Genomic DNA, 55,071 nt, shown 5'->3' with positions numbered 1-55,071 from the left:
TGCACAGCACCGGGAAGATGTGGCATGCGCTGGAGTATCTGCTGGGGCTCCGAGGGGTCGGGGTGGATGTGGTGCACGGCGAGGAGGAGATACCCGGTGCGGAGGACTGGGGGTACGGAGCGCCTCGTGTGATCAGTCCGGAGCGGGTGCGGGTGGCCGCGGGGGCGATGGGGGCGATCACTCCGGAGGGGCTCGTCGAGGGGGTCGGCCCGGCGGGGCTGGCGGGCGCGGGGATCTATCCGTACGCGGGTTCCGGACCTGGCGAGGGGCCGGACGAGGCGGCGGGTGCGGGGGGTGATCCGTACGGCGGGCTGGAGGACGCGGCGGCGGCGTACCAGGATCTCGCGGCCTTCTTCCGGGTGGCGGCGCGTCTGCGGCACGGTCTGCTGGTCTGGATCGCCTGACCGCGCCGCGGTGCGGTGCGGGGCTGTCCGTCCCGTACCGCACCTCTGGTCGGCGGCGGGCGGTCAGCACCAGCTGGCGCCGGTGAGGCGGCCCAGGGCGTCGAGGGTGTCGCCGTGGGCGGCGATTTTGCGCACCCGGACTTTTTTGCCGCTGTGGGTGGCGGGGATGCCCAGGGGCTTTCAGGTGCCGCCGGTGCGGATGGGCCCGGGGCGTGGTCGTCGTCCGTGCGGGCGAGGAGGGCCGGTTTCCCTTGCTCAGTGCTGCGGGGGTGTGCGCTGGCAGTGTCGGCCTCGTCGATTTCCTGCCGTCGTGCCGCTGGACGAGGCCGGCTTCGCCGCCGCTCGGGGAGCGGGTCTCGCCGACGGCCCACACGGTGCCGCCGGCGCCGACGGTGAGGACGTTCTTGCGGTGCTGTGGCGAGACGCCTCTGAGTTCGAGCCGCTGTCCGGGCCCGTGCCGGGGTCCGGGAGTTTCACCGGCTTCCAGCGGGTGCCGCTGTTGTTGACCATGTGTCTTCCGAATCGTCGGTGGGTTCCGGCGGGGGCGCCGGTGGCGGGTTCCCGGCGGGTTGATCGGCGTTTTTCGCGGGTCGACCGGGTTGCGGGGGTTGGCTGTTGGCCGGTTCCGGCGGGTGGGCGGCCGGTGGTGGCACTGCCGCCCATCTTGACTGTGGCTCGTCAAACGCTATGGTCCAGACCAAGTGGCATGACAACAGCTCCGGGTATCCCCCGGCCGCCGGTCCACCCGCCCGGCGCCGTCCCGGCGCACCCGTCCTCGCCGCCGCGCGCTCCTCCCCCTACTCCAAGGAGCTGACATGCAGCGAAGCAGGTTAATGGCCATCACCATCGGCGCGGGCATCGCCCCGCTGCTGGCGGTGTTCCTGCCGGCCAACACCGCAAGTGCCCACGGATACATCGCGTCGCCGCCGAGCCGCCAGGCGCAGTGCGCGGCCCGCACGATCGCGTGCGGTGACATCAAGTACGAGCCGCAGAGTGTGGAAGGGCCCAAGGGTCTGCGCAGCTGTAGCGGGGGCAATGCCCGCTTCCGCGAGCTCGACGACGACAGCAAGGGCTGGCAGGTGGCCACGGTCAACCGGACGGCCACCTTCAACTGGCGGCTGACCGCGGCGCATGCCACCAGTACCTGGCAGTACTACGCCGGCGGGCAGAAGGTCGCCGAGTTCAACGACGGCGGAGCCAGGCCCGGTTACTCGGTCACGCACTCGGTGAACTTCGGCGGTGTCAGCGGCAGGCAGAAGCTGCTCGCCGTGTGGAACATCGCCGACACGCCGAACGCCTTCTACGTCTGCGTGGATCTGAACATCCGCTGACGCGGCCGTCCGCGCGATCCGGGCCGTGGTGATCTCGTCCTCGGCTCACTGAGTGCTTCCCGTCCCGCTCTCCACCGCCCCGGGGCGGTGGAGAGCGGATCGGGCGGCCGGGAAGCCTGAAGGAGCGGCACGGCGCGGGCCAGGAGACCGGGTCCCCGGCCGCGGTGGTTCAGGGATGGCGGCGCTCTGGTTCCTCGGTGGCGTCGCTCAGGTCCTCGACTCTCAGGGGCCGTTGTCCGATGAAGACGACCGCGAGGCCGTACGGGTCGCAGACGGGCAGGCGTCCCCCGGCGAATCGCAGGTGCCACTCGCCGGCGTAGAAGTTGAGCTGTGGGGTGTCCAGGGGAAACTCCGAGACGGGCAGGTCGCGGAAGGGTTCCGACTCCGCTGGGGTGAGGCCGAAGAATGCCGGGTCGGCCGCCAGTGCCCCGCGGACGAAGCGGAGTGCCGTCCCGATGTAGTGGTCGAGTCGGCCGAGTATCTCGCCGATGAGGGCGGGGTCGGCCGGGCCGATGTCGTCGGTGCCCTCCAGCAGGATGTTGACCTCGACGGGGCAGTCGTGGAGCGCGCTCCACGGCGGCTGTGCCGCGCTCCAGATCCGCAGTTCGCCCGGTCCCCGTGCGAAGTGCAGTCGTCCGATGGCGTGGTGGGGGTCCGTGCCGGTCACGGGGCGGCCGGGTGGCGCGTGCGGAACCGCTGCTCGGTGCCGTATGCGTGGAAGCGTTCCGTCTGGGTGAACCCGAGTTTCGCCGCGAGGCGCATCGAGAGGAGCCGTTCGGTTCTGATCGGGGCGGGTGGCCAGGGGGGGCCGAGCTCGGTCATGCGGGACAGCCAATCAGCGGGCTCGGCGGCGATCAAGACTCGCGGGCGGGCGGCTGTCCCCGTCCGTCGCTGTCGTGCGGGCCCGGTGAGGGTCGGGGCTCTTTCGTGAAGACGAGGACTTCCGTGGAGCCGACGCCCATGGGGGCCGGGAAGGCGGCCTCCAGGGTGCATCCGAGGCTGGCGAAGAGGTCGACGCAGGTGCGGCGGGGCATGGCGGCCGGGTAGGAGCCGTGTCCCGCGCCGCCCTGCGCGGCCCAGACGCGTACGGCGGCGGGGTCCAGGCAGGTCTCCGTCAGGACGTCGAAGACGATCCGGCCGCCGGGCCGTGTCACGCGGGCCATCTCGAGGAAGTAGCGGGAGGCGCAGAGGAAGGTGACGGTGTTGAAGACCTTGTGGGCCTGGACGAGGTCGATGGTGCCGTCGGGGGTGGGGGCGAGGCTGCTTCCCTCGGCCGGCCGGGCGATCACGCCGAAGGTCTTCACCAGGTGGTCGGCCCAGGGTGCCGCCGTCTCGTAGATCTCGTAGCGGCTCGGTGAGCACTCCTTCAGTGTCTTCTCCAGGTACCGGCCGGAGCCGGGGCCGATTTCCAGGACCGTGTCGGGGCCGTCGGCGAAGACGCCGAGGGAGCGCAGCCGGTCGATGGTGAACCCGGTGGCGCCGGGTGTCCCGTTCATGACCTCGTCGATGTGGTCGCCGATCGAGAGGCCGGCCGCCCGGGCGGCCCGCATCGTCGCCTCGAAGGGGAGGAAGTCGTCGACGCCTCCCAGATTGCCGGTGCTGCGCACGATGTCGAATCCGGCGCGGCCCAGGAGTCGTCTGACTCCGGACTTCACCAGTGACGCCGCCCTGTCCGCTGTCCTCATCGGGCCTGCCCCCAGGTCGTCTCCGCCCCCCCGGGAGTCAGCATAGGAGCGCGGGGGCGGGCATACAGCGGGACGGCGAATGACGGCGGATTCCGTATGCGGGGGCGGGATTCAGGCCCGGTGGAGCCGGAGGGGTTCGCCGGCCGCCAGGCGCTGTGCGAGGTCGTCGTGGCGGGGCGGGGAGGGAGAGGTGAGCAGCAGTGACGCGGCGGTGATTTCGGTGATCGCCCTCGCGGCGAGGTCGCGGCGTCCGGGCTCGCCGGGGCCGGACGGAAGGCGGAGCCATACTCCCCCGTCCGCGCCGACGGACACCTGGATGTCGCCGATGCCGGCCGCGGTGAGCGCGGCCCGGGCCGTGTCCCGCACCCGGGCCGCGTTGGCCAGGTCGATCCGGCGGGCGGCCGTGTGGATGGCGCGTGTCATGTCGTGGACAGCCTGTTCCACCGCGCCGACGTGGATCCGGAGGGGGCCCATGGAGACGGTGTCGGCCGCGGGGTCGTATCCAAAGCTCCAGAAGGCCCTGGCCACCTCGCGTTCGGTGGCGCCGGCCCGGGTGCGGTCTCTCTGGGGGCCGCGGCCCCTGCCCCGGGACCAGTCCTCGAAGTGGGTGAGGCCGTCGCGTATGTGCTTGGCATCGGGTATCGCCGTCTCGAACCGCTCCCGTGCCCGGGAAAGCTCCAGGGCGGCTTCGGGGCCGGCGGCCGACTCGCCGAGGGCGAGTCGCTGGAGCCTCTGCGCCACCAGCAGTTGCTGCAGGGCGATGCAGAGGTGCCGCGCGTCGATCTGGCGGGTGTCGAATCCTCCGATCGCCTTGTCGCCGGCGTGCATGCGTTCGACCGCGAGCAGGGCGGCCCGTCCCCACCACTGGGCCTCCGACAGGGCGATCGCTTCCGGGTGGTCGGCCGGCGACCAGTCATCGGGCGGGGTGTCTGTCATGACCGACATCTTCGCCGTCCGGTGTGCCGGTGTGCCGGGTTTTTCCGCTGTTCACCGGTGGTGGGCGTCGTTGCGCGCGGAGAGGGCGGGTGCCGGTGGTGTCCTGGTGAGGCGGGTGCCGGCGGTCCGGTCCCTCCCGTGCGGCGGGTCGGTGGGGTTCGGTGTCCCGGGAGACGGCTATACATGAGGTGTATACCCAGTGTGTATAGTCCTCCTCATGTCCATGGGTCACACCCTGCTCGGGCTGCTGGAGTCCGGGCCGCGCCACGGTTACGAACTCAAGCGCGCCTTCGACGAGAAATTCGGCCACGACCGGCCGGCCCACTACGGGCAGATCTACGCGACGATGTCGCGGCTGTTCAGGAACGGGCTGGTGGCGATCGACGGAGTCGAGCCGGGCGGCGGGCCGGAGCGGAAGCGGTACGCGATCACCGAGGCCGGGATCACCGATGTCGGGCAGTGGCTGGGGCGGCCGGAGAAGCCCCAGCCGTATCTGCGGCCGACGCTCTACACAAAAGTCGTCCTCGCCCTGATCACCGGGCGCAGTGCCGCCGGGCTGCTGGACACCCAGCGGACCGAACACCTGCGGATGATGCGCATGCTCACCGGCCGCGAACGCGGCGGCGGCTTCGCCCCTCAGCTCATCCGCGACCACGCCCTGTTCCACATGGAAGCCGATCTGCGCTGGCTGGAGCTGACAGCCGCGCGTCTCGACCGGCTCGCTAAGGAGGTCGGCGCGTGAGCGCGTACCCCGGTTCACTTCTCTGGGCCCGTGATCTGCGGAAGGTCTACGGCCCCACCCCCGCCCTCGACGGGGCGTCCTTCTCCGTCCGCGCGGGTGAGGTGGTCGCCGTGATGGGGCCGTCGGGGTCGGGGAAGTCGACCCTGCTGCACTGTCTGGCCGGAATCGTCACCCCGGACTCGGGGGCGATCGGCTACGGCGGCCAGGACCTCGCCGGCATGTCGGACGCGCGCCGCAGCGCGCTGCGGCGGTCGGAGTTCGGGTTCGTGTTCCAGTTCGGACAGCTGGTGCCGGAATTGACGTGCACGGAAAATGTGGCGCTGCCCCTGCGGCTCGCCGGCACCGGGCGCCGGGAGGCGCAGCGGGCCGCGCTGGAGCGGATGGAGCGGCTGGAGGTGGCCGAGGTCGGGAACAAGAGACCCGGTGAGGTCTCGGGCGGGCAGGGGCAGCGGGTCGCGGTCGCGCGGGCGCTGGTGACCTCGCCGCGGGTGATCTTCGCCGACGAGCCGACCGGGGCACTGGACTCGCTCAACGGCGAACGGGTGATGCAGCTGCTGACCGGGGCGGCGCGGGAGACCGACGCCGCGGTCGTCCTGGTGACCCATGAGGCCAGAGTGGCCGCATACTCGGACAGGGAAGTCGTTGTGCGTGATGGCAAGGTGCAGAACATGGCGGGCGCGGTATGAGTCAGCTCACGAGACCACCCGTCGTCATGGTCACCGGGACCGGGACCGACGGCGCGGGCGGGGTCCGGGGCTGGGCGAGGGAGCTGGCGCTCGGTCTGCGCTTCGCCGTCACCGGCGGCCGGCGCGGCTGGATACGCACCGCTCTGACCGCCTTCGGCGTCGGGCTGGGCGTGGCCATGCTGCTGGTCGCCTCGTCCATCCCGCAGCTGCTGGACAACCGTGAGGACCGCCGGGACGCCCGCCAGCTCGCGCCGTACGGTTCCGAGAGGCCGTCGGACCGCTCGTTCCTCTATCTGAGCGACAACACCGTCTACCGCGAGGTGCCGGTCACCGGCATGCTCCTGCGGGCCGAGGGCGGGAGCCGCATCGCCGCGCCGCCCGGTCTGGCCGAGCTGCCGGGCCCGGGTGAGATGGCGGTCTCCCCCGCTCTCGCCGAGCTGCTGTCCTCCCCCGAGGGGGCGCTGCTGAAGGAGCGGCTGCCCCACCGGGTCACGGCCACGATCGGGGAGCGCGGCCTGACCGGGCCGGACGAGCTGATCTATTACGCGGGCAGCTCCGAGCTCACGGACGCCAACGCCGGCGGTCGCGCCCACGGCTTCGGCGGGGCGCCCGAATTCAGCGAACCGCTCAACGGGGTGCTGCTGCTGATCGTCCTGATCGCCTTCATCGCCCTGCTGCTGCCGGTCGCGGTGTTCATCTCCACCGCCGTGCGCTTCGGCGGCGAGCAGCGCGACCGCCGGCTGGCGGCGCTGCGGCTGGTCGGCGCGGACCGGGCGATGGCGAACCGGATCGCCGCCGGCGAGTCGCTGGGCGGGGCGCTGCTGGGCCTGGTGGTGGGCGGCGCGCTGTTCGCGCTCGCCCGGCAGTGGGTGAGCGCGGTCACGGTCTGGGACATCTCCGCGTTCCCCTCCGATCTGGCGCCGAATCCGGCGCTGACCGTCCTGATCGCGGCCGCCGTGCCGGCCGCCGCGATCGTGGTCACGCTCTTCACGCTGCGCGCCGTGTCGATCGAGCCGCTGGGTGTGGTGCGCGACACCGCGCCGCGCGGCCGGAAGATGTGGTGGCGGGTGCTGATCCCGGTGCTCGGTCTCGTGCTGCTGCTGACCCAGGCGGGCTCGGTCTCGATGGGCGGCACCTCGATCAACTCGCTCCTGATCGGCGCGGGTGTGCTGATGGTGCTGGTGGGCATCACCCTGATGCTGCCCTGGCTGGTCGAGGCGGTGGTGAGGCGGCTGGACGGCGGACCGGTCGCCTGGCAGCTGGCGACCCGCCGGCTCCAGCTGAGCAGCGGGACGGCGGCCCGGGCGATCAGCGGGATCGTGGTCGCGGCGGCCGGGGCCATCGCGCTCCAGACCCTCTTCAGCTCGGTGGAGGGCGACTTCACGGCGCCGACGGGGGCGGACGTCGAGCGGGCCCACCTCCAGGTGTTGTCGCAGGTCCGGGACGGGTCCGAGGCACTCGCCGTGCTCGGGGAGTACCAGCGGGCGAAGGGTGTCGCCGGGCTGGTCGGGACGGTGCGGTCGACGGCCAACCGGCCGGGGCCGAAGCCGGCCGGCGAGGAGGAGTTCCCCTTCACCGCGCTCACGATCGGCGACTGCGCGTCGCTGCGGCAGCTGGCGAAGCTGCCGTCCTGCGCGGACGGCGATGTCTTCACCATCCGCCGGGACGGGAAGTTCTCCCCCTATCTGTACTACCCGCGGGCCGGGGAGAAGCTCTCGCTGGGCGGCAACCGGAACAACGCCGAGCCCGGCCGGCAGCTGGCGTGGCGGATCCCCGACGGTGCCCGGCAGGTGCGGACCCTCACCAACCCGGTGGGCGAGCGGGCGGGCGGAGTGCTGGCCACGCCCTCCGCCGTTGATCCGGCGAGGCTGGCGAAGCCCCGGATCTCGGCCATGATCCGGCTCGACCGCACGGTGCCGGACGCGGTGGAGCATGTGCGCAACGCGGTGGCCGAGCTGTCCCCGCCGACCCGGCGGCCCAGTGTGACGGAGATCGAGCTGAACGAGGTAGACCCGAGGTTCGCGAGCATTCGCACCGGTCTCCTCGTGGGCGCGACGGCCACGATGGCGCTGATCGCGGTGTCGCTGCTGGTCACCACGTTGGAGCAGCTCCGGGACCGCAGGCGGCTGCTGTCGGTGCTGATCGCCTTCGGCACCCGGCGGTCCACGCTCTGCTGGTCGGTGCTGTGGCAGACGGCCGTGCCGATCGGGCTGGGGCTGGTGCTCGCGGCCGCCGGCGGGATGCTGCTGGGCCAGGTGCTGCTGCTGATGGTGGGCACGATCGCGACGGACTGGCTGGTGTTCCTGCCGATCACGGCGGTCGGGGCCGGGCTGATTCTGCTGATCACGCTGCTGAGCCTGCCGCCGCTGTGGCGGATGATGCGGCCGGACGGTCTGCGCTCGGAGTAGCCGCTGGAGCGGGGCGGGGGCGGGGGGTGCGGGGAGGTGTTCCCCGTACCCCCTTTCGTGCCGCCCGGGGGCGCGTCGTGGTCACCCGGTCCCGGCCCGGGCCTTCGGGCGGCGGCGGGGCAGCCGGCCGGCGAGCGGGGCGGGGCGCGGCGGGGCGGCCAGGAGCCGGTCGACGTGGTGGCGTTCGAGTCCCCGGCGGGCGTCGACGCGCAGCAGCAGCCGGTCGCGGCGGAGGAGGGAGTTGCGGACGAGGCGGGGCGGGATGACGTCGTCGAGCCAGGCGAACGGGCGGGGGCCGGCGTGGCGCAGCAGCGGGGCCCACTTGGCGGCGGAGAACAGCTCCAGCACCGGTGTCCGGGGGTCGCCGGGCTGTGGTGCGCAGCCGGTGAAGCGGACGACCGGCAGCTGCGGGAGTCCGAGCGCGGGCGCGATGTGGGTGTTGGCGTTCTCCTCCCAGGTCGTGGCCCAGCACAGTTCGTGCACCTGTGACAGTTCGTGCAGCCAGTCGCCGTGCCGGCGGGAGAGCAGAACGCGGAATCCCAGCAGGGTGCGGGCCTCGAAGTCCGTCGCGGGGTGGGGGGCGGCCGGGTTGAGGACCCCGTCGACGTCGAGGAAGAGGAACGGCTTGGGCACGGGGCTCCCGGTGGTCGGACGATGCGCTGTCCGTCCGAACGACTGGCGGCGCCGGCCGGTTCCCCGGGGGGTGTTCCCGGGGCTTTGCCTCCCGGCGCGCCGCTCCCGTCCCGGCGGGCCGGGACGGGGGCGGCGTGTGTGGAGCCGGTCGCGCGCCGGTCAGCGGCCCGGGGTCGGCTCCACGGCGACCGGTGCCGGCCGGCCGGGCGTTGCCCGGGTACTGGCGGAGCTGTTCGCCGCGGGTGCCGTTCCAGGCGGCTTCGAGACACTTGCGGCTGTTCCTGGTGGCCACCGGATCGCCGGGGGTCCCGGGCGGGTCCGCTGCCCGGGTCCCGGCGGCGGGGGGCGGGGGCCGTCCGGGAGCGCGGTGTGGCCGTGGACGGTGAGGAGTCGGTGCCCGGGGTGTGCTGTGGCGCCGTGCCGGTGGTCCCGGCCCGGGGCGGTGCGTCGGTGCGCTGTGGGTGATGGCCGATCCGGGGCAGGGCCTGCGGCGGCCGGCCCGCCTCGTCGCCGAGACGGGCCGGACGATCGGCGCGGCGCTGCCCGGCGGCCGGCGCCGGCAGCGCGGCAGGGTGCCGGGCAGGGCCGGGTGCGGGGTCAGTCCAGGATCCGGCCCCCGTGGTAGCGCAGTTCGTACACCACGGTGCCGTCGGCGGTGGCGATGTGCTCGACGCCCCGGAAGCGGTCGGCCTCGCCCGTGGTCTCGTCGGTGTAGGTCAGTGCGCCGGCCGTGTGGCGGAATCCGCCGAGGAAGCGGCCCTCCGCGTACAGCGCGGTCAGCGCCTCCTTGATGGTCTCGCCCGCGGTGAAGGCGTCGATGGTGTCACCGAGCAGATATCCGTAATAGTTCATGCCCCAGACCGGCCGGCCCGCCAGATGCACCGTCTCCTGGCCGAGGAAGTCCGTGCCGCCGAAGTAGCTGTCCCGGTAGACCAGATCGTCCTCCCGGTACTCCAGGTCGTGCGACGCGGTGCGGACGGGGTCGACCCTGCCCGCGCCGCCGGCGTAGGTGGAGGACTTGGCGCGGACGATGAACGACTGGAGGGCGGCGGGGGTGAGTGTCAGTGTTTCCATGGCCGGATTCTGGCAGTGGGGTCTGACAGCGGGGCCCGCCTTCCCGTCCCGGACTCCGCTTCGCGCGGGGCCCGTTGGCCGCCGTGCCGGTGTGCCGTTCGTGAGAATTGCTCTCACTTGATGTGAGTCGTCCCATAATCGTTGCCCTCCGTGTCCGGCTCCTTCTAGCCTCTGGCCGGGACCGCGGCCGGGCACATGGACCGGTCAGGGGAAGCGGTGCACATCCGTGTCACTTCCAGTCGAGGGAGAAGCGATGAGCCATCGCCCCGTACGCGGTCCATTGCGCCGGATCGCCGCCGTGCTGACAGGGCTGGCGGTGCTGCTGGGTCTGATGACGGGTCTGGCGGGGGCGGCGCGGGCCGGTGACAGCAGCCATCCGGGTGCTCCCGTCGCCGTGGAGATCACGGACACCACGGTCACGGTGCGCTGGACCGCGCCCACGGCGCCCGGTGAAATCCTCCATTACCAGGTGGTGAAGAACGGCGGCACGGTCATCGGGACCACGACCGGCACCACTTTCACCGCCACCGGGCTCGTCCCCAACCGGGAGTACTCGTTCGCCGCGGTCGCCGTGCCCCGCGTCGGGCATCCCGCGTCGAGCGTGCACACCAGGGTGCGCACGACGGGCACGACGCCGCCGATGCCCGCGGAGCCGGTGGTGATGGGTGTCTTCACCGAGAAGGGCAGTCATGAACGGGGCTTTCGGGTCAAGGACCTCGTCACCGGCGGTTCCGCCGCCGAGCTGACCCATCTGACGTACGGCTACGGCACCGTCGACGGCGGGCAGTGCCGGATCGGGGACGCTCACGCCGCGCTGGAGAGGTCCTTCACCGCCGCGAACAGCGTCTCCGGCCGGGCCGACACGGCGGATCAGCCCCTGCGCGGCTATCTGAACCAGCTGCGTGAACTCAAGGCCCGCGAGCCGCGGCTGAAGCTGCTGTGGTCCTTCGGGGGACCCGGCCAGAACACCGACTGGACCGCGGCCCGGCAGAACCCGGCCGCCTTCGCCGCCTCCTGCGCGCGGCTCCTGGACGATCCCCGCTGGGCCGGGCTCTTCGACGGCATCGACCTGGCCGTGGAGTTCGCGCAGTGCAACCGGACCTGTTCCCCGGGCGGCCCGACCACGATCACCCCCCTGGTCCGGGAGGTCGGGAACGCCCTGGGCGGCGACCGGCTCCTGACGGTGACCATCGGCCGGCAGGGCGCCGCGGAGGATTCCTACCTCATGTCCGATCTGGCCGGGGCGGCCGCCCATGTCGACTGGTACAACGTGAAGACCTTCGACTACTACCGCCCGCTCGACGACAGGTGGAGCCACAAGCCGGCGCCCGGGGCGCCCCTGGACTCCTCCTGGGACATCTGGGAGTGGGGCAGTGACGTCCACTTCGACATGTGGAGTCTGACGGAGGAGGGTGTCCACCCGAACAAACTGGTCGCCGGCGTCCCCACTCACGCGTGGGGCTGGCAGGGTGTCACCGTGGATCCCTGGTCGGGCTGGCTCCGTGCGACGGGACCGGCCAGTGGCGCCTCCGGGCCCGGCGTGGACGACTACCGGAACATCAGGCCGCGGTGCGCGCCCACCGGGGAGCTGGGCAGAACCGCCGTCGCCCACTGCGGCAGCGAGTACTGGACCTATGACACGGCGGCGACGATCACCGGCAAGGCCGCGTACATGAAGGAGAACGGGATGGGCGGGGCCTTCCTGTCGAACCTCCGCGGCGACACCGCGGGAGGCGAACTCCTCACCGCGCTGACCTCCGCCCTCGCTCCCTGACACCCGGCGCGGACGCCCCCGCCGGCATCGCCCCGTGCGCCGCCGGCGGGGGCGTCCGCGTCCCGGTGAACCGGGCGGGCGGAAGGGGAACGGGAGCGCGGCCGGGATCATCTCCTGTCCCGGGGGGAGCCGCGCCCGCCGGGGGCGGTCCCGTCCGCACGACCGAAAGGACGGATCCATGAGGGTACGAACCGGAATCGCGGGCACCCTGGCCGCCGGGGCGATGACGATGACGCTGCTCGCCGCGCAGGCGCACGCGGCGGTGATCTGGAACGCGGAGGCCCTCTCCGACCCGGACCGTGTCTTCGAGAACGTGGGCAGCAACTGCTCGGACACCGGCAACAGCGTCACAGCCGTCCAGGACAGCGCGGCGCGCGGCATGGTGTGGAGGTACGAGAAGGCGAGCGGGTCGAACCGGTGTGAGAGCAAGGGTGTCGCCACCAACAACGTCAACTACGTCTTCCAGAACGGGACGACCCGGTTCTTCGGCTGGGAGAGCAGGCTCTCCAGCGCCGTCGACAACCACGCGGTCTTCCAGTGGAAGTCCAACACCGACGGGGCCCAGAACTGGCCCGTCGTCCTCAAAATGGTCGGCGGCCATCTGACCATGCTCCAGCGCCAGCCGAACGCGGCCGAGCAGACCATCTGGACGTCGCCCGCGCCGGTCGGCGCGAACTCCTGGAACCGTATCGCCGTCGGCATGAAGTTCTCCGACACGGTGGACGGGGGCTGGGTCCAGCTCTGGTTCAACGGGGTGAGGCAGACCTTCAAGCAGGGCACCCCGGAGAGCACCCAGCACTGGAAGTGCCAGACCTGGGACACCCCCGGCGGCGGCAACAAGCCGAAGTGGGGTGTCTACGGGGCGAAGGACCACAGCGTCATCCACAGCATCAACGACCTGAAGATGGGCAACACCGTGGAGGACGTCGATTAGACGGCTCCCGTACCGGCGGCGGGCTCGGCCCGGGGCGCCGGGGTGTGTCCGGGGCGTGCCGCGCGGGCCGGATGCCGGCCGACTCGCTCTCCGGTCGGCTGTTGTGCCGGGTGGCGGGGTCATCGCCCGTGACAGCCGTTCCCGGGACGCACGGGGCCCGTCCTCCCCGGGGCCGCGCCGCGGCCTCTGCCGGCGGGCTTCTGCCGCCGGAGCGGCTCGGCGCGATGAAGGCGATGCTGCCCGGCTCCGGTCCGGTGGAGGGCTGCGAGGCGTACGGGTTCGGCCTCCGGCGCTGTCGCACCAGCTGTGGCACCACGGTCCGCGGCCGCAGCGGCGGGGCCGTCGCCGCGGAGGACGGCCGCCGCTCCGTCACGGTCGATGTGGCCGCGGACCGGGCCTGGTCCCCGGCCGTCGTCGACTCGGTGTTCCGCGCGGGGCGCCCCGGCCGGCAGCGGTTGCCGGGTGTGCCGTCCGGGAGGGCCGGACGGCATCCGGGCCGCCGGCCGGAGTGACCCCGGCGGGGGTCGGTCGTTGAACCCGGTGGTCAAGCGAAGTGCACCAGCCGGGCCCCGGGACCTCGGTCCCGGGGCCCGGTGCGCTCCCCCGCTCCCGGCCGGGCCGGGGCCGCGCGGCGGCCGTTATCCGGGCCCGCCGCCGTTATCGTCGAGCAGTTCCCGGGTACGGCGCAGCAGTTCCTCCCGGACACGGTCCGGTTCCAGCACCCGCAGTGCGGTGCCCAGGCCCAGGAGGTACGCGGCCAGCTGGTCCACGTCGTTGCCGCCGATGTCGACGATGGTGGCGTGGGGGCCGTCCGGGTGATGGGTGCCGATCGTGGGAGGGACGATGCGCAGCGCCCGGTCCATGGGGTGCGGCAGCCGGACCTTGACGGAGAGCGGGTAGACGACGTCCGCGATGGACCGGGAGACGAGGAGTGCCGGGTCGGGCGGGTCGGCGAGTTCGACGGGCCGGCCGGTCGGCTGTACGCGCACCACCCGGTCGGCCCGGAAGGTCCGCCACTGGTCCCGGGCCACGTCCCGGGCGACGAAGTACCAGCGGCGGCCCGTGTGCACCAGGCGGTACGGGTCGATGTCCCGGACCGTGTCCTTCCCCGCGTGGTCGCGGTACGACAGCCGGGCGCGCTCGCCGCGGCGGCAGGCGGCGGCCAGTTCCAGGAGCAGGCCGGGCGGGATCTGGCGTCCCCCGGGCCGGGGGGTGTGCACGAAGGTCGCGTCCATCTCGCCCAGCCGGTCCGCGATCCGGGGCGGCAGGACCTGCCGCAGTTTCAGCAGCGCCGACAGCGCGGCCCGGTCGCCGCCGAGCACTCCGCTGAGGGCGGCCTCCCGCAGGGCGACGGCCACGGCGAGTGCCTCCTCGTCGTCGAGGATCAGCGGCGGCACCCGGGTGCCGCCGCCGAGGCGGTAGCCGCCCCAGGGGCCGGGGTCGGAGTCGACGCCGTAGCCGAGTTCCCGCAGCCGGGCGATGTCCCGCCGGACCGTGCGGTCGGTGACCGCCATCCGTTCGGCCAGCTCGCGGCAGGTCCATGTCGGCCGGGCGGACAGCAGCGAGACCAGTCGCAGCAGGCGGGCGGAGGTGCTGATCACATCCCGAAGTGTCCCCGACGACCAGGACCGGGACTGTCCTGGTCGCGTCATAGCGTCCTTCCCATGAACACCGAAACCACGACCGAACCCACGACCGAAGTCACGGACGGGTCCGCGATCCGCTTGCTGTCCGTCGATTTCGACTGTCCGGACCCCGCCGCGCTGGCCCGCTTCTACGGCGCCGCGCTGGGTCTGCCCGTCGTCTGGGCCGGCGACGACTTCGTTCTGCTCGGCCGGGAGGGTTCGCCCGGGCTGGGTTTCGTCCGGGTTGCCGACTACCGGCCCCCGACCTGGCCGGATCCGTCCCAGGGCAAGCAGGCCCATCTCGAACTCGGCGTCGGCGACGGCGATCTGGACGCCGCGCATGCGCGGATGCTGGCGCTGGGCGCCACGGAGCCCTCCGTCCAGCCGCACCCCGAGGAGCGGAGGGTCCTGCTGGACCCGGCGGGCCACCCCTTCTGCATCTCCACGCAGGACTGAGGACCGCGGGCGGGCCGGCTGGGAGCGCGTGATCGCCTGCTCCGGAAGGCTCCGGAGGACGCGCCGCCGGCCGGCGCCGGCGGGCTGTGAGGGCCGCGGGTCACGGGCGGGCGGAGGCCCGCTCGCCGGCGCCCGGGCCCGGGTCGAGGGGGCGCAGGAAGCGGCGTTCGTACCGCCGGATGCAGCGCGTGCGGCGGGCGAGCTCGTAGGCGGCGCGGCACTCGGGGTCGTCGGCGCTGTCCTGCCGGTAGCGCTCGTACTCGGCGAGGCCGGGGAAGGAGAAGAGCGCGTACGCGATGTCGCTGTCGCCCTCGCCGGGCAGGAAGTAGCCGTGGTGGGTGCCGCCGAAGCGGTTGACGAGGGCGACCCAGCGGCGGCCGTACTCCTCGAAGTCCCCGATGCGGTCGGGGTCGATCTCGTACTTCAGATGAATGGTGATCACACCGGACATGATCCACCACCGGCCCGTGTTCCTCCCGCGCGGCGGGCCCGGGCCCGGGCGGGGGGCGCCGTGGACAGGGCCGCCCCGCGCGGGGGATGGTGGCGAGGGCGGCCCGCCGGTACGGGAGTTGACCGCCCCGGCGACCGAGGAGCGGCATGGACATCGGAGTCTTCCTCCCCATCGGCAACAACGGCTGGCTCATCTCGAAGAGCTCTCCGCAGTACATGCCGACCTTCGAGCTCAACAAGGCCGTCGTGCAGCGGGCGGAGGCGCACGGACTGGACTTCGCGCTGTCGATGATCAAGCTGAGGGGGTTCGGCGGCGAGACGGAGTTCTGGGATCACTGCCTCGAATCGTTCACCCTGACAGCCGCCCTGGCGGCCGTGACGGAGCGGATCGGGCTCTACGCCTCCGTGCCCGTCCTGGCCCTGCCGCCGGCCATCGCCGCCCGGATGGCGGTGACCGTGGACGCGATCGCCCCCGGCCGGGCCGGCGTCAACATCGTCACCGGCTGGGCGCCCGCCGAGTACGCCCAGATGGGCCTGTGGCCCGGGGAGGAGCACTTCGCCAACCGCTACGCGCGGGCCGCCGAGTACGTCACCGTGCTGCGGCAGCTGTGGCGTACCGGCACCAGTGACTTCTCCGGCGACTTCTACACCATGGACGGCTGCGTGCTTTCGCCCCGGCCGGCCGGCGGGCACATCGGCGTCCTCGCCGCGGGGCAGAGCGGTACGGGGATGCGGTTCGCCGCCGAGCACGCCGACGGGAACTTCATCCTGGGCAGCGGGGTCAACACCCCGCTCGCGCTCTCCGGCGCCACCGGCGCGCTCGCCGCCCACGCGCGCGCGAGCGGCCGCGACGTCGGCGCGTACGCCCTCTTCATGATCATCGCGGACGGGACCGACGAGGCCGCGCGGGCGAAGTGGGAGGACTACCACGCGAACGCCGACCTCGCGGCCCTGGGATATCTGACGGACCAGACCGCGGCGGACCAGGACGCCGACGGCTCCTCGACGGCGCGGACCGTGGCACTGCCCGAGGGGGCCGTGAACCTCAACATGGGCACGCTCGTCGGCTCCTGGGAGAACGTCGCCGCCATGCTCGACCAGGTCGCCGGGGTCCCCGGCGTCAAGGGCGTCATCCTGGTGTTCGACGAATTCGTCACGGGCGTGGAGAACTTCGGCACCCGTGTCCAGCCGCTGATGCGCTCCCGCGCCTCCCGGCCGGGGAGAACCTGACGGACCCGTGCGCTCCGTCCGGGTGCGCGGACACGGGATTCCCCCGCGGCGCGGCGCCCCGGCCGCTACCGTGGCGGCCGGGCGCGGACCCGTGCCCGGGGCCGTACGGCAGAGGAGAGCAGAACAGATGACATCAGCCCGCCGGCAGGAGCGCTCCGTCATCGTGACCGGCGGGACGCGCGGCATCGGCAGAGGGATCGCCGAACTCTTCGCCCGCCGGGGGGACGCCGTGCTGCTCACCGGCCGGGACGAGGAGAACGCGCGCGCCGTCGCGGACGGTCTCTCCCGCGCCACCGGCGCCCGGGTCGCCGGCCTGGGCGTGGATCTGCGCGAGCCGGAGGCGATCGAGCGGATGGCGGCCGAGGCCGGGCGTCTGCACGGGGGCATCGACGTGCTCTGCGCCAACGCCGGGATCTTTCCCGGCAAGCCGCTGCGCGAGCTCACCCCCGGCGACGTGGACGAGGTGCTGGACGTCAATCTGCGCGGCGGCATTCTCTGCGTCCGGGCGTGCCTGCCGGCGCTGGAGCGGGCCGGGCGGGGGCGGGTGGTGCTCACCTCCTCGATCACCGGTCCCGTGACGGGGTACGCGGGGTGGTCCCACTACGGCGCGAGCAAGGCGGGGCAGCTGGGCTTTCTGCGCGGCGCGGCGCTGGAGCTGGCGCCGTACGGCATCACCGTCAACGCCGTTCTGCCCGGCAATGTGCGCACCGAGGGCCTCGCCGAGCTGGGCGAGGAGTATCTGCGGGGCATGACCGCCGCGATTCCGCTGGGCCGGCTGGGCGAGACGTCGGACATCGCGGCGGCGGTGTTCTTCCTGGCCTCCGGTGAGGCCGGGTTCATCACCGGCCAGACCCTGACCGTCGACGGAGGGCAGACGCTGCCCGAGTCCCTGGACGCCCTGGCCCCGCCGGTGTCCGGTGCCGGGCAGGGCTGACCCCGCCGGGCCCCGCCCCGGCGGCGGGGCCCGTGCGGCCGGCCGGGCCGGTCAGCCGGTGCGGGCGGGCCGGCGGGCCGGGCCGGTCACTCCCCTTCCAGCCGGAAGTCGAAGACGGAGGAGTCGAAGCGGTTGTAGCCCTCGTAGTCCACGAGGTCGTACAGATCGCGGCGGTGCTGCATCTCGTCGAGCCGGTCGGTGAGCGATCCCCGGTCGAGCAGGGTGGTCAGGCCGCGGTCGGCCGCGCCCATGGCCATTCTCAGCAGGGAGACGGGCCAGATCACGATGTTGACGCCGGCGTCCCTGAGCTGGTCGACGGTGAAGAGTTCGCTCTTGCCGAACTCGGTCATGTTCGCCAGGAGCGGTACGTCGACGGCGGCCCGGACCCGGGAGAACTCCTCCAGGGTGCGCAGTGCCTCGGGGAAGACGGCGTCCGCGCCGGCGTCCACCAGCCGCCGGGCCCGCTCGATGGTCGCCTCCACTCCCTCGGCGGCCCGGACGTCGCTGCGGGCCACGATGAGGAAGTCGGGGTCGCGGCGGGCGTCGACGGCCGCGCGGATCCGGCGCACGGCGGTGTCGGCGTCGACGACCTGTTTGCCGTCGAGATGGCCGCAGCGCTTGGGGTTGACCTGGTCCTCGATGTGGAGGCCGGCCAGGCCCGCGTCCTCGAACTCCTGGACGGTGCGGGCCACGTTCATCGGCTCGCCGAATCCGGTGTCGGCGTCGGCCAGGGTGGGCAGGTCGGTGACGCGGGTGATCTGGCGGGTGCGGGCGGCGACCTCGGTGAGGGTGGTGAGCCCGATGTCGGGGAGGCCGAGGTCCGCGCTGAGCACCGCCCCCGAGACATAGACGCCGTCGAAGCCGCGGCGTTCGATGAGGCGTGCCGAGAGCGGGTTGAAGGCGCCCGGGAGCCGCAGGAGTTCGCCGGACGCCAGCCTCCGGCGGAAGGACCGGCGTTTGTCCGTGTCGGTTCGCGTGGTGTAGAGCATCCGGGGCTCCTAGAAGATTCCGGGCCGGCCCGCGGGCGGCAGCTGCCCCGGGAGGGCGGTGAAGGTGAGGTCCCGGACCTCGTCCGCCTTGAGTTCCGGGAGCCGCAGGGCCAGGTCGAGGAACCGGTTCACCTCCGCCTCGCCCAGGACGGGGGTCGCCAGGGCGCGGAACTTGCCGATGTAGTTCTCCCGGGTGAAGGGCCGGGCGCCGGCGGGGTGGGCGTCCGCGACGGCGATCTCGTCCTCGACGGTCCGGCCGTCGGTGAGGGTCACCACGATGCGGCCGCCGTAGGACTGGGCGGTGCCGCTCGCGTGGTAGCGCTCGGTCCAGAGGGGGTCCTCGACGGTGGTGATCTTCTGCCACAGCGCGACGGTGGAGGGGCGCGCGGCCCGCTCGGGGGTGTAGGAGTCGACGTGGTGCCAGTGTCCGTCCTGGAGCGCGACGGCGAGGATGTAGGGCAGTGAGTGGTCGAGCGTCTCGCGGGAGGCGTTCGGGTCGTACTTCTGGGGGTCGTTGGCGCCGGAGCCGATGACGTGGTGGGTGTGGTGCGAGGTGTGGACGACGATGCGCTCGACCTTGTCCGGGTCCGCCGTGTCGGGGTGTTCGCGCAGCAGTTTGCGGGCCAGGTCGATCCAGGCCTGTGCCTGGTACTCGGCCGAGTGCTCCTTGGTGTAGCTGAGGAGGATCGCCTCCTTGGGCTCGCCGGGGCCGGGCAGGGGCACCTCGTAGCGTCCTTCGGGGCCGTCGAGGAGCCAGGCGATGACTCCGTCCTCGCCCTCGTAGACGGGGGCGGGGCTGGTCTCCCCGCGCATGGCCCGGTCCACCGCCTCGACGGCGAGCTTGCCGGCGAAGCCGGGCGCGTACGCCTTCCAGGAGGAGATCTCGCCCTTGCGGGACTGGCGGGTGGTGGTCGTGGTGTGCAGGGCCTGGCCGATGGCCTGGTGGATGATCTCGGCGGGCAGGCCGAGCAGGGTGCCGATGCCGGCCGCGGCCGAGGGGCCGAGGTGGGCGATGTGGTCGATCTTGTGCTTGTGCAGGCTGATGGCGCGCACGAGGTCGATCTGGAGCTCGTAGCCGGTGGCTATGCCGCGCACGAGCGCGTGTCCGTCCCGGCCGGTGTGCTGGGCGACGGCCAGGACCGCCGGGATGTTGTCACCGGGGTGGGAGTAGTCGGCGGCCAGGAAGGTGTCGTGGTAGTCGAGTTCGCGGACGGCGACCCCGTTGGCGTAGGCGGCCCATTCGGGGCCGGTGCGCGCCTCCGGCACCTGTCCGAAGAGGGTCGCGCCCGCGCCGCCGCGGCTCGGGGTGTGCGACAGCGCCTGGGCGCGGGCGGACGAGGGGGCCGGGCGGCCCACCGAGGCGGCGGCGACCGCCGCGTTGTCGATGAAGCGGTTGACGATCATCTCGGCGGCGGGGGCGGTGACCTCCGCCGGGTCCGTGGCCACCTGTGCCATCTTCCAGGCGAGCTGCTCCTCGCGGGGGAGTCTTTCCTCGCTGCGGTGGGATCGGACGAGATGGTTCCTCATCAGGGCTTCTCCGTTGCTCTGGTCGGCCGGGGTCCCTCGGGCGCGTCCCTCTCACCGGGACGCCAGGACTGGCGGAAGTGCTCGAAACTGTTGTGCAGATGGATGTGTGTGGCGTGGCGGGCGAGGGCGGCGTCGCGCCGGGAGATGGCGCGGGCGATGAGCGCGTGCTCCGAGGCGGACGCCTCCAGCCTGCTCTGGGAGTGGCCGGCCATGCGGCGCAGCCGGGCGATGTGGGTGTGCAGGTTCTCCATCGAGTCGACGAGGAAGGAGTTCTCGGCCGCCTGGCCGATGGCCTCGTCGAAGCGGCGGATGAGGGCGAAGTAGTCGCTGATGTGCTCCTCGGGGACCGCCGGGCCCCGGAAGTGTCCGTGCCACTGGGTGAACTGGTCCGCGAAGGCTCCGAAGAGCGCGGGTTTGCCGCGGGCGGCGGCGAGTTGGGCGGCCTGGACCTCCAGGCAGGTGCGCAGTTCGAAGAGGCTTCGCACATCGTGGTCGGTGATCTGGGTGACGACGAGGCCCCGTTTGCCCGAGGGTTCGACGAGGCCCTCCGCGGCGAGGCTCCGCAGCGCTTCGCGCACCGGTGTGCGGGAGACTCCCAGGCGCTCGGACTGTTCCACCTCTAAAAGGGGGGCGCCGGGCGGCAGGACTCCATCGAGTATCTCCGACCGCAGCTGTGTGTAGGCACGTCCCGCGGCAGTGGAGGAAGTGGTCGACATAGCCGGAGTGTATACACGAGCCGTCTTTTGATCACGGCCTGAGGACAAAATACCGGCAAACTCTTGTGAGCCCCCCTCCGTGTGTATACATTCCGTCTTCCCCAGACACTCCGTCGCAGAGACAAGGATGTCTCCATGAAGATCACCCGCATCGCCGTCGCAGCAGCGGTGTCCGTCCTTGCCCTCAGCGCATGCGGCACCGGCGGCACCTCCACGGGCGACAAGCCCGCGGCGGGCAAGAAGGCCGAGGCGATCAACCGTCTCGAGATCATCGCCCCCGCGGCGCCCGGCAGCGGCTGGGACCAGGCGTCCCGCGCGGTCCAGGACTCGCTGAGGTCGGCCAAGCTCGCGAAGTCGCCGGAGGTCAAGAACGTTCCCGGTGCCTCGGGCACCGTGGCCCTCGCGCAGGTCGCGCCCCAGAAGGGCAAGAAGGACCTGTGGATAGCCTCCGGGCTGGCCATGATGAGCGGTGTCATCAGCAACGGCACCGGCGTCACGCTCGACGACCTCACCCCGCTCGCCCGGCTCATGGGCGAGTACGAGGTCATCGTCACGCCGAAGGACTCGCCCTACAAGACGACCGAGGACCTCTTCGCGGCGATCAAGAAGAACCCCAAGTCGGTCGCCATCGCCGGCGGATCCGCGGGCAGCGCCGACCACATCTACATCGGACTGCTCGCCCAGCACTTCGGCGTCAACCCCACCGACGTCAACTACGTGCCCTACAGCGGCGGCGGCGAGGCCACCACCGCGATCCTCGGCGGCAAGGTCCAGGCCGGCGTCTCGGGCATCGGCGAGTTCTCGGCGCAGATCAAGGAGGGCAAGATGAACGGCCTCCTGGTGTCGTCGGCGCAGCCCGTCGAGGGGGTCGAGTTCGCCCAGACCGCCGCCGACATCGACAAGTCCCTCGAGTTCCAGAACTGGCGCTCGATGATGGCCCCGAGCGGTCTGGACGACGCGGCGAAGGCCGGTTACATCGACGCGCTGAAGCGCATGCACGACTCGCAGGGCTGGAAGGACACCCTCGCGAAGAACGCCTGGAACGACAACTTCATCGCCGGTGACGAGTTCGCGACCTGGCTGAAGGAGGAGAACACCCGGGTCAAGGGTGTCCTCGACCAGCTCGGCCTGTCCAAGAACTGAACCCGTTCCCGTGGCGGGCGCCCCGCGGCGCCCGCCACCGCCCGGCGTGAGAAAGGCACACGCATGAGCACCCTCCCCACCCTGCCCGAACCCTCCCCGGAACAGCCCCGCGACCAGCGCGGGGCGGCGTGGGGCGAGTGGGCCGTGACGGCCGGACTCCTGGCCATCGGGGTCCTCACCCTGCTCGACGGCCTCGGGCAGGCGACCTCGACCTCGGCGTCGGGGGTCGGCGCCGGCTTCATGCCCAAGGTGGTCGGCGCGCTGCTCATCGCGCTCTCCGCGGCGCTCGCCGTGCAGGTGGCGCGGGGCAGACACGGTGAGGCGGACGCGGCCGAGGGCGATGTCGACGTCCGCGCCACCCGGTGGGTGCCGCTCGCCGTCTGCGTCGGCGCCGTGCTGATCTTCATCGCCGGTGTCGACACCCTCGGCTATGTCATCGTCTCCGCCGTGGCCTTCTGGCTCACGGCCTGGGCGCTCGGCGCCCGCAGCCACCTGAAGTCGGCCGGCATCGCGGTCGTGCTGTCCGTCGTGGTGTATCTCGTCTTCACCCGGGCCCTCGGCATCACGCTGGCCGCGGGAGTTCTGGAAGGGGTCCTGTGATGTCGGGCTGGGAAGGACTGCTCCACGGGCTCTCGGTCGCCGTCACCCCCGAGAATCTGCTCTTCGCGCTGATCGGCACCATCGTCGGAACGCTGATCGGCGTCCTGCCGGGCATCGGCCCGGCGCTGACCATCGCCCTGCTCCTGCCGATGACGTACGGGCTGGAGCCGGCGGGCGCGTTCATCATGTTCGCCGGCATCTACTACGGCGCCATGTACGGCGGATCGACCACGGCGATCCTGCTGAAGACCCCCGGCGAGTCCGGTTCGGTCATCACCGCCATCGACGGCAACAAGATGGCGCGCAAGGGCCGCGGCGCGGCCGCCCTGGCCACCGCCGCCATCGGATCGTTCATCGCGGGCACCATCGCCACCCTGCTGCTGGCGTTCTTCGCGCCGTGGATGGTGAATGTCGCGGTCCATCTGGGCGCCCAGGACTACTTCGCGCTCATGGTGGTCGCCTTCCTCACCGTCAGCGCGCTGGTCGGCGGCTCACCGCTGCGCGGGCTCATCTCGATGGCGCTCGGCCTGACCGTGGGAATCGTCGGACTCGACTTCCAGAGCGGACAGCAGCGCCTCACCTTCGAACAGGTGGCACTCCTCGACGGCATCGACACGGTGGTGCTCATCGTGGCGCTCTTCGCCATGGGCGAGGTGCTCTACGTGGCGGCGCACCAGGTCACCAGCCGCTTCGACATCATGCCGGTGCGCAAGGGCAAGCACTGGATGAGCCGCGACGACTGGCGGCGCGCCTGGCGGCCGTGGCTGCGCGGCACCTCGATCGGCTTCCCGCTCGGCGTCATCCCCGCGGGAGGCTCGGAGATCCCGACATTCCTCTCGTACACCCTGGAGCGCAAGCTCTCCAAGCGCCGGGAGGAGTTCGGGCAGGGCGCGATCGAGGGAGTCGCCGGACCGGAGGCCGCGAACAACGCCAACGCCGCCGGCACCCTCGTCCCGCTGCTGACCCTCGGCATCCCCACATCGGCCACCGCGGCCGTCATCCTCGTCGCCTTCCAGCAGTACGGCATCCAGCCCGGCCCGCAGCTGCTGGACACCCAGTCGGCGCTCGTCTGGGGTCTCATAGCCAGCCTGCTCATCGCGAATGTGATCCTGCTCGGCCTGAACCTGCCGCTCATCGGCCTCTGGGTGAAGATCCTCAAGATCCCCAAGCCCTATCTCTTCGCCGGCATCATGGTCTTCGCCCTGCTCGGCACCTACGCCGTCAACAGCAGCGCGTTCGACGTGGGTGTACTGCTCTTCTTCGGCCTCGCCGGCTACCTCATGCGCCGCTTCGGCTTCCCCGTGTCGCCGATGATCGTGGGCGCGATCCTCGGCCCCCTCGCGGAGGTCCAGCTGCGCAGATCGCTGGACATCGCCGGCGGTGACATCTCGGCCCTGGTGTCGACCCCGTTCACCATCGTCGTGTACCTCACCCTGGCGGCCGTCCTGACCGGCGGGTTCCTGCTCCGCAGGCCGAGGCGGAACACCGTCCCCGTCCCGGCCGCCGCGGCCGCCCGCGAGGACGAGACCGCCGCCGCCGGGGAGTCCCGGGAGCGTTGAGATCCCCCGCCGTCCTCCTGATCCACTCCTTCCTCCTCCAGCTGGCCGCCTACATCGTCCGGCCGACCTCGGCCTACCGCGCGATCGAACTGGGCGTCGATCCGCGGCTGGTGGGACTCATCGCCGCGAGCTTCGCGCTCCTGCCGCTCGTGGTGGCCGTGTCCATCGGACGCTGGAACGACCGCGGCCATGTGATGCCCAGCCTGGTCATCGGCGGCGCGCTGATGACCGGGGCGGGGGTGGGGATCCATCTGTGGTCGGGAGGTCTGGCGAGCCTGCTGATGTGGAACGCCGTCGTGGGCCTCGGCCATCTCCTCGCCGTCGTGGGGCAGCAGACCCTGGTGGCCCGGCTGGGGCGGGAGAGGCTGGACTCGGCCTTCGGCACGTACACCTTCGCCGCCTCGCTCGGCCAGGCCGGGGCGCCGCTGGTGCTCGCGGCCGTCGGGGGCAGCGCGGTGGTCCCCGACACCGGACTCCTCTTCCTCCTCTACACGGGCACCTGCGCGGCGCTCCTGCTGATCACCGGCTTTCTGCCGTCCTGCCGGAACACCGGGCGAAAGGACGGCGGCGGCCGTTCGCTGCGCTCGGCGCTGCGGGTCCCCCGCGCGACCGGGCGCACCATGACGGGGGCGATGCTGCTGAGCATGCTCGTCCTCGCGGCGGTCGACCTGATCCAGGTCTATCTCCCCGCGCTCGGGGTGGAGCGCGAGATCCCGTCGGCGACCATCGGGGTGCTGCTCGCGGTGCGCGCGGCGGCGACGATGGCATCGCGGCTGGGCCTGGCCCGGCTGGCCGCCCGGTTCGGGCGGACCCGGCTCGCCGCCGGGTCCGCGATCGTCGCCGGCGCGGCCGTGGCCGCCCTGGCCGCCCCGGTGCCGGTCGTGGTGTCGGGGATCCTGCTGGCCGTGGCCGGATTCGCGCTCGGCATCGGCCAGCCGCTGTCGATGTCGATCGTGACCGCGGCCGCCCCCGCCGGCACCACCTCGACCTGGCTCGCCCTGCGGCTGAGCGGCAACCGGGTCGGCCAGTCGCTGATCCCCGCCGTGCTGAGCGCCTTCACCGCCGGCCTGGGGACCGGCGGGATCTTCGTGGCCACGGGGATCGGGCTCTTCGGCACGGCGGCCGCGGCGCGCTTCCTCATCGACGACGACCGGTGAGAAACGGGCCGCGGGGGTGCTACCCGGCCGCCGGGAGCGGGAAGCCGCGGCGCATCACGGCGTCGAAGGCGGCGTCGGGCAGGAGCCGGCGGGCGGTCATCACGGTCCGGGCCACGGCCCCGATCGCGTACCGGGCCCGGGGGCGGGGGGTGGTGGCGGCCCGGACGATGGTCCTGGCCGCCGTCTCCGCGGACACCGCGCCGTTGCGGCGGGTGAACGTCCTGTTGGCGTACATGTCCGCGAGCGCGGTGCGGAAGCCGGCGTAGGGGTCGCCGGCGGCGGGTCCGTGCATGGTGTCCACGGCGGTGCCGGCGAAGTCCGTGAGGGTGGGGCCCGGCTGGACGACCACGACCTTGACGCCGAACGGGGCGACCTCCAGGCGCAGTGAGTCGCTGATCGCCTCCAGCGCGTGCTTGGTGGAGTGGTAGAAGCCGCCGCCCGGCGGGGAGAACCGTCCGCCCATGGAGGAGATGTTGACGATCCGTCCGGTACGGGCCGCGCGCATGGCGGGCAGGACGTGCTGGATGAGGCGGACCGGGCCGAAGACATTGGTCTCGAACTGGGCCCGGATCTCCCGCGGGCCGGCGGTCTCGACGGGCAGATGGAGTCCGTAGGCGGCGTTGTTGATCAGGATGCCGACCGCGCCGTGGTCGTGTTCGACCCGGGCCACCGCGGCGGCCATCGACGCGTCGTCGGTGACGTCCAGCGCCATGGTGGTGATGCCCTCGGCGGCGAGACCGGCGAGATCGCCGGGCCGGCGGGCGGTGGCGAGGACGGGGTGGCCCCGGCGGTGCAGGGCCAGGGCGGTCTGCCGTCCCATGCCGGACGAGCAGCCGGTGATGAGTACGGGGGCGAGTGGGCTCACGGTTCACGGCCTCTGGTGGAGGAGGTCCCAGACGGCGGACTCGGCGCCGGCCAGGGCCTCGGGTGACAGGTCGGTGACGAGCTGGGGGCGGATGCTCTTGAGCAGCCCGCCGAAGGCGCCGAGGGCGAGGGCGACCAGCACGGGCGGATCGCCGTCGCGGATCTCGCCGGCGCGCTGGCCCCGTTCGATGAAACCGGCGGCGAAGGCGTCGGTCTCCGCGGCCAGGACACGGCTGCGCGCGTCGAGGAAGGTGTCGTGCTGCTGGTACTCCAGGAAGGCGAAGGCATACGGCTCGGCCCCGGCGAAGCGGGTGAAGCCGCCCCAGATCTGCGCGAACTCCTCCCGGACCGAGGCGGCGGGCTCCGCGGTGGCCGCGGTCAGCTCGGCGAGCAGACCGCCCTTGGCGTACTGGAAGGCGGCATTGCCGAGCGCCTCCTTGCCGGGGAAATAGCGGTAGATGCTGCCCACCCCGGCCCCCGCGTGATGGGCGACGGCGGGCATCTGCGTGCCCTCGTAGGTGCGTTCGGAGAAGAGGACAAGAGCGGAGTCGAGGAGCCGGGAAGCGAGATCGGCGGAGGATCGAGGCACGGAATGAATGTTCATTCCGCATGGGGCCGATGTCAAGTGCCGCGGCGGAAAGGGGGGTTGGGAGGCGCGGGCGGGGTGCCGGGACGGGGCGGGCCGGACACGGCGAAGGGCCCCGGTCTCCTCGCGGAGGCCGGGGCCCTGATCGAGCGCTGGGCAGGCCTTGCACCTGCATCCCCCCACAGGAAGTGGGGTGCCTTTCCTTGGACCACCAACGCCGGTCCCACAGCCGGGATCCCGGCCGCGAGCACAAGATCAATATACCGCAGGAATCCGGCTCCCGGCGAGCGGGGCCTGTCCGCCCGGGCGGGGGCTCGCGGTCCGGCGGGAGCCGGTCCGCACCGGCGTGCGCGGCGCACTGGCGGGACCCGTTCGCACTCCGCGCGCCCTACCGGTGGTCATGGGCCGCGGTAATCATGAGCGGACGGCAGGTGATCCGGGGCGGTGCGCGCACACGGCCGCCCCGGCCGGGCGGGCCCGCGGCGGAAGGAATACACAGTGTTGCTCCTCATCTCCCCGGACGGCGTCGAGGAGGCGCGCGACTGCGCGAAGGCGGCGGAACATCTCGACATCGTCGATGTCAAGAAGCCCGACGAGGGCTCGCTCGGCGCCAACTTCCCCTGGGTCATCCGGGAGATCCGCGACACGGTCCCGGCGGACAAGCCGGTCTCCGCCACCGTGGGGGACGTGCCGTACAAGCCCGGCACGGTGGCCCAGGCGGCGCTCGGCGCGGTCGTCTCCGGAGCCACGTACATCAAGGTCGGTCTCTACGGATGCACGACGCCCGACCAGGCCGTGGAGGTGATGCGCGGGGTCGTGCGGGCGGTGAAGGACCACCGGCCGGACGCGTTCGTCGTGGCCTCGGGGTATGCCGACGCCCACCGGATCGGCTGCGTCAACCCGCTCGCGCTGCCCGGCATAGCCCTGCGTTCCGGCTCGGACGCCGCCATGCTCGACACCGCGGTCAAGGACGGGAGCGGGCTGTTCGACCATGTTCCGCCGGAGAGCTGCGCGGAGTTCGTGCGGCGGGCCCACGACGCCGGTCTGCTGGCCGCCCTCGCGGGCAGCGTGCGGGCGGCGGACCTCGGTGCGCTGACCCGTATGGGCACCGACATCGTGGGGGTGCGCGGGGCGGTGTGCGAGGGGGGCGACCGCACCGCCGGGCGGATCCGGCCGCGGCTGGTGGCCGCCTTCCGGGCGGAGATGGACCGGCATGCCCGGGAGTACGCGGCCGGCGTCACCGCGGCGGGCTGACCGCCGGCATGGCCGCCCGCCGGCCCCACACCCCCGCGGTCCCCGGCAAGCGGTTCGCCGTCCTCGACCCGGCGACCGGCGAGCCCTTCGGGGAGGCTCCCGACCAGCAGCCCGACGAGCTGGACGCCGTCGTCGGCCGGGCCCGCGACGCCTGGCACGGCTGGCGGGCCGACCCCGCCGCCCGTGCCGGGGCGCTGCTCGCGGCGGCCGGGGCCGTGGAGGCGGCCGGGGCGGACCTCGCTCCCCTGCTCACCCGTGAACAGGGCAAGCCCCTGGCCGAGTCGTATGCGGAGGTGGCCCGCACGGCGGCCCGGCTGCGGTGGTTCGCCGGCCTCGGCGCCGAACCCCTGACGATCGCGGACGGCCGTCCGGTGCGCAGCGAGATCCGGTGGCGGCCGCTCGGGCCGGTCGCCGCGATCGTTCCGTGGAATTTCCCGCTCCAGCTCGCGTCGGCGAAGTTCGCGCCCGCGCTCGCGGCCGGCAACACGGTGATCCTCAAGCCCTCCCCGCACACCCCGCTGGCCACCCGGCTGCTGGTGTCCGTGCTCTCCGCCGTCCTGCCGAAGGACGTGCTCACCGTCGTCACCGGTCACGAACCCCTGGGCGCGCGGCTGGCCGCCCATCCGGGGATCCGCCATGTGACCTTCACCGGCTCGGCCGCCACCGGGCGGGCCGTCGCCCGGGGCGCGGCGGCGTCGCTGGCCCGGGTGACCCTGGAGCTGGGGGGCAATGACGCGGCCATCCTGCTGGAGGACGTGGATGTGGAGCGGATCGCGGACCGGCTGTTCTGGGCGGCGTTCCGCAACTGCGGGCAGGTCTGCATGGCGGTCAAGCGCGTCTACGCCCCGGCCCGGCTCTGCTCCGATGTGGCCGAGGCGCTCGCGCAGCGCGCGCGGGCGGCTGTCGTCGGGCCCGGTCTGGATCCGGCCACCCGGCTGGGCCCGCTCAACAACGCCGCCCAGCTGGCGCGGGTCGAGCGCTGCACGGCCCGGGCCCTGGCGGACGGTGCCCGGGCGGTGACCGGCGGCGGGCGGCCGGCCGGGCCGGGCTGGTTCCACTCCCCCACGATCCTGGCCGATGTGCCGCCCGGCAGCCCGGTGGTGGCACAGGAGCAGTTCGGGCCGGTCCTTCCGGTGCTGCCGTACGGGAGTCTCGACGAGGCCGTCGAGGCGGCGAACGGCACCGGTTTCGGGCTGGGCGGTTCGGTGTGGGGGACCGATCTGGACCGGGCCGAGGAGGTGGCCGGCCGGCTGGAGTGCGGCACGGCGTGGATCAACCACCATGCCGAGCTCTCCCTCGCCCAGCCCTTCGCGGGCGTGAAGGAGAGCGGGGTGGGTGTGGCGGGCGGGCCGTGGGGGCTCCACGGGAATCTCGCGCCGTTCGTCCTGCACCGGCCGGAGGAGGGGTGACGATGCGATTTCGCGCGGCGGTACTGCGCTCCCCCGGCGGCCCGTTCGCGGTCGAGGAGGTGATCCTGCGCGGGGCGCCGGCGCGGGACGAGGTGCTGGTGAGGATCGCGGGGTGCGGGATGTGCCGGACGGATCTGGCGGTCCGGCGGTCGGCGGGCCGCTCGCCGCTGCCGGCGGTGCTGGGCCATGAGGGGGCCGGGGTGGTGGTGGAGACGGGCGGCCCGCACACCGGTCTGAGCGCGGGCGACCATGTGGTGCTGAGCTTCGACTCCTGCGGGCACTGCCGGGGCTGTCTGGGCGGCTTTCCCGCCCACTGCGACTCCTTCGCCCCGCTCAATCTCTTCGGGGGGCGCCGGGAGCGGGCGGCGCGGTTCACGGACTCGGCCGGGAGGGCGCTCGCTCCCCGGTGGTTCGGTCAGTCCTCGTTCGCCGAGTACGCGGTGGTCGCGGCCCGCAATGCCGTCCGGGCCGATCCCTCGCTCCCCCTGGGACTCCTCGGACCGCTCGGCTGCGGCTTCCTCACCGGTGCCGGGGCGGTCCTCAACTCCTTCGGGGCCGGGCCCGGCGACACGATCGCGGTGTTCGGCGCGGGGGCGGTGGGGCTGGCCGCGGTGATGGCGGCGACGGCCTCGGGGGCGGTGACCGTGGCGGTGGACCGGCACCCCGGGCGGCTGGCGCTGGCCGAGCGGTACGGGGCGGTCGCGGTGCCCGCGGCGGCGTCCGGTCTGCCCGGCCGCATCCGGCGGCTGACCGACGGCGGCGTCCGGTACGCGCTGGACACCACGGCCTGCGCCCCGCTGATCAACGACGCGCTGCGGGCGCTGCGCCCGGGCGGCCTGCTGGGCCTGGTGGCACGGCTGAACACCGCGCTGGCGCTGGAGCCGGGGACCCTGGACCGGGGCAGGCGGATCTCCCACATCTGTGAGGGGGACGCGGTGCCCGGGCTGCTGATTCCGCGGCTGGCCGGGCTGTGGCGGGCGGGGCGGTTCCCTTTCGACGAGCTGATCCGCACCTATCCGCTCGACGGCGTCAACGAGGCCGAACGCGACTGCGAGGCGGGCCGGGTGGTCAAGCCCGTACTGCTTCCGGAGGGGGGCGGTGGATGAGCCGGGCGCCATGCGCGGGCGGCGGTCCCGGTCCCGGACGCGGTCCGGTCTCTCACCCGACTCGACCCAGGGAGGACACATGACCGGGACAGCACCGCCCCGGAGCACCGGCGCGGAAGGGGTGGAGGGGGTGGAGGGGGGCGTGGGGCTGACCGCGCTGCTGGTGGCCGCGGCGCGGGCGATCGAGACCCGCCGGCCCGACGCGCTGGCGCGGGACGTCCACGCCGAGCATTTCGTGCGCGCCGCGCCGGCGTGTGCCGGCTGGCCGGTGCGGATGGACGAGGTTCCGGACGGGGACGCGAACCCGCTGTGGGGGCGGTTCGCGCGCTACTTCGGTCTGCGGACGAGGGTCCTGGACGACTTTCTGCTGCGGTCGGTGCGCACCGGGGGCGCGCGTCAGGTGGTGCTGCTCGGGGCGGGGCTGGACACCCGGGCGTTCCGGCTGGGCTGGCCGCCCGGCTGTGTGGTGTTCGAGATCGACCGGGAGGGCGTACTGGCCTTCAAGCACCGGGTCCTCGACGGGCTGTCGGCGGTTCCCCGGGCGGCGCGGGTGCCGGTCGCGGTGGATCTGCGCGCCGACTGGGCCCGGGCGCTGGCCGGTGCCGGTTTCGACGCGGCGGCGCCGAGTGTCTGGCTGGCCGAGGGGCTGCTGTTCTATCTGTCGCCCGCCGCGGAGACCCGTCTCATCGACACGGTGGACCGGCTGAGCACGCGCGGGAGCGCGCTGGCGTTCGAGGTGAAGCTCGACAGGGACTTGCTGGAGTACCGCGACAGCCCGCTGTACACGTCGACGGCGCGTCAGATCGGCATCGATCTGCTCAGTCTCTTCAACCGGGAGCCGCGGCCCGATTCGACCGGTGTTCTGGCGGGCAGGGGCTGGTCCACCTCGGTCCGCACCCCCTTCGACTTCACCCGCCGGCACGGGCGGGGTCCGCTACCCGAGGAGAACGACGCGCTGGCGGGGAACCGCTGGGTGTTCGCGGACCGGGACCGGCGGTAGCGCCGCCGGGGTGGCTGGATTTACCTGGCGGAAACAGGCTTTGGGCAGAATTCCGTCATATGAAGATCGAACAGGTTGACTGGGAGCATCCGGACGCCGCCGCGCTGCGGGCCCGGCAGCGGGCGGAGATCGCGGAGCGGTACGGCACCCCGGACAGCGAGCCCGGGGCGGCTCCGTCGGCGGCGGACACGGCGGTGTTCCTCGTGGCGTACGAGGACGGCGGCGCGGCCGTGGGGTGCGGGGGGCTGCGCCGGCTGGACGAGGTGACCGGCGAGGTCAAGCGCATGTATGTGGTGCCGTCCCGGCGCGGTTCGGGTGTGGCGCCGCGGATTCTGCGGGAGCTGGAGGAGTGGGCCGCCGGGCGGGGGTGGGCCGCTCTGCGGCTGGAGACCGGGGACGGGCAGCCCGACGCCGTCCGGTTCTACACGCGTTCCGGGTACGAGCGGATCCCGAACTTCGGCGCGTATGCCGGGGTGGAGAGCTCCTGGTGCTTCGAGCGGCGGCTCGGGCCGCGCGGGGGCGGGTGACCCGGGGCGGCCGGGCGGGGTTTCTCAGACGGCGGCGAGCAGGGCGTCGAGCGGGGCGGGTGCGCGGCCGGGGGCGAGGGCCTCGACGAGGACGCGGCCGTAGTGGATTTTGCGTCCCTTCTTGGTGCCGAGGAAGCGCCGGAGCTGCTGTCCGGGGTCGCGGCCCTGCTGTGCGGGCTGGCGCAGGAAGGTCTCCAGGGCGCGCAGGTCGCCCTCCGCCCGGATCAGTTCGGTCACCCGGGTCACGCCCAGGGTGCGGATGAGTTCGTCCTCCAGGTCGGCCGCGCAGACGAAGAACTCCCGCCGGCCCGCGCCGGCCCGTTCCAGGCCGCGGGTGTAGTGGCCGCGTTCCGCCGCGTCGCACAGTCCGGTGAGGGCGAGGCCGAGGCCGGGCGGGCCGAGGAGGCGGGCGAAGCGGGCGATGTTCATCGCGCCGCCCATCGGCAGGACGCAGACGCCCTCGGCCGCCAGGTCCCGGCCGCGGGCGGCGGCCAGTGCGTTGACCGCCGCGGCGTCGCTCGCGCCCTCCAGCAGGACGGCTGTCCGGACGGGCAGCCGCGCGGCCTGTTCGCGTGCGGGGTCGCCGGGGCCGCCGGCGGCCCATGCGGTCACCGCCTCCCGGAGGGATTCCATGTCGGACACGGGACGAGTCTGCGCTCCTTCCGGCCATCGCGGTAGTGAGTTTCAGCCGGGTCCGCCGTCCGTGCGGGCCCGGCGGAGCCGGCCGGGGGTTCGCGTGTGCCGGGGCCGTCCCCTCGTGCGGGCCCGGCGTGCGGTCGTCCCCGGCCGGGGATCGTGTCGATCTGTGCCATCCGGCCGGAGCGGGCCGCGGGCCGGCGCTCCGGCGTTCTCCTCCACCCGGGCGGCGGTGCGGAATCCGGGAAGGGGACGGCGTACGGGCCGCGCGCTCGCAGCCGGCCGGGGGCGCCCCGGGCGAGGGTGCGGCCGCCGGAGGTCCGGCCCCGGTCCCGCCCGCGCCTCCGGGTGCTCCGGTGCGTTCCGCCGTCTCCGCGGCCGGCGACGCCACGGCTCGCGGCGCGCTCGGCACCGCGCCCGCCGGGGCGCTGTTGAGCCGCGGGTTCCGAGGGTCGCGGGGCCGGGGGCGGTGGTGCGCCGGGCCGGGTGCCGTCCGTCTTTCGCCTTCGGATCGCAGGGGGGTCTGCGGGGCGGCGTCTGCGATCCGAAGGCGATCGGGGTGGATTCTCTTCCGTCCCGGCGGCCGTGGCGGTCAGTCGGGCATCGCGGCGAATCTGCCGGGTTCGTGGGAACCCCCCTGTTGGCGCACGATCACGGCGAGCCGGTTGGCGGCGTTGACGAGGGCGATCAGGCAGACCAGCGCGGCGGTCTGTTCGTCGTCGTAGTGCTCGCGCACCAGGGCCCAGGTCTCGTCGGACACGCCGTGGCGGGCGTCGCCGATCCGGGTGCCCTCCTCGGCGAGCGCCAGCGCGGCCCGCTCGGCGCCGGTGAACACGGTGGACTCGCGCCAGACGGCGACCAGGGCGAGCCGGACGGCGGTCTCACCGGCGGCCGCGGCCTCCTTGGTGTGGATGTCGGCGCACCAGCCGCAGCCGTTGATCTGGCTCGCGCGCAGCGACACCAGTTTCTGTGCCGGTGCCGGCAGCGGTGACCGGTGGATCAGCCGGGCGGCGTTGGCGAACCGTTTGGCGAATCCGGCGGCGAGTTCGCTGTCGGACAGGTTGAGGCGCGTGTCCATGTGTCTGTGTCCTCACTCGTGGCGCTGCGGTGAACGAACACGGGACGCCGGCGGGCCCGTTCCCTGTGACGGGGCGGCCGTGTGACGTGCGCCATCGTTGGGGGGTGTCACAGGGCCGCGGCCGGCGGCGTCTTGTGCGCGGGAGAGCGAAGAGACGGCTCAAAAGGAGCCGGAGAGACGGGAGCAGCGGGTGGAGAGCGAGCGGGCACAGGGCACGGCGGCCGGACGGCTCGCCGGGGGCGCGGGCGCGGACCCGGCCACCGAGGCGTTTGTCGCCCATCGCGGCCTGTTGTTCACCGTCGCCTACGAGATGCTCGGCTCGGCCGCCGACGCGGAGGACGTTGTGCAGGAGACCTGGCTGCGGTGGGCCGGGGTCGATCTCGCCGCGGTGCGGGACCGGCGCGCGTACCTGGTGCGGATCGCCACGCGCCAGGCGCTGACCCGGCTGCGCGCGCTCGGCCGCCGCAGGGAGTCCTATGTCGGGTCCTGGCTGCCCGAGCCGCTGCTCACGGCGCCCGACGCGGCCGGGGACGCCGAGCTGGCCGACAGCGTCTCGACGGCGATGCTGCTGGTGATGGAGACGCTCACCCCGGCCGGGCGGGCGGTGTTCGTGCTGCGGGAGGTGTTCGGCCTGGAGTACGGCGAGATCGCCGGGGCCGTCGGCAGGAGCCCGGCCGCGGTCCGCCAGATCGCGCACCGGGCGCGGGCGCACGTCGCGGAGCGCCGGCCGCGCGGGGTCGTTTCCCCGGCCGAGATGCGGGAGGCGCTCGACGCGTTCCGGCGGGCCGCCGAGACGGGCGACCTCCAGGGCCTGCTCGACGTCCTCGCGCCGGATGTCGTCCTGCTGGGCGACGGCGGCGGAATCAGACAGGCCGTGCCGCGGCCCGTCGCGGGGGCCCACAAGGTGGCCCGTCTGGTGGCCGCGGGGCTGGGCCGGGTCCCCTCCGCGTCGCTGCGGCCGGCACAGGTCAATGCCCGGCCGGCGCTGATCCTGCGGACCTGCGGCGCGATCGACACGGTCGTGACGGTGCGGATGGGCGGCGGCCTCATCACCGGGATCTACGCGGTGCGCAATCCCGAGAAGCTGTCGCGCATGGGGCGGGAGACCGTACTGCGCCGCTGAGCCCGGCGCCGGGCCGGCGGCGAGCGCGTCCCGCCCGGAGCGGTAGCGGTACGGGTCCGTTCGGGGCGCCCTCCCCGGCGGTGCTCACGGACGGGGCGCGGACACGGCCGGGGGCCGTCTGCCGGCGGCGGGTCCGGATCGCCTCGGCGTGACGGCGTGACGGCACCGCGCCGGGGCCCGCGTTCGCGGCGCGTTCCCCGGCGGCCGGGCCGCGCACTCCCCCGCCCCGCGCCGTGTTCCGGTTCCGGGGCGGTCCGGCGGATGAGCGCGGGGCGCGCACCCCTGGCGCGTGCCCCTGCCGGGAGCGGGGTTCCGTCCGGCGGCCGGAGGGCGCGCGGCCGTGTTCCCGCCGGGTGGGCGGGACGCGGATCCGGCCCGGTCGCGCCCGCCGGGCCGCCGGGCCGTCAGGTGGGGCGGGACCGGCGGACCCGGTCCAGGACGTCCTCGCGCTGGCCGGCTCGCACGGGCCCGGGGCAGGCGTGCCCGCCCCAGGCGCCGCCGCCCATGGAGTGGGTGCCCAGGCCCCGGCCCTGCGGGGAGTCCGTCACGGTCAGGGGCCAGCCGTGCTCGCGGGCGCCCCAGGCGAAGACGCGTGCGACGGAGTCGACCTGGGGGCCGGTGAGCGGTTTGCCGGTGAAGCCGGATGTCTCGATGGAGACCCATTCGAGATTGCCCGCGCGCTGGGTCCAGGAGCGGTCGTGGACCGAGACGTACTGCTCGATCTCGCCCGCCTGGGAGACCCAGAAATGGGACGAGGTCTCCGTGGCGGGGTTGGAGAAGCGCTCGAACAGCGAGCCCTCGCCCTCCTGGACGTGCAGGATCAGGCCGCGCTGTCCCGCCCGCCCGCCCCGGCTGAAGTTCTCGCCGATCGGCTTGCGGGCGATGCCGGGCATCCATCCCGGGGGCAGGGACGCGGCCGACGCGACACGGGGCGGGGCCGGAGCGGCGCGGGGCGGCGGGGCGGGCGGGGCCGGGGGGCCGGGGGGCCGCTCGCGCAGGAGGACGGCCGCCGACACCGGGGCGAGGACCAGCCCGCCCCCGAGAAGGAACATGCCGCGCCGGGTGGGTCCGCCGGCCGGCCGCCGGTGTGTGCGCGCCGCGGGTTCCTCCGGGTCGCGGCGCCGGTGTTTCGGCGTCACGGGCGCCTCCGTACCGGTGTGCCGGGGTGTCTGCGGCTGTGGTGGGGAGTGGACATGGCGAACAACGTGACCTGCGGATGTGACCGTCAGCTGATGGCCGTGTGATGGGAAGGCAACAGCGTGCGCCGGGGGCGGCGGAGCGCTCCCCCGGCAGGGGTGCAGGCGGGGGCGGCGGGTACTGTCGGCGCTCACCGGCACCTGTTGGGAGGGGCCGGGTTCCCCGAGGGGTTGCCGTGACGAAGCTGCGCTGTGCGGTGCTGGACGACTATCAGGGCATCGCCCGCTCGCTGGCCGGCTGGCCGGGGATCGCGGACCGGGTGGAGACCGCATTCCTGGACACCCATATCGCCTCCCCGGACGCGCTCGTCCAGGCCATCGGCGCGTGCGAGATCGTGGTCGTGATGCGCGAGCGCACTCCCTTTCCCGCCGGTCTCCTCGCCCGGCTGCCCCGGCTGCGGCTGCTGATCACCTCGGGGATGCGCAATGCCGCGATCGATCTGGAGGCAGCCGCCCGGCAGGGGGTCACCGTGTGCGGCACGAGCAGTAATTCGGAGCCGCCGGCCGAGCTGACCTGGGCGCTGATCCTCGGCCTGGCCCGCGGGGTGGTGGCGGAGAACACCGCGCTCCGTGCGGGCGGGCCGTGGCAGCACACCCTGGGGGCCGATCTCCACGGGCGCCGCCTCGGGCTGCTGGGGCTGGGCAGGATCGGCACCAAGGTGGCGCGGGTCGGGGCCGCGTTCGGGATGGAGGTGACGGCGTGGAGCCCGAATCTCACCCCGGAGCGGGCCCGGGAGGGCGGGGCGGTGGCGGCGGCCTCCCGGGAGGAGCTGCTGGAGAGCAGCGACTTCGTCTCGGTGCATCTGGTGCTCGGTGACCGGACCCGGGGGCTGATCGGCGAGAAGGAGCTGCGGCGGATGCGGGACAGCGCCTATCTGGTGAACACCTCGCGGGCGGCGATCGTCGATCAGGCGGCGCTGCTGCGGGCGCTGCGGGAGGGGTGGATCGCGGGAGCGGGCGCCGATGTCTTCGAGACGGAGCCGCTGCCGGCGGACGATCCGCTGCGCACGGCGCCCCATTTCCTGGCCCTGCCGCATCTGGGGTATGTGACCCGGCGCAACTACGAGGGGTATTTCGGCCAGGCCGTCGAGAACATCGAGGCGTTTCTGGCGGGCAGCCCGGTGCGGGTGCTGGCCTGAGGGCTCCCGTCCCGGGGCCGTGAGGCTCCCGCCGGGCCGCGCCGGGTCACGGCCGCGCGCGTGACCCGGTGCCCCGCTCCGGCCGGCCCTCGTTCCGGCCCGGCCCCGCTCCCCCGCCGCCGCCTTCCCGGTGCTCCGTTGCCTCCGGTGCCGCGCTCCCCTTCCGCTCTCCTCCGCTCTCCTCCGCTCTCCTCCGAGCCCTTGCGAGCCCTTCCGGCCATGGGTTTCGGCCTCGAGGCGGCCACGACCGCAGGGCGGTTCCGCCCCCCTACGGTGGCCGGGGCGTTGAGTCAAGAGCGTCTCAGCCGACGGTCCGTCAGTGATGAGACTTGGGGATACCGTGACGAGCAGCACCTTGGAGATCTCGCGCGATCAGTGCGCGCCCCCGGCCGGCGGCGGGGCCCACAACGCCGTTCTCGACGAGCTGAGTTCCACCCTGTTCGCCTCGCTGCCGCGCAGTGACCAGCGGCGCAAGGGGGTCCAGTACATCCAGGGACTGCTGCGGGCGAACGGGCGGAAGTCGATCCGCAACATCGCCAAGCTGGTCGACGGCGCGGCCTCCGAGCAGAGTCTGCACCACTTCGTGTGCAGTTCCACCTGGGACTGGATGCCGGTGCGGCAGGAGCTGTGCCGCTATCTGGCGCGGGTGGCCCCGCCGCAGGCGTGGGTGGTGCGGCCGGTGCTGATCCCGAAGGCGGGCGAGCACACGGTGGGTGTCGGCCGGAGGTTCGTCCCGACGCTCGGCCAGGTCCTCAACGCCCAGCAGGCGGTGAGTGTCTGGGCGGCCTCGCCGGAGCTGAGCGCGCCCGTCAACTGGCGGCTGCATCTGGCGGGCCGGGCGGACGAGAGCCCGGCGGGGCGCGGGGGCGCCGAGACGCTGGGCGACTGCGCGGTGGACGCGTTACTGGAGATGGCCACCGGCCGGCAGCGGTCGGACGGGTGGCCGGTGGTGGTGGACGCGCCGGAGCTGGCGACGCCGGGACTGCTGGGCCGGCTGCGGGCGGCGGGGGTGCCGATGATGGTCCGGGTGCAGGGCACCCTGCCGCTGACCCCGGCCGGTGCCGGGTCCTGCCGGTACGGCGACGGCGCGCTGCCGGCCCACCGGATTCTGCGGATGGTCGCCGAGCTGCGGCGTCCGGCGTCCGTCGCGGACGCGGCGGGTCCGGGCACCCGTACGCTGGTGGCCGGTGTCCGGGTGAATCTGTCCCGGCCGGCGGGCGGGCCGGGAAACGCCTGGGGCGGCGGTGAGTTCGTGCTGATCGGGGCCGGGCCGCACGGGCGGCGGTGGCCGACCGAGCTGTGGCTGAGCGATCTGGTGCATCTCCAGCCCGCCGCGCTGTTCCGGCTGAGCCGGCTGGCCGGCCGGGTGGACCGGGATTTCGCCGAGATCGCCGACCGGGTCGGGGTGCGGGATTTCGTGGGCCGCTCCTACAACGGCTGGCACCGGCATGTGACGCTCGCGTCGGCCGCCCACACGGTGGCCGCGCTCACCGGGGCGGGCGGCGAGCGGCTGGACGCGGCGAGCTGACTCCTCCGCCGCTCCCCCCGGGGCGGACCTGATGGACTATCGGCTCACCTGACGGAGTGCGCGGGCGCCGGTTGCCGGGCGTGCGCGGTCCGCGCAGGATCGGGCGGGGGTCCCTCCCGGCGCCGGCGCGGCGCGCGGGGCGGTGCTCCCCGGATCCGCCGGGAGCGGGCGGGTGTTCTCCCCGGCCGGGCGGTTTCCCGTACGAGATGCCCTGAGCGAGCCGAACCGGTCCCCGGCGCCGTCCACCGCGGCGCGCCGCGAGAGGAGAGCCATGAGCAACGCGAACGACGCGAGCAGCACGGAGCGTACGGCGGAGAAGGTCGCCCTGGTCACCGGCGCGGCGGGAGGTATCGGCGCCTTTGTCGCGGGGGCGCTGGCGGAGCGCGGTGTCACGGTGGCGGCCGTCGACCGGGACGGTGCGGGGCTGCGCGAGCTGGCCGGCAAGGCGGCGGCGGACGGGTACCGGATCGAGGCGTTCGAGGCCGATGTGAGCGACGGGGCGGCGGTCGAGGCGGTGGTGGCCGAGGTGGAACAGCGGCTGGGGCCGGTGGAGTTCCTGGTCAACGCGGCGGGGGTGATGCGCTTCGGTGATGTGCTGGATCTCGGTGACGAGGACTGGCGGGCGACCTTCGCGGTGAACACGGACGGGGTGTTCCATGTGTCGCGGGCGGTGGTGCGGGCGATGGTCCCGCGGGGCCGGGGGGCGGTGGTGACGGTGGCGTCCAACGCCGCGCTGGTGGCGCGGGCCGGGATGGGCGCCTACTCGGCGTCGAAGGCCGCCGCGGCGATGCTGACCAAGGGTCTGGGGCTGGAGGTCGCCCGGCACGGCATCCGCTGCAATGTGGTGGCGCCCGGTTCGACCGACACGCCGATGCTGACGGCGCTGTGGGCGGACGAGAGCGGCCGGCGGGCCACCGTGGAGGGCTGCCTGGAGACCTTCAAGGGCGGTATACCGCTGGGGAAGCTGGCCGTTCCCCGGGATGTGGCGAACGCGGTGCTCTTTCTCCTGTCCGACGAGGCGAGTCACATCACTCTCCAGGAGCTCACGGTCGACGGGGGTGCGACGCTCGGGGTCTGAGGCGGGCGCCGGCCCGGACCGCGAGTCCGGGCCGGCGCCGCTCAGTGGCGTACGGCGCGGTCCACCAGGCCCGCGGCGGCGCCGGTCCAGCCGGCCGGGTCGCAGAGTGCGGCGAGTTCGTCCGCGGGCAGGACGGCGAGGAGTTCGGGCACCTCGTGCAGGGGTTTCCCGGTGTGTGTCGCGGTGGCGGAGGCTTCGGTGAGGAGCTGTTTGGCCGCCGCCTTGCCCAGGCGGGGCGCGAGGACGGCGGCGACGCGTTCGGAGACCACCAGGCTGCCGGTCATGGCGAGGTTGGCGGCCATCCGTTCGGGCCGGACCTCCAGTCCGCGGGCGAGTTCGACGGCGGTGTGGGCGGCGCCGCCGGCCAGTCGCAGGCATTCGCGCAGGAGTTGCCATTCGGCGTGCCAGGGTCCGGCCGAGCGTTCGTCCTCGGAGACCAGGCACTGGGTGAGGCCGGCCGCCATGACGGGCACCTGGAGTGCGGCGGTGCGGATCAGGGTGGCCAGGACGGGGTTGCGTTTGTGGGGCATGGCGGAGGAGGAGCCGCGTCCGGCGACGGCGGGTTCGGCGGCCTCGCCGACCTCGGTGCGGGTCAGCGACTGCACGTCGACGGCGATCTTGCCGAGGGCGCCGGTGGTGAGGGCGAGGGCGGCGGCGAGGTCGGCCATCGGGGTGCGCAGGGCGTGCCAGGGCAGTACGGGGGCGGCCAGGCCGGTCTCGGCCGCGTAGGCGGCGACCAGGCGTTCGGCCCAGTCGCCGGGGTCGGGGCGGCTGCCGCTGTCGATGCGGGCGTATTCGAGATAGCCGGCGAGGGTGCCGGCCGCGCCGCCGAGGGAGACCGGCAGGCCGTCCCGCAGCAGCGCGGCCAGGCGCCGTTCGGCGTCGAGGACGAGCAGGCGCCAGCCCGCGGCCTTGAGTCCGAAGGTGATGGGCACGGCCTGGAGGGCCAGGGTGCGGCCGGCCATCACGGTGTCGCGGTGGCGGACGGCCAGGACGGCGAGGGCCTCGGCGGTGCGGTTGAGGTCGGCCCGGATGATGCGCAGGGTGCGGGCGGCGACGAGCATGGCGCCGGTGTCGAGGATGTCCTGGCTGGTGGAGCCGCGGTGGACGTATTCGGCCGCGGCCGGGTCCTCGGCGGCGACCACCGCGGTGAACGCCCGGACCAGGCCGACCACCGGGTTGGCGGTCTCGCGGGAGGCGAGTGCCAGGGCCCGCAGGTCGAGCCGTTCGGCCCGGGCGCAGCGGGTGATGGTGTCGGCGGCGGCGGGCGGGAGGGTGCCCAGCCGTGCCTGTGCGCGGGCGAGCGCGGCCTCCGCGTCGAGCATGGCCTGGAGCCATGCCCGGTCGCAGACGGCGGCTTCCGCCGGTGTCCCGGCCCGTACGGGTGACAGGAGTCCGGCGTCGGTCGGGTCGTGGTGCGGGCCGCTCACTCGTGTCCCGCTTTCTCTCGTCCGGGCGGCGGGGACCACTGCCGTGCCGGTGCGCCGGCGGCGGCGTGGAGGGCCGGGATGCCTCCGGTGTCGGCGGCGGAGACGTCGGCGTCGGTGGCGGCGAGGGCGAGGAGGGCCCGGGCGATGGAGTCGGAGTCGCCGAGGGTGACGGAGTCCACGCCGGGGCGGATGCCGGCGGCGGTGACCCAGTGGACCGATTCGGTGGGGACGCCGTAGGCGTGGCGGCGCGGGTGTTCGCGTCCGCCGGCGTTGAGCAGCCGGTAGGGGCGGGCGCCGACGGCGAGTCCGCCGGTCTGGTAGGCGCCGTCGCCGCCGACGCGGTAGGCGGCGGCCTGGCCCTCGGCGAGGAGGGTGCGGATGAGCGGGTCCTGGGTGCGGCGGACGTCGGGTTCGGGCAGGCGGGCCTCGATCAGGACGGTGGCGTGCAGGGGCGGTCCGGGGACCGCGGTGGATTGGGCGACGTAGACGTGGTGTTCCGGGTCGACCCTGATGTCGGTGGCGGGGCCGGTGAGGTCGAGTACCCCGGCCTCGATGAGCGCGGACATCTCCTCGATGCGGGAGGCCGGCGGGCCGATGGAGAGGAAGGCGTTGAGGGGGGTGTACCAGCGTTCGAGGTGGTCGCGGTGGGAGTTGGGCCGGAGGCCGCTGTGGTCGACCGCGACGCGTATCTCGTTGCGCAGGTCGCGCAGGACGTCGAGGGCGGCTTTGACCGGGCCGCTGAGGTTTCCGGCGCGGGCCAGTTCGATGTCGCGGGCCAGGTAGTCCAGGAGCCAGCCGCGGAAGTGGGCGCGGTCGGTGAACTCGATGTCGCGGTAGGGGCGGTTGAGGAGGTCCCAGTCCCAGCGGTCGGCGGGGTCGATGGCGTACGCGTCGAGGAGGGGTTCGAGTTCGCCGGCGGCGGTCAGGTAGCGGGCGGTGAACTCCTCGCGTTCGGCGGCGCGGCCGAGGGTGTCGAGGAGGGTGCCGTAGTGGACGCTCTCCACTTCGCGGGCGATGAGGGGCCAGAGTTCGGCGCGGAAGTCGACGGGCCAGCCGGCCGCGACCCGGCCGCGCAGTGCGGCGACGAACGCGGTGGTGAGCAGGCGGGGGTGGTGGCGTCCGTCGACGCCTTTCTCGTTCTCGCCGCGTGCGTGGTAGGGGATGCCGCGGCGGGAGGTGGCCCAGAGTCTGGGTTCCTGTCCCGATGCCCGGTAGACGAGCCGGCCGCCGGAGCGTTCGAAGGTGCCGCCGCGGCCGGAGGTGAGGAGGGTCATGTGGTCGAAGAAGTTGAGGCCCAGTCCGCGCAGCAGCACGTTCTCGCCGGGGGCGATGCCGCTGAGGTCGAGGTCGGCGGGGTTGCCGGGCGGGTAGTAGGCGAGGTCGGCCTTCTCGGCGTGGAGGGCGAGTTCGCGCTCCGCGGGGAGGGGGTCGGAGGGGACGTGGCCCTGGGCGAGGACGACTCCGGCCAGGTGGTCGAGTTCGGTGCCGTCGGCGAGGCGGACGCGCTGGGGGCCGTCGGGGGTGCCGGGGGTGTCGGCGAGGGCGACCGCGCGGGTGCGGTGGACGCGGACGGTGATGTGGGCGGGGATCGAGGCGAGGACGCGGCCGAGGCAGTCCTTCAGGTAGCGGCCGTAGAAGGCGCGGGTGGGGTAGTCGTTGGGGCCGAGGTCGCGGGCCTCGGCGAGGGTGCCGTCGTCGTGGCCGGCGGTGTCGGTGCCGCGGGCGAGCCGGCGGGCCCATTCGTGGAGGCTGGGGCCGGGTTCGACGGGGCCGTCGATGCGGACGCTGGCGTCGGTGTAGAGGGTGATCTGTGAGGCGACGGTGTTCATCAGCAGGTGGCGGGACTGGTCGGGGCGCCAGACGGCGCCGGCGCCGGGTTCGGCCGGGTCGACCAGGTGCACGGTCAGAGGGGGGCCTGCGGGCGCGTGGCGCTCGTTGGCGCACAGGCGTTCAAGGACGGACAGCCCGCGCGGCCCCGCCCCGATGATGGCGATCCCTATCGGCTTGCTGCTCATGGGTCCCTCCTCCGTTTCGGCGGCTGTGCCGGTCCGGGGCGTGCCCGGCCGGCGCCCCGCGCCGGTGGGACCGGCCGCCGGCGCGGGGGTGATGCCCTGTGCGGGGGTTCAGATCTCCAGGTCGACGTCCTGGCCGCGGAGCCAGAAGTCGAGGGCGAGAACCAGCTCGGTGCCGGTGCGGTAGCCGGGCTGCGGGTTGTCGGCGGTGGCGGCGGCGAGTGCCTCCTCGTCGAGGAATTCGCGCACCGGGGCGTCGGGTCCCTCGGTGGCGCGTTTGAGGGAGGCGCGCAGTCCGTCGAGGTAGTGCTGGTCGCGGGTGGTGGGGTAGGGGGCCTTGACCCGGTCGGCGATCTCGGGGGGCAGGAGGTCGCGGGTGGCGGCGCGCAGCAGGCTCTTCTCGCGGCCGTCGAAGGACTTCATGGCCCAGGGGGTGTTGAAGACGTACTCCACCAGGCGGTGGTCGCAGAAGGGGACGCGTACCTCGAGGCCGACGGCCATGCTGGCGCGGTCCTTGCGGTCGAGCATCCAGGGGAGGAAGCGGGTGAGGTGGAGGTATCCGATCTCGCGCATGCGGCGGTCGGCGGCGGTTTCGCCGGGCAGCCGGGGCACTTCGGCGAGTGCCTCGTGGTAGCGCTGGGCGCGGTAGCCGCGGAGGTCGATCTTGTTGAGCAGTTCGCGGCTGATGAGGGATTCGCCGGGGCCGCTGCCGGGGCCGGAGATGCCGGTGCCGAAGGGCGGGGCGAGCCAGGGGAAGGTGTCGGCGGCGAGGGTGTCGGGGTGGTTGAACCAGCGGTAGCCGCCGAAGATCTCGTCGGCTGATTCGCCGGAGAGGGCGACGGTGCAGTGCCGGCGGACCTCTTGGAAGAGGAGGTAGAGGGAGGTGTCCCCGTCGCCGAGGTCGAAGGGGAGGTCGCGGGCGCGCATGACGGCGTCGCGGGCGTCCTGGTCGAGCAGGTTTCGGGGGGAGAGGGTGACGACGCGGTGGTCGGTGCCGGCGTGGCGGGCGAGGAGTTCGGCGAAGGGGGCGTCGGTGGTGCCGCGCCAGTCGTCGGGTCGGAAGTGGTCGGCGTGGTGGTCGAAGTTGAGGGCGAAGGACTGGATCGGTTCGAGGCCGAGGGCGGTTCTGCGGCGGGCGGCGAGGGCGGTGATGACGCTGGAGTCGAGTCCGCCGGACAGGAGGGTGCCGACGGGGACGTCGGCGACGAGCTGGCGGTCGACGATGTCCTCCAGCAGCTCGCGGACGCGGCCGATGGTGGTGTCGAGGTCGTCGGTGTGCTCGTGGGATTCGACGGCCCAGTAGCGGCGCGGGGTGTGGCCGCCGCCGCGGGTGATCCGCAGGGTGTGGCCGGGGCGGAGCTCGTACATGTCCTTGTAGACGGCGTGGCCGGGGGTTTTGGTGAAGCCGAGGAGTTCGGCCAGGCCCTCGGAGTCGATGGCGGGGCGTACGGCGGGGTGGGCGAGGATCGCCTTGGGTTCGGAGCCGAAGAGGACTCCGCCGCCGGGCAGGGGCCGGTAGTAGAGGGGTTTGATGCCCAGGCGGTCGCGGACCAGGAGGAGTTCGCCGGTGCGGTTGTCCCAGAGGGCGAAGGCGTACATGCCGTTGAGGTGGCGGGTGAAGTCCTCGCCCCATTCGAGGTAGGCGTGGAGGACGACCTCGGTGTCGCTGGAGGTGCGGAAGGTGTGGCCGCGGCCGGTGAGTTCGCGGCGCAGTTCGCGGTGGTTGAAGACCTCGCCGCTGTAGGTGAGGGCGATGACGGTGTCGCCGTCGTGTTCGAAGAGCATGGGCTGGCTGCCGCCGGCGGGGTCGACGACGGAGAGCCGGCGGTGGCCGAGGGCGACCGAGGGGCCGAGCCACAGGCCGTGGGCGTCGGGCCCGCGGCAGGCCATGGTGGCGGTCATCGCGTCGGCGACCGCGGCGGTGACGGGGGCTGCCGGGTCGAAGGAGACCCATCCTGCTATTCCACACATGAGGTGCCGTCTCTCCAAGTGGGGGCGGGGGGCGGCGCGCCCGCGGGGGCGGGCCGCCCCGTTCCGCGGGGTGTCAGGACCGTTCGGCGGGCCGCGCGGCGGGCGGCGGGCTGAAGCGCTTGAAGGTCCAGGTCGTCCACATCACGACGAGGACGAGGAGCATGCTCGCGAGGGCGGCCCAGGCCATCGCGACGGACCAGTCGTGGCTGGTGGGTTCGGTGCCGGCGACGGTGAAGAAGAGGGCGCCGATGACGGCGACGCCCGCGGCGCTGGCGAACTGCTGGGTTGTGGTGAGGATGCCGGAGGCGATGCCGGCGTCCTGGGGGCGGACGGTGGTGAGGGCGGCGCCGAAGAGGGCGGGCAGGACGACGCCGTTGCCGGCGCCGATCAGGCCGAGGCAGATCACGACCCAGGGCAGGCCGACGGTGGTGTCGGAGACGGCGAGCGGGACGGCGAGCAGGAGGAGGCCGAGTGCGGTGACGGCGCCGCAGACCACGAGGGCGTTCATGCCCCAGCGGGCGGTGAGCCGGCCGCCGACCATGGAGGTGATGGTGAAGGCGATGCCCATGGGGGCGAACATGAGGCCGGCCTGGAAGGGGCCGAGGTTCATCCCGGACTGGAGGAGCAGGGTCAGGGTGAACATGAAGCTGCCGAAGTAGAGCATGAAGGCGACGCTGGCGATGACGCCGCCTCGGAAGGATTCGCTGCGGAAGAGGGAGAGGACCAGGACGGGGTCGCCGCCGCGGGCGGCCAGGGTGCGCTCCCAGTGGAGTGTTCCGAGCAGGGCGGGGACGGCGAGGACCATGCTGATCCAGGTCCAGGCGGGCCAGCCGGAGACATGGCCCATGGTGAGCGGTACCAGGAGCAGGCCGAGGGCGACGGAGACGCCGATGGCGCCGAGCGGGTCGAGTCCGACGCGGGAGGCGCTCTTGCGCGCGGGGAGGATCTTCATGGCGGCGATGGCGATGACCAGGCCGATGGGGACGTTGATGAGGAAGATGTTGCGCCAGCCCAGTCCGGCGAAGTCGGCGGCGATGAGGGCGCCGCCGAGGACCTGTCCGGCGATGGAGCCGAGTCCGGCGGAGACGCCGTACCAGGCCATCGCGCGGCCCTTCTTCTCGTCGGGGAAGTACGCGGTGATGATGGCCAGGACGGGGGGCACCATGACGGCTCCGGCCAGGCCCTGGGCGAGGCGGGCGACGATCAGCTGCTCGGGGTTGACGGCGAGGCCGCACAGGCCGGAGGTGATCGCGAAGGCGATGGTGCCGATGACGAAGAGGCGGCGGTGGCCGTAGCGGTCGCCGAGGCGGCCGGCGGTGATCATGCCGGCGGCGTAGGCGAAGGCGTAGCCGCCGACGATGAGTTCGAGTGCCGCGGGGTCGGCGTGGATGCTGCTCTCCAGGGAGGGCGCGGCCACGTTGACGACGAAGAAGTCGAACTGGGCGAGGAACATGGCGGACAGCAGGACGAGGAGTACGGGGCCGATGCGCAGGGTGGGCGGGGGTGCCGTGGCGGGCTCGTACTGGTCGTGGACGGTGGTCATCGGTCTCCTCGGGGCCGGGGCGGCCCGGCGGCTGTGACGGGCAGCGGGGATGGGGTGGGGTGGGTGAGCGGTGGGCGGGGCCCGGTGGGGGTCCGCCCGGGTGTCAGCCGCGTCTGCGTCTGCCGTGGATGGCGCAGGTGATGCGTGCGGTGCAGACGCGGCGGCCGGTGTCGTCGGTGATGACGATTTCGTAGCCGGCGGTGGTCTCGCCGAGGTGCAGGGCGGTGGCCACGCCGGTGACGGTGCCGCCGCGCACGGGCAGATGGTGGGTGGCGTTGAGGTCGACGCCGAGGGCGATGCGGCCCTCGCCGGCGTGGAGCGCGGCGCCGAGGGAGCCGAGTGATTCGGCGAGGGCGGCGGAGGCGCCGCCGTGGAGCATCCGCTGGAGCTGGGTGTTGCCGGCCACGGGCATGGTCGCCACGATCCGGCGGGGTCCGGCTTCCAGGAAGGTGATGCCCATGCGGGCGGCGAGGGTGGCGGCGCCGGCTTCGTTGACCCAGGCGGCGGTGGCTTCGGGGCCGGCGCCGGCGGGTGGTGCGGGCAGCAGCGCCGCGGGGGCGGCGTCGGTGGTCACTCGGGGTCTCCGGCGGCCGTGGCCGCGGGGCCGGCGGGCCGGTGGTTCTCCAGGGTGGCGTACTTCTCGCGGAGTTGGCGTTTGAGGACCTTGCCGGTGGGGCCGACGGGGATGGCGTCGGGGCCGGGTGCGATCTCCAGGAGGGCGAGCGGGGGCTGGCCGGCGCGGGCGAGGGTGGTGTTGGCGCGCCGCAGCAGGTCGTCGGGGGCGGCGTCGGTGCGCAGGGTGACGACGGCGGCGGGGACGGTCCGTCCGCGGAGGCCGGCGGCGACGATGGAGCAGTCGGCGATTTCCGGGAGGTGGAGGAGGAGTTCCTCCTCCATGAGCGCGGAGTAGCCGTCGCCGGTGTCGGTGCGGATGCGGTCGACGGCGCGGTCGACGTGGTAGTAGTCGCCGTCGGCGGAGCGGCGGACCAGGTCGCCGGAGAGCCAGTAGCCGGCGAGCATGGAGCGGTAGGTGGTGTCGGAGTCGTTCCAGTAGCCGTGGGCGAGGGAGTCGCTGCGCACGCCGAGGAGGCCGACTTCGTCCGGGTCCGCCTCGGTGCCGTCCTCGCGCAGTACGGCGACGTCGGCGATGGGTACGCGGGTGCCGAGGTGGCGGGCGCGGGCGGGGGAATCGGGGGTGAGGACGCGGCGCAGGGCGGCCCAGCCGAGCTCGGAGGAGCCGAGGCCGTCGTCGATGACGGAGCCGGGGGTGGTGGTGCCGTCGGGGGCGGTGGTGGTGCCCAGGCGCATGAGCCGGCGCATGTGGGCGTCGTGGCCGCAGTCGCCGAGGTTGACCCAGACGGCGACGGAGTCGAAGTCGGCCGGTTCGGGGTCGTGGGTGGCGAGGTGGGAGAGGGCTTCGTTGAAGGCCAGGACGACGGTGGGGCGGTGGGTGGCGCAGCCGCGCGCGATGCCGGGGCCGGTGGTGTCGGACCAGCCGATGGTGGGCACTCCGGCGAGGAGCGAGTAGAAGGTGAAGGCGATGGCGCTGGAGTGGGACTGCGGGGCGCCGGCGAGGACCACGACGCCGTCCTGCTCGGGCTGGTTGACGAGCCGGTAGCAGGCTCCGGCGGTGCTCTGGCGGTGGGCCCAGATGACCGGTTTGGGGTTGCCGGTGGTGCCGGAGGAGTGGCAGATGACGACGGGGTCGTCGTCGCCGTGGCGGAAGAGCCGGGAGGACTTGGGGGCGCGGGTGCCGAGGACGCCGGTCTCGCTGTCGAGGGCGGTCCAGCGCAGTTCGGGGAGTTCGCGTTCGCGGCCGGCGAGGAGGGTGAGCCGTTCGGCGTCGGTGAACAGGCCGGTGGAGCCGGTGCGGCGGACGAGGCCGAGGGCGAGCTCGGGGAGCATGCGGCCGTTGATGAGGACGCCGATGGCGCCGATGCGGGCCAGGGCGGTGAGGTGGACCTGGTAGGCGAAGGTGTCCTCCAGGTACACCGATACGCGGTCGCGCGGTCCCACGCCGCGGTCGAGGTACCAGGCCGACCAGGCGTCCGCGAGGGTGTCCAGGTCGCGGAGGCTGAATTCCGACCGGAGGGTGCCGTCCGTCCAGGCCAGCGGCCGGTCGGCGAGGAGCACCGGCAGGTCCGGTGCCGGGCTGGTCTCGACGGCTGCGCGCCAGGCGTTTCCGCCGCCGAGGCCGGGGAGTTCGGCGAGCTTGAGGCGGGCGCCCTGGGGCAGCAGCGTGTGGGACGTGAGCGGCATCGGTTCTCCTGGCTTCGGTCGGAGAGTTCTGTGGTGGACGGGGGAAACCTCGCCGGACGACGCGTACCGGAGTGCTCCGGGGCAGGGGGCCTCCGGCGCCGGCCGGCTCCGGCTGTCGCCTTCCCGACGCTAAGGGCGCTCCCCCGGCTCCGCCAGCACGGACCGGAAAGTGCGTCAGGTCCGCGATCCGGGTGGTGATGTCACTTCAGGGTGCCGTGCCGGACGGGCCGCTGTGGGTGGGCTGACACAAACTTGTGAGCGGCTGACATGGACTTGACGAACTCGCGATCGGGCCGCTGACGGGCGGAATCCGGCTCGGTTACGGTCCTGGCGAATCCTCCGGAGCCACCGGAAGCCGTTACGGCCGGCCGTCGTACAGCCCGACAAGGAGCCCGTCCTGTGTCGTCCGAGCGGATAGCAGATGCCGTGGAGCGGTTGCGCCACATCGTGGCGTCCGTGGTCGAGATCGAGGTCGCCGAGGTGGCGGCCGAGGCTTCCTTCCAGCGTGATCTGAAGGTGGACTCGCTGGAGAAGGTGGAGATCGCCGCGCGGATCGAGTGGGCGTTCGGGGTTTCGCTCAATGACGAGGAGGCCGGGGGGATCGACAGTGTTCTCGCGGCGGCGGCGCTGCTGGCGGAGCGCGGGGGGCGGGAGCGGGAGCCGGGCGGGCCGGCGGCACCGGCACCGGCGGCACCGGCGGCACCGGCGGCGGCGGGCGGCGGGGTGGTGGCCGGGACGGCGGTGCCGGCGGCGGCCCGGGTCCCGGCGGCCGCCGCGGCGGCCGGGCCGGCGGACGGGACCGATCTCGTACATCGCCTGACGGGTCGTCATGTCGCGGCGGGGCGGGCGGCGCACACCGCCTATCTGGATCCCGATCTGGGGGCGGTGTCCTATGCCGCGCTGCACGAGGCGGCCCGCGGTTACGCCGGTGCCCTGCGGGCCCGGGGGGTGGCCCCCGGCACCCGTGCCCTGGTGGTGGCCGAGGACTCCGCGGCCACCGTCGCCGCCGTGCTGGGGCTGTGGTGGCACGGCTGTGTGCCGGTCCCGGTCAGCCCGGTGCTCGGCGAGGCCGACCGCGAGCTCATCGCCGCCGACTGCGCGGCCGGGGTCCGCCATCTCGACACCGCGCCCGCCGGGCACGGCGGCCGGGGTGTGGTCCTCACCGGTGACGAGGTCCGCACCGGTATCCGCACCGGCGCCCTCACCTCGGCCAACCGTCCCGACATCGCCCGGGACCCGGCCGGGCACCGGGAGGGGCGGGCCGCTCTGATCCAGTACACCTCGGGCAGCACCGGGGAGCCCAAGGGCGTCCGGCACTCCGCCGCCGCGATCGTCGCGATGCTGGACGGTTTCGGCGGGCTGCTGGCGCTGCGCACCGACGACATCGTGCTGTCGACCGCCCGGATGTCCTTCGGGTACGGCTTCGGCAGCTCCGTGCTGTGCGCCCTGGACGCCGGCGCGACCACCGCCCTGATCCGCGGCGCGATCGATCCGCGCACCGTGCGGGGCGCGCTGCTGCGGCACCGGCCCACCGTGCTCTGCTCGGTGCCCCGGCTGTACGCGGCCCTGGCCGGCTCCGTGCACCCCGGGGACGACGAGGTGGCGGCGCTGCGCCTGTGCCTGACGGCCGGCGAGAACTGCCCGGCCGATCTCAGCCTCCGCGTCCAGAAGGCTTTCGGGGCGCCCGTGATGAACTGCCTCGGCGCCACCGAGGTGATGCATGTGGTGGTCGCCACCCCGCCGGACCGGCCGATGCCCGGACGGGCCGGGCTGGCCGTCCCCGGCACCGTCGCCACCGTCCGCGACGAGCACGGCCGGCCGGTTCCCGACGGGGTGGAGGGGCGGCTGCACATCGCCGGGCCGACCGTCTCGCTCGGCTATCTCAACCGCCCCGACGCCGGCCGGACCGCCTTCGCCGACGGCGGTCTCTACACCGGCGACCTGGTGCGCCGCGAGGCGGACGGCGCCCTGACGCATCTGTGCCGGGCCGACGACGTGCTCAACCTCGGCGGCTACAAGGTGCCCCCCGCCGAGATCGAGACCGTGATCCGCACCGTCGACGGTGTCCGCGACTGCGCGGTGGTCGGCCGGCCCGACGCCGACGGCCTGGAGTGCGCGGTCGCCTTCCTCGTGCCCGACGCCGGCGCGGACGAGGACACCGTCCGCCGCGCCGCCCGGGCCGCGGTCCGCGCGGGCCTCGTCCCCTACAAGCGCCCGGCGCGGGTCGAGTTCGTCGCCGCGCTGCCAGCCACGGCCACCGGCAAGGTGGCCGCCTACCGACTGCGGGAGCAGGCATTATGACCTGGGACATCACCGGGATGGGAGCGGTCGCGTGCAATGGCGGCACCCCGTCGGACATCTTCGACGCGCTGTGCGCCGGCCGTGACGGCCTCGGCCCCCTTCAGGTCTTCGACCACGACAAGTACCGTGCCCGGCACGCGTACGAGATCAGCGACCGGGCCGTGCCCGGGGTCGACGAGCCCGGCCGTGCCACCCGCTGGCTCGTCGCCGCGATCGACCAGGCGCTGGCGGACGCCGGCCTGCCGGGAGATCTCGCGGAGGTGCCGGTGCTGGTCGGCACCACGCTCCAGGAGCAGCGCAGCGCCGAGCTCTGGTGGCGCCACGGCGCCCCGCTGGACCCCGCCGACCTGCACTTCGGCACGGCGCTGCGGGAGCGGTACGGAGCGGCCCGCACCTACACCTACGCCAATGCCTGCGCCGCCTCCCTGTACGCGCTCGCCATGGCGACCGATCTGATCGAACTCGGCGAGGCGGACACCGTGGTGGTGGCCGGCACCGACGCGATCGGCGAGAGCGCCTTCGGGACCCTGGACCGGGTGCAGAACGACGTGCCCGACGCGCTGCGCCCCTTCGACCGCTCCCACCGGGGGATGCTGATGGGCGAGGGCGCCGTCGCGGTGGTGCTCACCCGGGCCGCCGGTCCCGGCCGGCGGGTGCATGCCCGGCTGCGCGGGGTGGGCGTCAACTGCGACGCCCATCACCCCACCGCCCCCGATCCGGAGGGCATCACCCGGGTGCTGCGCGACGCCCACCGGCGGGCGGAGGTCTCGCCCGAGGACATCGACCTGGTGATGCTGCACGGCAGCGGCACCCCGAAGAACGACTCCACCGAGGCCGCCGTGCTCTCGCGGATCTTCGCCCCCGGGAGCGGGCCGCTGATGACGGCCGTGAAGTCGATGACCGGGCACACGCTGGGCGGTTCGGGCCTGCTGAGCCTGACGATGGCGGCGCTCGCCGTGCAGCGCGGCCAGGTGCCGCCCGTACTCGGCCTGACCGACCCGGTCGAGGAGGCGCGGGAGCTGCGGCTGGTGCGCGGGGGCCCGGCCGTCGGCCAGGATCTGACGCTGGCCCAGATCGACGCGTTCGGCTTCGGCGGGATCAACGCCGCCGCGATACTGGAGGCAGCCCGATGAGCACAGCGCATCCCGCCGCACCGGCCGCCCGGACGGCCGAGGTCACCGGTGTCGGACTCGCCGTCCCCGGGCTGACCCTGCCCGACGAGCTCCTGGGCACCGTCCGGGAGGGCGGCTTCGACCCCGTCACCGGACTCACCGGGCGCGATCTGCGGCACAAGGACCGCGCCTCGCGGCTGGCGCTGCGCGCCGCCGTTCCCGCGCTGCGGGACGCCGGCCTGTTCGGCGACGGCGGCTACCGCGGCCCCGGGGACACCACCGCCGTGGTGGTGTCCACCAACACCGGCATCCTGGAGAGCGTCTGCACCTTCGCGGACACCATCGCCCGGGACACCGTGCTGGGGCTGAGCCCGCTCGGGCTGCCGCAGACCTCCAGCAATGTCATCGCCGGCTCGGTGGCGATGGCGCACGGACTGCGTGGGCCGAATGTGACCCTGTGCAACGGGCCCACCAGCGGTCTGGACGCCCTGTACTGGGCCCGTGCGCTGATCGTCGCCGGCCGGGCGGACACCGTGCTGGTGATCGGTGTCGAGCCGGCCGGCGACTCCGTCACCAAGCTGCTCGGCGCGCCCGCGCTGGACGGTGCCGTCGCGCTGGTCCTGGAGCCGGCCGGCCGGGCCGCCGCCCGCGGCACCGCGGTCCGCGCGACCGTGACCGGCTGCGCGCGCGGCGCGGATCTGGCCGCGGCCATCGCCCGGGCCGGCGGGCACACCCCCGATCTGTGGCTGACCTCGGACGCGGCCGATCCGGGGGCGCCGTCCGCCGAATCGGTGCTGGACGCGGCCACCGGGCTCGGCGCCGCCTCCGGTGCGCTCGGGCTGCTCCAGGCCGCCGCCGGTGTGGCGCATCTCGACGAACACCCGGACCACAGCGTGCTGGCCACCTGCGGGGAGGACGGGGACGACGCCGTGTCCGCGGTGTACCTCGCCGGCCCGCAGCGCACTCCCTGACCGTTCACCCTCCCGACCCACGAGAAGGAGCAGCCCCATGGCCGCGAACACCACTCTGCCGCTCGATGTCGAAGAGCTGCGCACCGTCGTCGCCCAGGCACTGGACCTGCCCGCCGAGGAGGTCACCGACGACGCCCGTTTCAAGGAGGACCTGGAGGTCGACTCGCTGATCTCGCTGGAGATCGCCGTCCGGGTCGAGGAGCGCTACGGCGTGAAGATCGACGAGTCGCGGCTGGCCGAGATCGGCAGCCTCCGGCTGGTGCGGGAGATCGTCGAGGCCGAGCTGAGCGCCGGGTCCGCCGCGTGAGCGCCGCCGGCACCGGGTCCGGCGACGGGCCCGGCCCCGCACCGGACCCGCGGCCGGTCGCGCTGGTCACCGGCGGGTCCCGGGGCATCGGGCGGGCCGTCGTGGTCCGTCTCGCCGAGGACGGATACGACATCGCGTTCTGCTACCGCTCGGACGAGGACGCGGCCCTCCTGACCGCCCTGGAGGCCGAGAAGGCCGGGGCGCGGGTCCACCACCGGCGGGTCGATGTCGCCGACGCCGCGCAGGTGCGGGAGTTCGTCGGCGCGGCCGGGAAGGAACTCGGCCCGCTGTCGGCGGTGGTCACCTCGGCGGGCATCACCCGGGACCGGCCGCTGGCGCTGATGGCCGAGGACGAGTGGCGTTCGGTGATGGACACCAATCTCGACGGCACCTACAACGTCTGCCGGGCGGCGGTGTATCCGCTGATCCGGCGGCGCCGGGGGGCCATTGTCACCCTCTCCTCCATCGCCGGTGTGCACGGCAGCGCCGGCCAGACGAACTACGCGGCCTCCAAGGCCGGGATCATCGGCTTCACCCGCTCGCTGGCCAGGGAGTGCGGCCGTTACGGCATCCGTGCCAATGCCGTCGCCCCGGGCCTGATCGCCACCGACATGACGGCCGGCCTCCCCGCCGAGGTGGCCGAGCGGCATCTCGCGGGCATTCCCCTCGGCCGGGCCGGCACCCCGGAGGAAGTGGCCGATCTGGTCTCCTTCCTGGTCTCGGACCGTGCCGCCTACATCACCGGGCAGGTCGTCGAGATCAACGGCGGTCTGCCGGGCTGACCGGCCCGCCGCCGCCCGCGGGCGGACCGGGCACGGCACCCCCTCTGCTCCCCGGGGCGCGGCGTCCCCTCCTGTGCGAGGGGTGTCCCCCGTCCCCGTCCCCGCGGTGCGGCATTCCCCGTTCCCGGGATCACGTGCGAGGGCATCCCCACCCGACCGCAACCCCGGCGCCACATTGGAGACGCTCGTGGACAACGTGTTGAGTGACATCCGAGTCCGGCCGGCACTGCACCAGCCCGACTGGCCCGACTCGGCGCAGGTGGACCTCGTGCGGGAGACGCTGCTCTCGCGCCCCGCGCTGGTCCGGGCGGCCGATCTGTCCGTACTGCGCGAGGCCCTGGCCCGGGTGGCCGCCGGCGAGGCCATGGTGGTCCAGGCCGGGGACTGCGCGGAGGACCCCGCCGAGTGCACCACCGCCGACGCCTCCCGCAAGGCCGCGCTGCTCGATGTGCTGGCGGGCACCCTGCGGATGAACGCGCACAAGCCCGTGATCCGGGTGGGCCGGATCGCCGGCCAGTTCGCCAAGCCCCGCTCCAGCTCGACCGAGACCGTGGGCGGCATGGTGATCCCCACCTTCCGCGGCCACATGGTCAACGGCCCCGACCCGCACCCGGAGGCCAGACGGCCCGACCCGCTGCGCATCCTCAACGGCTACCTGGCCGCCGCCGACATCATGGAACACCTCGGCTGGTACCGGCACGCGGCCGGGCGGGACCCGGTCTGCGCGCAGGTGTGGACCAGCCACGAGGCCCTGCTCCTCGACTACGAGATCCCCATGCTCCGCACCGGCGACGACGGCCGGCTGTTCCTCGGCTCCACCCACTGGCCGTGGATCGGGGAGCGGACCCGCCAGCTGGACGGGGCCC

The 55,071-nt window shown here is 73.7% G+C and carries 52 protein-coding genes (2 of these 52 running past the window's edge); 30 read left to right on the top strand and 22 right to left on the bottom strand.

Annotated features, from left to right (window positions below; all coding sequences use genetic code 11):
- On the top strand, nt 1-404 hold the 3' portion of the coding sequence (locus AAFN69_RS28195; protein WP_347731662.1) for a YfbM family protein. The gene continues 142 nt to the left of window position 1, outside the view; the window shows 404 of its 546 coding nt (coding positions 143-546); its start codon lies beyond the left edge, outside the window; its stop codon occupies nt 402-404.
- Between the two features lie 815 nt (nt 405-1,219).
- The gene (locus AAFN69_RS28190) at nt 1,220-1,735 is read left to right on the top strand and encodes a lytic polysaccharide monooxygenase auxiliary activity family 9 protein (RefSeq protein WP_347731661.1); all 516 of its coding nucleotides are present in this window, start codon (nt 1,220-1,222) and stop codon (nt 1,733-1,735) included.
- Nucleotides 1,736-1,904: 169 nt separating this feature from the next.
- Here AAFN69_RS28190 and AAFN69_RS28185 read toward each other — a convergent pair whose 3' ends face one another.
- The 4 genes from AAFN69_RS28185 to AAFN69_RS28170 form a co-directional block, all read right to left on the bottom strand.
- Complete coding sequence (locus AAFN69_RS28185; protein ID WP_347731660.1) at nt 1,905-2,402, bottom strand: hypothetical protein; 498 nt, start codon at nt 2,400-2,402, stop codon at nt 1,905-1,907.
- Nucleotides 2,399-2,557, bottom strand: a complete 159-nt coding sequence (locus tag AAFN69_RS28180) for a hypothetical protein (RefSeq protein ID WP_347731659.1) — start codon at nt 2,555-2,557, stop codon at nt 2,399-2,401. The genes AAFN69_RS28185 and AAFN69_RS28180 overlap by 4 nt, the downstream gene beginning before the upstream one ends.
- A 32-nt stretch (nt 2,558-2,589) precedes the next feature.
- A complete protein-coding gene (locus tag AAFN69_RS28175; protein WP_347731658.1) occupies nt 2,590-3,420 on the bottom strand; it encodes a methyltransferase domain-containing protein in 831 nt (276 codons plus the stop codon).
- Nucleotides 3,421-3,531: 111 nt separating this feature from the next.
- Complete coding sequence (locus AAFN69_RS28170; RefSeq protein ID WP_347731657.1) at nt 3,532-4,356, bottom strand: hypothetical protein; 825 nt, start codon at nt 4,354-4,356, stop codon at nt 3,532-3,534.
- A 217-nt stretch (nt 4,357-4,573) separates the two neighbouring features.
- On the opposite strand from AAFN69_RS28170, the gene AAFN69_RS28165 reads away from it, so the two are divergent.
- Genes AAFN69_RS28165 through AAFN69_RS28155 form a run of 3 tightly spaced genes read left to right on the top strand, consistent with a single transcriptional unit; the run spans nt 4,574 to nt 8,192 of the window.
- Nucleotides 4,574-5,098, top strand: a complete 525-nt coding sequence (locus AAFN69_RS28165) for a PadR family transcriptional regulator (RefSeq protein ID WP_347731656.1) — start codon at nt 4,574-4,576, stop codon at nt 5,096-5,098.
- The gene (locus AAFN69_RS28160; RefSeq protein WP_347731655.1) at nt 5,095-5,784 is read left to right on the top strand and encodes an ABC transporter ATP-binding protein; all 690 of its coding nucleotides are present in this window, start codon (nt 5,095-5,097) and stop codon (nt 5,782-5,784) included. The genes AAFN69_RS28165 and AAFN69_RS28160 overlap by 4 nt, the downstream gene beginning before the upstream one ends.
- Entirely contained in the window at nt 5,781-8,192 is a 2,412-nt protein-coding gene (locus tag AAFN69_RS28155) for an FtsX-like permease family protein (RefSeq protein WP_347731654.1), read from the top strand. The genes AAFN69_RS28160 and AAFN69_RS28155 overlap by 4 nt, the downstream gene beginning before the upstream one ends.
- Nucleotides 8,193-8,273: 81 nt before the next feature.
- Here AAFN69_RS28155 and AAFN69_RS28150 read toward each other — a convergent pair whose 3' ends face one another.
- Nucleotides 8,274-8,825: an HAD domain-containing protein gene (locus AAFN69_RS28150; protein ID WP_347731653.1), complete on the bottom strand. Its 552-nt coding sequence runs from the start codon at nt 8,823-8,825 to the stop codon at nt 8,274-8,276.
- A 597-nt stretch (nt 8,826-9,422) separates the two neighbouring features.
- Nucleotides 9,423-9,899 carry a DUF5680 domain-containing protein gene (locus AAFN69_RS28145; RefSeq protein WP_347731652.1) on the bottom strand — a complete coding sequence of 159 codons (477 nt, stop codon included), beginning with the start codon at nt 9,897-9,899 and terminating at the stop codon, nt 9,423-9,425.
- A 253-nt stretch (nt 9,900-10,152) separates the two neighbouring features.
- On the opposite strand from AAFN69_RS28145, the gene AAFN69_RS28140 reads away from it, so the two are divergent.
- The 3 genes from AAFN69_RS28140 to AAFN69_RS28130 all read left to right on the top strand — a co-directional run bounded on the left by AAFN69_RS28140 (nt 10,153) and on the right by AAFN69_RS28130 (nt 13,119).
- Nucleotides 10,153-11,673: a glycosyl hydrolase family 18 protein gene (locus tag AAFN69_RS28140; RefSeq protein ID WP_347731651.1), complete on the top strand. Its 1,521-nt coding sequence runs from the start codon at nt 10,153-10,155 to the stop codon at nt 11,671-11,673.
- A gap of 178 nt (nt 11,674-11,851) precedes the next feature.
- Nucleotides 11,852-12,607 carry a heparin lyase I family protein gene (locus tag AAFN69_RS28135; RefSeq protein WP_347731650.1) on the top strand — a complete coding sequence of 252 codons (756 nt, stop codon included), beginning with the start codon at nt 11,852-11,854 and terminating at the stop codon, nt 12,605-12,607.
- A gap of 224 nt (nt 12,608-12,831) precedes the next feature.
- Entirely contained in the window at nt 12,832-13,119 is a 288-nt protein-coding gene (locus tag AAFN69_RS28130) for a hypothetical protein (protein ID WP_347731649.1), read from the top strand.
- Nucleotides 13,120-13,245: 126 nt separating this feature from the next.
- Here the strand turns inward: AAFN69_RS28130 and AAFN69_RS28125 are convergent, their stop codons facing one another.
- The gene (locus AAFN69_RS28125) at nt 13,246-14,208 is read right to left on the bottom strand and encodes a YafY family protein (protein ID WP_347731648.1); all 963 of its coding nucleotides are present in this window, start codon (nt 14,206-14,208) and stop codon (nt 13,246-13,248) included.
- Nucleotides 14,209-14,271: 63 nt separating this feature from the next.
- Here AAFN69_RS28125 and AAFN69_RS28120 point away from each other — a divergent pair, with 63 nt between their 5' ends.
- Nucleotides 14,272-14,688: a VOC family protein gene (locus AAFN69_RS28120; protein WP_347731647.1), complete on the top strand. Its 417-nt coding sequence runs from the start codon at nt 14,272-14,274 to the stop codon at nt 14,686-14,688.
- Between the two features lie 100 nt (nt 14,689-14,788).
- Here AAFN69_RS28120 and AAFN69_RS28115 read toward each other — a convergent pair whose 3' ends face one another.
- Entirely contained in the window at nt 14,789-15,130 is a 342-nt protein-coding gene (locus AAFN69_RS28115; RefSeq protein ID WP_347731646.1) for an NIPSNAP family protein, read from the bottom strand.
- Nucleotides 15,131-15,285: 155 nt separating this feature from the next.
- Between AAFN69_RS28115 and rutA the strand changes: the two genes are divergently transcribed.
- Together rutA and fabG (AAFN69_RS28105) are read left to right on the top strand one after the other, a co-directional pair.
- Nucleotides 15,286-16,368, top strand: a complete 1,083-nt coding sequence (rutA, locus tag AAFN69_RS28110; protein WP_347731645.1) for a pyrimidine utilization protein A — start codon at nt 15,286-15,288, stop codon at nt 16,366-16,368.
- A 127-nt stretch (nt 16,369-16,495) separates the two neighbouring features.
- A complete protein-coding gene (gene fabG, locus AAFN69_RS28105) occupies nt 16,496-17,302 on the top strand; it encodes a 3-oxoacyl-ACP reductase FabG (protein ID WP_347731644.1) in 807 nt (268 codons plus the stop codon).
- Nucleotides 17,303-17,388: 86 nt separating this feature from the next.
- On the opposite strand, the gene prpB is transcribed toward fabG (AAFN69_RS28105), so the two are convergent.
- The 3 genes from prpB to AAFN69_RS28090 are packed head-to-tail and all read right to left on the bottom strand — an operon-like array spanning nt 17,389 to nt 20,534.
- A complete protein-coding gene (gene prpB / locus AAFN69_RS28100) occupies nt 17,389-18,291 on the bottom strand; it encodes a methylisocitrate lyase (RefSeq protein WP_347731643.1) in 903 nt (300 codons plus the stop codon).
- Between the two features lie 9 nt (nt 18,292-18,300).
- On the bottom strand, nt 18,301-19,818 hold the full coding sequence (locus AAFN69_RS28095; RefSeq protein WP_347731642.1) for an MmgE/PrpD family protein: 1,518 nt from the start codon (nt 19,816-19,818) through the stop codon (nt 18,301-18,303).
- Nucleotides 19,818-20,534, bottom strand: a complete 717-nt coding sequence (locus AAFN69_RS28090) for a GntR family transcriptional regulator (protein WP_347731641.1) — start codon at nt 20,532-20,534, stop codon at nt 19,818-19,820. Before AAFN69_RS28090 ends, AAFN69_RS28095 begins: the two co-directional genes overlap by 1 nt.
- A 135-nt stretch (nt 20,535-20,669) precedes the next feature.
- Between AAFN69_RS28090 and AAFN69_RS28085 the strand changes: the two genes are divergently transcribed.
- The 4 genes from AAFN69_RS28085 to AAFN69_RS28070 all read left to right on the top strand — a co-directional run bounded on the left by AAFN69_RS28085 (nt 20,670) and on the right by AAFN69_RS28070 (nt 24,993).
- Nucleotides 20,670-21,677 (top strand): tripartite tricarboxylate transporter substrate binding protein, encoded by a 1,008-nt coding sequence (locus AAFN69_RS28085; RefSeq protein WP_347731640.1) that lies wholly within the window; start codon nt 20,670-20,672, stop codon nt 21,675-21,677.
- Between the two features lie 63 nt (nt 21,678-21,740).
- Entirely contained in the window at nt 21,741-22,277 is a 537-nt protein-coding gene (locus tag AAFN69_RS28080; RefSeq protein ID WP_347731639.1) for a tripartite tricarboxylate transporter TctB family protein, read from the top strand.
- Complete coding sequence (locus AAFN69_RS28075; protein ID WP_347731638.1) at nt 22,277-23,836, top strand: tripartite tricarboxylate transporter permease; 1,560 nt, start codon at nt 22,277-22,279, stop codon at nt 23,834-23,836. Before AAFN69_RS28080 ends, AAFN69_RS28075 begins: the two co-directional genes overlap by 1 nt.
- A complete protein-coding gene (locus AAFN69_RS28070) occupies nt 23,833-24,993 on the top strand; it encodes an MFS transporter (RefSeq protein ID WP_347731637.1) in 1,161 nt (386 codons plus the stop codon). Before AAFN69_RS28075 ends, AAFN69_RS28070 begins: the two co-directional genes overlap by 4 nt.
- A 19-nt stretch (nt 24,994-25,012) precedes the next feature.
- Here AAFN69_RS28070 and AAFN69_RS28065 read toward each other — a convergent pair whose 3' ends face one another.
- A complete protein-coding gene (locus AAFN69_RS28065; protein WP_347731636.1) occupies nt 25,013-25,858 on the bottom strand; it encodes an SDR family NAD(P)-dependent oxidoreductase in 846 nt (281 codons plus the stop codon).
- Nucleotides 25,859-25,861: 3 nt separating this feature from the next.
- A complete protein-coding gene (locus AAFN69_RS28060) occupies nt 25,862-26,446 on the bottom strand; it encodes a TetR/AcrR family transcriptional regulator (RefSeq protein ID WP_347731635.1) in 585 nt (194 codons plus the stop codon).
- A 495-nt stretch (nt 26,447-26,941) separates the two neighbouring features.
- Here AAFN69_RS28060 and AAFN69_RS28055 point away from each other — a divergent pair, with 495 nt between their 5' ends.
- The 5 genes from AAFN69_RS28055 to AAFN69_RS28035 all read left to right on the top strand — a co-directional run bounded on the left by AAFN69_RS28055 (nt 26,942) and on the right by AAFN69_RS28035 (nt 31,739).
- A complete protein-coding gene (locus AAFN69_RS28055) occupies nt 26,942-27,697 on the top strand; it encodes a (5-formylfuran-3-yl)methyl phosphate synthase (RefSeq protein WP_347731634.1) in 756 nt (251 codons plus the stop codon).
- Nucleotides 27,698-27,705: 8 nt separating this feature from the next.
- Complete coding sequence (locus AAFN69_RS28050; RefSeq protein ID WP_347731633.1) at nt 27,706-29,106, top strand: aldehyde dehydrogenase family protein; 1,401 nt, start codon at nt 27,706-27,708, stop codon at nt 29,104-29,106.
- Between the two features lie 2 nt (nt 29,107-29,108).
- On the top strand, nt 29,109-30,212 hold the full coding sequence (locus tag AAFN69_RS28045) for an NAD(P)-dependent alcohol dehydrogenase (protein WP_347731632.1): 1,104 nt from the start codon (nt 29,109-29,111) through the stop codon (nt 30,210-30,212).
- 79 nt (nt 30,213-30,291) lie between these two features.
- Nucleotides 30,292-31,212: a class I SAM-dependent methyltransferase gene (locus AAFN69_RS28040; protein ID WP_347731631.1), complete on the top strand. Its 921-nt coding sequence runs from the start codon at nt 30,292-30,294 to the stop codon at nt 31,210-31,212.
- A gap of 59 nt (nt 31,213-31,271) precedes the next feature.
- Nucleotides 31,272-31,739, top strand: a complete 468-nt coding sequence (locus AAFN69_RS28035; RefSeq protein WP_347731630.1) for a GNAT family N-acetyltransferase — start codon at nt 31,272-31,274, stop codon at nt 31,737-31,739.
- A gap of 24 nt (nt 31,740-31,763) precedes the next feature.
- Here AAFN69_RS28035 and AAFN69_RS28030 read toward each other — a convergent pair whose 3' ends face one another.
- Together AAFN69_RS28030 and AAFN69_RS28025 are read right to left on the bottom strand one after the other, a co-directional pair.
- Nucleotides 31,764-32,381 (bottom strand): TOPRIM nucleotidyl transferase/hydrolase domain-containing protein, encoded by a 618-nt coding sequence (locus AAFN69_RS28030; protein ID WP_347731629.1) that lies wholly within the window; start codon nt 32,379-32,381, stop codon nt 31,764-31,766.
- A 586-nt stretch (nt 32,382-32,967) separates the two neighbouring features.
- Nucleotides 32,968-33,453 carry a carboxymuconolactone decarboxylase family protein gene (locus AAFN69_RS28025; protein ID WP_347731628.1) on the bottom strand — a complete coding sequence of 162 codons (486 nt, stop codon included), beginning with the start codon at nt 33,451-33,453 and terminating at the stop codon, nt 32,968-32,970.
- A gap of 190 nt (nt 33,454-33,643) precedes the next feature.
- Between AAFN69_RS28025 and AAFN69_RS28020 the strand changes: the two genes are divergently transcribed.
- Nucleotides 33,644-34,576 (top strand): RNA polymerase sigma-70 factor, encoded by a 933-nt coding sequence (locus AAFN69_RS28020; protein ID WP_347731627.1) that lies wholly within the window; start codon nt 33,644-33,646, stop codon nt 34,574-34,576.
- A 404-nt stretch (nt 34,577-34,980) separates the two neighbouring features.
- Here the strand turns inward: AAFN69_RS28020 and AAFN69_RS28015 are convergent, their stop codons facing one another.
- Nucleotides 34,981-35,628 carry an N-acetylmuramoyl-L-alanine amidase gene (locus AAFN69_RS28015; RefSeq protein WP_347731626.1) on the bottom strand — a complete coding sequence of 216 codons (648 nt, stop codon included), beginning with the start codon at nt 35,626-35,628 and terminating at the stop codon, nt 34,981-34,983.
- A gap of 320 nt (nt 35,629-35,948) precedes the next feature.
- Between AAFN69_RS28015 and AAFN69_RS28010 the strand changes: the two genes are divergently transcribed.
- The 3 genes from AAFN69_RS28010 to AAFN69_RS28000 all read left to right on the top strand — a co-directional run bounded on the left by AAFN69_RS28010 (nt 35,949) and on the right by AAFN69_RS28000 (nt 39,517).
- Entirely contained in the window at nt 35,949-36,911 is a 963-nt protein-coding gene (locus AAFN69_RS28010; protein ID WP_347731625.1) for a D-2-hydroxyacid dehydrogenase family protein, read from the top strand.
- A 340-nt stretch (nt 36,912-37,251) separates the two neighbouring features.
- Nucleotides 37,252-38,439 (top strand): transposase, encoded by a 1,188-nt coding sequence (locus AAFN69_RS28005; RefSeq protein WP_347731624.1) that lies wholly within the window; start codon nt 37,252-37,254, stop codon nt 38,437-38,439.
- Between the two features lie 271 nt (nt 38,440-38,710).
- Nucleotides 38,711-39,517: a 2,3-dihydro-2,3-dihydroxybenzoate dehydrogenase gene (locus tag AAFN69_RS28000; protein ID WP_347731623.1), complete on the top strand. Its 807-nt coding sequence runs from the start codon at nt 38,711-38,713 to the stop codon at nt 39,515-39,517.
- A gap of 41 nt (nt 39,518-39,558) precedes the next feature.
- On the opposite strand, the gene AAFN69_RS27995 is transcribed toward AAFN69_RS28000, so the two are convergent.
- From AAFN69_RS27995 to AAFN69_RS27970, 6 genes are all read right to left on the bottom strand, one after another.
- Nucleotides 39,559-40,947 (bottom strand): adenylosuccinate lyase family protein, encoded by a 1,389-nt coding sequence (locus AAFN69_RS27995; RefSeq protein WP_347731622.1) that lies wholly within the window; start codon nt 40,945-40,947, stop codon nt 39,559-39,561.
- Nucleotides 40,944-42,962, bottom strand: coding sequence for an FAD/NAD(P)-binding protein (locus AAFN69_RS27990; RefSeq protein ID WP_347731621.1), 2,019 nt, complete (start codon nt 42,960-42,962; stop codon nt 40,944-40,946). The genes AAFN69_RS27995 and AAFN69_RS27990 overlap by 4 nt, the downstream gene beginning before the upstream one ends.
- Before the next feature lie 108 nt (nt 42,963-43,070).
- On the bottom strand, nt 43,071-44,930 hold the full coding sequence (gene asnB, locus AAFN69_RS27985) for an asparagine synthase (glutamine-hydrolyzing) (RefSeq protein WP_347731620.1): 1,860 nt from the start codon (nt 44,928-44,930) through the stop codon (nt 43,071-43,073).
- Between the two features lie 73 nt (nt 44,931-45,003).
- Nucleotides 45,004-46,473, bottom strand: a complete 1,470-nt coding sequence (locus AAFN69_RS27980) for an MFS transporter (protein ID WP_347731619.1) — start codon at nt 46,471-46,473, stop codon at nt 45,004-45,006.
- 103 nt (nt 46,474-46,576) lie between these two features.
- A complete protein-coding gene (locus AAFN69_RS27975; RefSeq protein ID WP_347731618.1) occupies nt 46,577-47,047 on the bottom strand; it encodes a hotdog fold thioesterase in 471 nt (156 codons plus the stop codon).
- On the bottom strand, nt 47,044-48,732 hold the full coding sequence (locus tag AAFN69_RS27970) for a class I adenylate-forming enzyme family protein (protein WP_347731617.1): 1,689 nt from the start codon (nt 48,730-48,732) through the stop codon (nt 47,044-47,046). The genes AAFN69_RS27975 and AAFN69_RS27970 overlap by 4 nt, the downstream gene beginning before the upstream one ends.
- A gap of 399 nt (nt 48,733-49,131) precedes the next feature.
- Here AAFN69_RS27970 and AAFN69_RS27965 point away from each other — a divergent pair, with 399 nt between their 5' ends.
- From AAFN69_RS27965 to AAFN69_RS27940, 6 genes are all read left to right on the top strand, one after another.
- Nucleotides 49,132-51,033, top strand: coding sequence for an AMP-binding protein (locus AAFN69_RS27965; protein WP_347731616.1), 1,902 nt, complete (start codon nt 49,132-49,134; stop codon nt 51,031-51,033).
- On the top strand, nt 51,030-52,166 hold the full coding sequence (locus tag AAFN69_RS27960; protein WP_347731615.1) for a beta-ketoacyl synthase N-terminal-like domain-containing protein: 1,137 nt from the start codon (nt 51,030-51,032) through the stop codon (nt 52,164-52,166). The genes AAFN69_RS27965 and AAFN69_RS27960 overlap by 4 nt, the downstream gene beginning before the upstream one ends.
- Entirely contained in the window at nt 52,163-53,116 is a 954-nt protein-coding gene (locus tag AAFN69_RS27955) for a beta-ketoacyl synthase N-terminal-like domain-containing protein (RefSeq protein ID WP_347731614.1), read from the top strand. Before AAFN69_RS27960 ends, AAFN69_RS27955 begins: the two co-directional genes overlap by 4 nt.
- 37 nt (nt 53,117-53,153) lie before the next feature.
- Nucleotides 53,154-53,423 (top strand): acyl carrier protein, encoded by a 270-nt coding sequence (locus AAFN69_RS27950; protein WP_347731613.1) that lies wholly within the window; start codon nt 53,154-53,156, stop codon nt 53,421-53,423.
- Nucleotides 53,420-54,205, top strand: coding sequence for a 3-oxoacyl-ACP reductase FabG (fabG, locus tag AAFN69_RS27945; RefSeq protein WP_347731612.1), 786 nt, complete (start codon nt 53,420-53,422; stop codon nt 54,203-54,205). Before AAFN69_RS27950 ends, fabG (AAFN69_RS27945) begins: the two co-directional genes overlap by 4 nt.
- 187 nt (nt 54,206-54,392) lie before the next feature.
- Nucleotides 54,393-55,071, top strand: partial view of a 3-deoxy-7-phosphoheptulonate synthase gene (locus AAFN69_RS27940; RefSeq protein WP_347731611.1) — the 5' portion only. 497 nt of this gene lie beyond the right edge of the window; the window shows 679 of its 1,176 coding nt (coding positions 1-679); the start codon lies at nt 54,393-54,395; its stop codon lies off the right edge, out of view.

This window comes from Streptomyces sp. CAU 1734, from assembly GCF_039888735.1.
GTDB lineage: Bacteria > Actinomycetota > Actinomycetes > Streptomycetales > Streptomycetaceae > Streptomyces.
This window is presented reverse-complemented; position numbering and strand designations above follow the sequence as displayed.

Bases quoted from the DNA above. Each gene is read 5' to 3' on its own strand.
- AAFN69_RS28180 (WP_347731659.1), bottom strand. From the start codon at position 2,557: ATGACCGAGCTCGGCCCCCCCTGGCCACCCGCCCCGATCAGAACCGAA.
- AAFN69_RS27990 (WP_347731621.1), bottom strand. From the start codon at position 42,962: ATGAGCAGCAAGCCGATAGGGATCGCCATCATCGGGGCGGGGCCGCGC.
- AAFN69_RS28165 (WP_347731656.1), top strand. From the start codon at position 4,574: ATGTCCATGGGTCACACCCTGCTCGGGCTGCTGGAGTCCGGGCCGCGC.
- AAFN69_RS28075 (WP_347731638.1), top strand. From the start codon at position 22,277: ATGTCGGGCTGGGAAGGACTGCTCCACGGGCTCTCGGTCGCCGTCACC.
- AAFN69_RS28045 (WP_347731632.1), top strand. From the start codon at position 29,109: ATGCGATTTCGCGCGGCGGTACTGCGCTCCCCCGGCGGCCCGTTCGCG.
- AAFN69_RS28090 (WP_347731641.1), bottom strand. From the start codon at position 20,534: ATGTCGACCACTTCCTCCACTGCCGCGGGACGTGCCTACACACAGCTG.
- AAFN69_RS28140 (WP_347731651.1), top strand. From the start codon at position 10,153: ATGAGCCATCGCCCCGTACGCGGTCCATTGCGCCGGATCGCCGCCGTG.
- AAFN69_RS28130 (WP_347731649.1), top strand. From the start codon at position 12,832: ATGAAGGCGATGCTGCCCGGCTCCGGTCCGGTGGAGGGCTGCGAGGCG.
- AAFN69_RS28155 (WP_347731654.1), top strand. From the start codon at position 5,781: ATGAGTCAGCTCACGAGACCACCCGTCGTCATGGTCACCGGGACCGGG.
- asnB (WP_347731620.1), bottom strand. From the start codon at position 44,930: ATGTGTGGAATAGCAGGATGGGTCTCCTTCGACCCGGCAGCCCCCGTC.
- AAFN69_RS28145 (WP_347731652.1), bottom strand. From the start codon at position 9,899: ATGGAAACACTGACACTCACCCCCGCCGCCCTCCAGTCGTTCATCGTC.
- prpB (WP_347731643.1), bottom strand. From the start codon at position 18,291: ATGCTCTACACCACGCGAACCGACACGGACAAACGCCGGTCCTTCCGC.
- rutA (WP_347731645.1), top strand. From the start codon at position 15,286: ATGGACATCGGAGTCTTCCTCCCCATCGGCAACAACGGCTGGCTCATC.
- fabG (WP_347731644.1), top strand. From the start codon at position 16,496: ATGACATCAGCCCGCCGGCAGGAGCGCTCCGTCATCGTGACCGGCGGG.
- AAFN69_RS28085 (WP_347731640.1), top strand. From the start codon at position 20,670: ATGAAGATCACCCGCATCGCCGTCGCAGCAGCGGTGTCCGTCCTTGCC.
- AAFN69_RS28000 (WP_347731623.1), top strand. From the start codon at position 38,711: ATGAGCAACGCGAACGACGCGAGCAGCACGGAGCGTACGGCGGAGAAG.
- AAFN69_RS28025 (WP_347731628.1), bottom strand. From the start codon at position 33,453: ATGGACACGCGCCTCAACCTGTCCGACAGCGAACTCGCCGCCGGATTC.
- AAFN69_RS28190 (WP_347731661.1), top strand. From the start codon at position 1,220: ATGCAGCGAAGCAGGTTAATGGCCATCACCATCGGCGCGGGCATCGCC.
- AAFN69_RS28040 (WP_347731631.1), top strand. From the start codon at position 30,292: ATGACCGGGACAGCACCGCCCCGGAGCACCGGCGCGGAAGGGGTGGAG.
- AAFN69_RS27955 (WP_347731614.1), top strand. From the start codon at position 52,163: ATGAGCACAGCGCATCCCGCCGCACCGGCCGCCCGGACGGCCGAGGTC.
- AAFN69_RS28015 (WP_347731626.1), bottom strand. From the start codon at position 35,628: ATGTTCCTTCTCGGGGGCGGGCTGGTCCTCGCCCCGGTGTCGGCGGCC.
- AAFN69_RS28120 (WP_347731647.1), top strand. From the start codon at position 14,272: ATGAACACCGAAACCACGACCGAACCCACGACCGAAGTCACGGACGGG.
- AAFN69_RS28135 (WP_347731650.1), top strand. From the start codon at position 11,852: ATGAGGGTACGAACCGGAATCGCGGGCACCCTGGCCGCCGGGGCGATG.
- AAFN69_RS27950 (WP_347731613.1), top strand. From the start codon at position 53,154: ATGGCCGCGAACACCACTCTGCCGCTCGATGTCGAAGAGCTGCGCACC.
- AAFN69_RS28170 (WP_347731657.1), bottom strand. From the start codon at position 4,356: ATGACAGACACCCCGCCCGATGACTGGTCGCCGGCCGACCACCCGGAA.
- AAFN69_RS28080 (WP_347731639.1), top strand. From the start codon at position 21,741: ATGAGCACCCTCCCCACCCTGCCCGAACCCTCCCCGGAACAGCCCCGC.
- AAFN69_RS27970 (WP_347731617.1), bottom strand. From the start codon at position 48,732: ATGCCGCTCACGTCCCACACGCTGCTGCCCCAGGGCGCCCGCCTCAAG.
- AAFN69_RS28175 (WP_347731658.1), bottom strand. From the start codon at position 3,420: ATGAGGACAGCGGACAGGGCGGCGTCACTGGTGAAGTCCGGAGTCAGA.
- AAFN69_RS27960 (WP_347731615.1), top strand. From the start codon at position 51,030: ATGACCTGGGACATCACCGGGATGGGAGCGGTCGCGTGCAATGGCGGC.
- AAFN69_RS28035 (WP_347731630.1), top strand. From the start codon at position 31,272: ATGAAGATCGAACAGGTTGACTGGGAGCATCCGGACGCCGCCGCGCTG.
- AAFN69_RS28095 (WP_347731642.1), bottom strand. From the start codon at position 19,818: ATGAGGAACCATCTCGTCCGATCCCACCGCAGCGAGGAAAGACTCCCC.
- AAFN69_RS28050 (WP_347731633.1), top strand. From the start codon at position 27,706: ATGGCCGCCCGCCGGCCCCACACCCCCGCGGTCCCCGGCAAGCGGTTC.
- AAFN69_RS27980 (WP_347731619.1), bottom strand. From the start codon at position 46,473: ATGACCACCGTCCACGACCAGTACGAGCCCGCCACGGCACCCCCGCCC.